General features: G+C 39.0%; 57 protein-coding genes and 2 tRNA genes (1 of these 59 cut by a window edge). 29 read left to right on the top strand and 30 right to left on the bottom strand.

All coding sequences use genetic code 11. The features are described 5' to 3' along the window. A protein-coding gene (locus GSQ74_RS19715; protein ID WP_158995921.1) for an exopolyphosphatase crosses the window boundary here: on the top strand, positions 1–920 show its 3' portion. Its footprint begins 43 nt before the window's first position; 920 of the gene's 963 nt are visible here — the last part of the coding sequence; its start codon lies beyond the left edge, outside the window; it ends in the stop codon at positions 918–920. Here the strand turns inward: GSQ74_RS19715 and GSQ74_RS19710 are convergent. Genes GSQ74_RS19710 through GSQ74_RS19700 form a run of 3 tightly spaced genes read right to left on the bottom strand, consistent with a single transcriptional unit; the run spans position 915 to position 3,263 of the window. Beyond that, positions 915–1,181, bottom strand: a complete 267-nt coding sequence (locus GSQ74_RS19710) for a hypothetical protein (RefSeq protein WP_158995920.1) — start codon at positions 1,179–1,181, stop codon at positions 915–917. The genes GSQ74_RS19715 and GSQ74_RS19710 overlap by 6 nt on opposite strands. Further along, a complete protein-coding gene (locus tag GSQ74_RS19705) occupies positions 1,178–2,575 on the bottom strand; it encodes a radical SAM protein (RefSeq protein ID WP_158995919.1) in 1,398 nt (465 codons plus the stop codon). The genes GSQ74_RS19710 and GSQ74_RS19705 overlap by 4 nt, the downstream gene beginning before the upstream one ends. After that, positions 2,568–3,263 carry a prolipoprotein diacylglyceryl transferase gene (locus GSQ74_RS19700; protein ID WP_216846788.1) on the bottom strand — a complete coding sequence of 232 codons (696 nt, stop codon included), beginning with the start codon at positions 3,261–3,263 and terminating at the stop codon, positions 2,568–2,570. The genes GSQ74_RS19705 and GSQ74_RS19700 overlap by 8 nt, the downstream gene beginning before the upstream one ends. Positions 3,264–3,434: 171 nt before the next feature. Here GSQ74_RS19700 and GSQ74_RS19695 point away from each other — a divergent pair, with 171 nt between their 5' ends. Then, positions 3,435–5,426, top strand: a complete 1,992-nt coding sequence (locus GSQ74_RS19695; RefSeq protein WP_158995918.1) for a M1 family metallopeptidase — start codon at positions 3,435–3,437, stop codon at positions 5,424–5,426. Between the two features lie 105 nt (positions 5,427–5,531). On the opposite strand, the gene GSQ74_RS19690 is transcribed toward GSQ74_RS19695, so the two are convergent. Continuing rightward, positions 5,532–6,251 carry an RluA family pseudouridine synthase gene (locus GSQ74_RS19690; protein ID WP_158995917.1) on the bottom strand — a complete coding sequence of 240 codons (720 nt, stop codon included), beginning with the start codon at positions 6,249–6,251 and terminating at the stop codon, positions 5,532–5,534. 140 nt (positions 6,252–6,391) lie between these two features. On the opposite strand from GSQ74_RS19690, the gene GSQ74_RS19685 reads away from it, so the two are divergent. The 3 genes from GSQ74_RS19685 to GSQ74_RS19675 all read left to right on the top strand — a co-directional run bounded on the left by GSQ74_RS19685 (position 6,392) and on the right by GSQ74_RS19675 (position 9,700). After that, positions 6,392–8,677, top strand: a complete 2,286-nt coding sequence (locus tag GSQ74_RS19685; protein WP_158995916.1) for an ATP-dependent helicase — start codon at positions 6,392–6,394, stop codon at positions 8,675–8,677. Positions 8,678–8,845: 168 nt separating this feature from the next. Then, positions 8,846–9,214 carry a helix-turn-helix domain-containing protein gene (locus GSQ74_RS19680; protein WP_158995915.1) on the top strand — a complete coding sequence of 123 codons (369 nt, stop codon included), beginning with the start codon at positions 8,846–8,848 and terminating at the stop codon, positions 9,212–9,214. Between the two features lie 192 nt (positions 9,215–9,406). Next, positions 9,407–9,700 carry a hypothetical protein gene (locus tag GSQ74_RS19675; protein WP_158995914.1) on the top strand — a complete coding sequence of 98 codons (294 nt, stop codon included), beginning with the start codon at positions 9,407–9,409 and terminating at the stop codon, positions 9,698–9,700. Between the two features lie 18 nt (positions 9,701–9,718). On the opposite strand, the gene GSQ74_RS19670 is transcribed toward GSQ74_RS19675, so the two are convergent. Then, entirely contained in the window at positions 9,719–10,993 is a 1,275-nt protein-coding gene (locus GSQ74_RS19670; protein WP_216846787.1) for a tetratricopeptide repeat protein, read from the bottom strand. Positions 10,994–11,775: 782 nt separating this feature from the next. On the opposite strand from GSQ74_RS19670, the gene GSQ74_RS19665 reads away from it, so the two are divergent. The 6 genes from GSQ74_RS19665 to GSQ74_RS19640 all read left to right on the top strand — a co-directional run bounded on the left by GSQ74_RS19665 (position 11,776) and on the right by GSQ74_RS19640 (position 14,791). Beyond that, positions 11,776–11,937 carry a hypothetical protein gene (locus tag GSQ74_RS19665; protein ID WP_158995912.1) on the top strand — a complete coding sequence of 54 codons (162 nt, stop codon included), beginning with the start codon at positions 11,776–11,778 and terminating at the stop codon, positions 11,935–11,937. Between the two features lie 40 nt (positions 11,938–11,977). Beyond that, positions 11,978–12,130 carry a hypothetical protein gene (locus GSQ74_RS19660; protein WP_158995911.1) on the top strand — a complete coding sequence of 51 codons (153 nt, stop codon included), beginning with the start codon at positions 11,978–11,980 and terminating at the stop codon, positions 12,128–12,130. 48 nt (positions 12,131–12,178) lie between these two features. Beyond that, positions 12,179–12,325 carry a hypothetical protein gene (locus tag GSQ74_RS19655; RefSeq protein WP_158995910.1) on the top strand — a complete coding sequence of 49 codons (147 nt, stop codon included), beginning with the start codon at positions 12,179–12,181 and terminating at the stop codon, positions 12,323–12,325. A 74-nt stretch (positions 12,326–12,399) separates the two neighbouring features. Continuing rightward, on the top strand, positions 12,400–13,050 hold the full coding sequence (locus GSQ74_RS19650) for a hypothetical protein (protein WP_158995909.1): 651 nt from the start codon (positions 12,400–12,402) through the stop codon (positions 13,048–13,050). A 40-nt stretch (positions 13,051–13,090) separates the two neighbouring features. Then, complete coding sequence (locus GSQ74_RS19645; protein WP_158995908.1) at positions 13,091–13,264, top strand: hypothetical protein; 174 nt, start codon at positions 13,091–13,093, stop codon at positions 13,262–13,264. Positions 13,265–13,414: 150 nt separating this feature from the next. After that, complete coding sequence (locus GSQ74_RS19640; protein ID WP_158995907.1) at positions 13,415–14,791, top strand: dipeptidase; 1,377 nt, start codon at positions 13,415–13,417, stop codon at positions 14,789–14,791. 55 nt (positions 14,792–14,846) lie between these two features. Here the strand turns inward: GSQ74_RS19640 and GSQ74_RS19635 are convergent, their stop codons facing one another. Then, complete coding sequence (locus GSQ74_RS19635; RefSeq protein WP_158995906.1) at positions 14,847–15,959, bottom strand: mandelate racemase/muconate lactonizing enzyme family protein; 1,113 nt, start codon at positions 15,957–15,959, stop codon at positions 14,847–14,849. A gap of 285 nt (positions 15,960–16,244) precedes the next feature. On the opposite strand from GSQ74_RS19635, the gene GSQ74_RS19630 reads away from it, so the two are divergent. The 3 genes from GSQ74_RS19630 (at position 16,245) to GSQ74_RS19620 (ending at position 20,127) form a co-directional block, all read left to right on the top strand. Then, the gene (locus GSQ74_RS19630; protein ID WP_158995905.1) at positions 16,245–16,994 is read left to right on the top strand and encodes a DUF4290 domain-containing protein; all 750 of its coding nucleotides are present in this window, start codon (positions 16,245–16,247) and stop codon (positions 16,992–16,994) included. A gap of 139 nt (positions 16,995–17,133) precedes the next feature. After that, positions 17,134–18,441 (top strand): UDP-N-acetylglucosamine 1-carboxyvinyltransferase, encoded by a 1,308-nt coding sequence (murA, locus tag GSQ74_RS19625; RefSeq protein ID WP_158995904.1) that lies wholly within the window; start codon positions 17,134–17,136, stop codon positions 18,439–18,441. Between the two features lie 132 nt (positions 18,442–18,573). Continuing rightward, positions 18,574–20,127, top strand: coding sequence for a glycosyltransferase family 39 protein (locus tag GSQ74_RS19620; protein ID WP_158995903.1), 1,554 nt, complete (start codon positions 18,574–18,576; stop codon positions 20,125–20,127). A 1-nt stretch (position 20,128) separates the two neighbouring features. On the opposite strand, the gene GSQ74_RS19615 is transcribed toward GSQ74_RS19620, so the two are convergent. The 6 genes from GSQ74_RS19615 to GSQ74_RS19590 all read right to left on the bottom strand — a co-directional run bounded on the left by GSQ74_RS19615 (position 20,129) and on the right by GSQ74_RS19590 (position 27,894). Beyond that, complete coding sequence (locus GSQ74_RS19615; protein WP_254060933.1) at positions 20,129–21,490, bottom strand: alpha-L-fucosidase; 1,362 nt, start codon at positions 21,488–21,490, stop codon at positions 20,129–20,131. 176 nt (positions 21,491–21,666) lie between these two features. Then, positions 21,667–23,025: a pyridoxal-phosphate dependent enzyme gene (locus tag GSQ74_RS19610; protein WP_158995902.1), complete on the bottom strand. Its 1,359-nt coding sequence runs from the start codon at positions 23,023–23,025 to the stop codon at positions 21,667–21,669. A 107-nt stretch (positions 23,026–23,132) separates the two neighbouring features. Then, the gene (locus tag GSQ74_RS19605; protein WP_158995901.1) at positions 23,133–23,996 is read right to left on the bottom strand and encodes an AMP nucleosidase; all 864 of its coding nucleotides are present in this window, start codon (positions 23,994–23,996) and stop codon (positions 23,133–23,135) included. Positions 23,997–24,044: 48 nt separating this feature from the next. Next, positions 24,045–25,145 carry an alpha/beta hydrolase gene (locus GSQ74_RS19600; RefSeq protein ID WP_158995900.1) on the bottom strand — a complete coding sequence of 367 codons (1,101 nt, stop codon included), beginning with the start codon at positions 25,143–25,145 and terminating at the stop codon, positions 24,045–24,047. A 91-nt stretch (positions 25,146–25,236) separates the two neighbouring features. Then, entirely contained in the window at positions 25,237–26,523 is a 1,287-nt protein-coding gene (locus GSQ74_RS19595) for a citrate synthase (RefSeq protein WP_158995899.1), read from the bottom strand. Between the two features lie 120 nt (positions 26,524–26,643). Further along, positions 26,644–27,894 (bottom strand): ABC transporter permease, encoded by a 1,251-nt coding sequence (locus GSQ74_RS19590; protein WP_158995898.1) that lies wholly within the window; start codon positions 27,892–27,894, stop codon positions 26,644–26,646. A 209-nt stretch (positions 27,895–28,103) separates the two neighbouring features. Here GSQ74_RS19590 and queA point away from each other — a divergent pair, with 209 nt between their 5' ends. Both queA and GSQ74_RS19580 read left to right on the top strand, forming a co-directional pair. Further along, positions 28,104–29,153: a tRNA preQ1(34) S-adenosylmethionine ribosyltransferase-isomerase QueA gene (queA, locus tag GSQ74_RS19585; protein ID WP_158995897.1), complete on the top strand. Its 1,050-nt coding sequence runs from the start codon at positions 28,104–28,106 to the stop codon at positions 29,151–29,153. A 73-nt stretch (positions 29,154–29,226) separates the two neighbouring features. After that, positions 29,227–29,946, top strand: a complete 720-nt coding sequence (locus GSQ74_RS19580) for a 2-C-methyl-D-erythritol 4-phosphate cytidylyltransferase (RefSeq protein WP_158995896.1) — start codon at positions 29,227–29,229, stop codon at positions 29,944–29,946. Between the two features lie 38 nt (positions 29,947–29,984). Here the strand turns inward: GSQ74_RS19580 and GSQ74_RS19575 are convergent, their stop codons facing one another. The 3 genes from GSQ74_RS19575 to GSQ74_RS19565 all read right to left on the bottom strand — a co-directional run bounded on the left by GSQ74_RS19575 (position 29,985) and on the right by GSQ74_RS19565 (position 31,106). Beyond that, the gene (locus tag GSQ74_RS19575; protein ID WP_158995895.1) at positions 29,985–30,131 is read right to left on the bottom strand and encodes a lmo0937 family membrane protein; all 147 of its coding nucleotides are present in this window, start codon (positions 30,129–30,131) and stop codon (positions 29,985–29,987) included. Positions 30,132–30,246: 115 nt separating this feature from the next. Continuing rightward, complete coding sequence (locus GSQ74_RS19570; RefSeq protein WP_002996718.1) at positions 30,247–30,468, bottom strand: DUF2795 domain-containing protein; 222 nt, start codon at positions 30,466–30,468, stop codon at positions 30,247–30,249. A gap of 89 nt (positions 30,469–30,557) precedes the next feature. Beyond that, the gene (locus GSQ74_RS19565; RefSeq protein ID WP_158995894.1) at positions 30,558–31,106 is read right to left on the bottom strand and encodes a cob(I)yrinic acid a,c-diamide adenosyltransferase; all 549 of its coding nucleotides are present in this window, start codon (positions 31,104–31,106) and stop codon (positions 30,558–30,560) included. A 108-nt stretch (positions 31,107–31,214) separates the two neighbouring features. Here GSQ74_RS19565 and GSQ74_RS19560 point away from each other — a divergent pair, with 108 nt between their 5' ends. Then, the gene (locus GSQ74_RS19560) at positions 31,215–32,219 is read left to right on the top strand and encodes a glycoside hydrolase family 19 protein (protein WP_158995893.1); all 1,005 of its coding nucleotides are present in this window, start codon (positions 31,215–31,217) and stop codon (positions 32,217–32,219) included. On the opposite strand, the gene gpmA is transcribed toward GSQ74_RS19560, so the two are convergent. Then, a complete protein-coding gene (gene gpmA, locus GSQ74_RS19555; RefSeq protein WP_158995892.1) occupies positions 32,216–32,908 on the bottom strand; it encodes a 2,3-diphosphoglycerate-dependent phosphoglycerate mutase in 693 nt (230 codons plus the stop codon). The two genes, GSQ74_RS19560 and gpmA, sit on opposite strands and share 4 nt — an antisense overlap. 98 nt (positions 32,909–33,006) lie before the next feature. Between gpmA and GSQ74_RS19550 the strand changes: the two genes are divergently transcribed. Further along, complete coding sequence (locus GSQ74_RS19550; protein WP_158995891.1) at positions 33,007–33,600, top strand: GPR1/FUN34/YaaH family transporter; 594 nt, start codon at positions 33,007–33,009, stop codon at positions 33,598–33,600. An 18-nt stretch (positions 33,601–33,618) separates the two neighbouring features. Then, positions 33,619–33,999, top strand: a complete 381-nt coding sequence (locus GSQ74_RS19545) for an SRPBCC domain-containing protein (RefSeq protein ID WP_158995890.1) — start codon at positions 33,619–33,621, stop codon at positions 33,997–33,999. Positions 34,000–34,006: 7 nt separating this feature from the next. On the opposite strand, the gene argS is transcribed toward GSQ74_RS19545, so the two are convergent. After that, positions 34,007–35,773 carry an arginine--tRNA ligase gene (gene argS, locus GSQ74_RS19540; protein WP_158995889.1) on the bottom strand — a complete coding sequence of 589 codons (1,767 nt, stop codon included), beginning with the start codon at positions 35,771–35,773 and terminating at the stop codon, positions 34,007–34,009. A 250-nt stretch (positions 35,774–36,023) separates the two neighbouring features. On the opposite strand from argS, the gene GSQ74_RS19535 reads away from it, so the two are divergent. The 3 genes from GSQ74_RS19535 to GSQ74_RS19525 all read left to right on the top strand — a co-directional run bounded on the left by GSQ74_RS19535 (position 36,024) and on the right by GSQ74_RS19525 (position 39,960). After that, positions 36,024–37,478 carry an arginine deiminase family protein gene (locus GSQ74_RS19535; RefSeq protein WP_158995888.1) on the top strand — a complete coding sequence of 485 codons (1,455 nt, stop codon included), beginning with the start codon at positions 36,024–36,026 and terminating at the stop codon, positions 37,476–37,478. 54 nt (positions 37,479–37,532) lie between these two features. Continuing rightward, positions 37,533–38,471: a citrulline utilization hydrolase CtlX gene (gene ctlX, locus GSQ74_RS19530; RefSeq protein ID WP_254060932.1), complete on the top strand. Its 939-nt coding sequence runs from the start codon at positions 37,533–37,535 to the stop codon at positions 38,469–38,471. Between the two features lie 94 nt (positions 38,472–38,565). Beyond that, positions 38,566–39,960: an arginine decarboxylase gene (locus GSQ74_RS19525; RefSeq protein ID WP_158995887.1), complete on the top strand. Its 1,395-nt coding sequence runs from the start codon at positions 38,566–38,568 to the stop codon at positions 39,958–39,960. 209 nt (positions 39,961–40,169) lie between these two features. Here the strand turns inward: GSQ74_RS19525 and GSQ74_RS19520 are convergent, their stop codons facing one another. The 6 genes from GSQ74_RS19520 to GSQ74_RS19495 are packed head-to-tail and all read right to left on the bottom strand — an operon-like array spanning position 40,170 to position 43,584. Further along, positions 40,170–40,736 carry a nucleoside triphosphate pyrophosphatase gene (locus GSQ74_RS19520; protein WP_158995886.1) on the bottom strand — a complete coding sequence of 189 codons (567 nt, stop codon included), beginning with the start codon at positions 40,734–40,736 and terminating at the stop codon, positions 40,170–40,172. 51 nt (positions 40,737–40,787) lie between these two features. Beyond that, positions 40,788–41,309 carry an HAD family hydrolase gene (locus tag GSQ74_RS19515; protein WP_158995885.1) on the bottom strand — a complete coding sequence of 174 codons (522 nt, stop codon included), beginning with the start codon at positions 41,307–41,309 and terminating at the stop codon, positions 40,788–40,790. Positions 41,310–41,314: 5 nt separating this feature from the next. Further along, the gene (gene iscX, locus GSQ74_RS19510) at positions 41,315–41,560 is read right to left on the bottom strand and encodes a Fe-S cluster assembly protein IscX (protein WP_158995884.1); all 246 of its coding nucleotides are present in this window, start codon (positions 41,558–41,560) and stop codon (positions 41,315–41,317) included. Between the two features lie 35 nt (positions 41,561–41,595). Next, on the bottom strand, positions 41,596–41,928 hold the full coding sequence (locus GSQ74_RS19505) for a 2Fe-2S iron-sulfur cluster-binding protein (RefSeq protein ID WP_158995883.1): 333 nt from the start codon (positions 41,926–41,928) through the stop codon (positions 41,596–41,598). Between the two features lie 40 nt (positions 41,929–41,968). After that, positions 41,969–42,730, bottom strand: a complete 762-nt coding sequence (locus tag GSQ74_RS19500; RefSeq protein WP_158995882.1) for a Rossmann-like and DUF2520 domain-containing protein — start codon at positions 42,728–42,730, stop codon at positions 41,969–41,971. Between the two features lie 5 nt (positions 42,731–42,735). Beyond that, positions 42,736–43,584: an SDR family oxidoreductase gene (locus tag GSQ74_RS19495; protein WP_158995881.1), complete on the bottom strand. Its 849-nt coding sequence runs from the start codon at positions 43,582–43,584 to the stop codon at positions 42,736–42,738. Positions 43,585–43,924: 340 nt separating this feature from the next. Here GSQ74_RS19495 and GSQ74_RS19490 point away from each other — a divergent pair, with 340 nt between their 5' ends. The 4 genes from GSQ74_RS19490 to GSQ74_RS19475 all read left to right on the top strand — a co-directional run bounded on the left by GSQ74_RS19490 (position 43,925) and on the right by GSQ74_RS19475 (position 48,459). Continuing rightward, the gene (locus GSQ74_RS19490) at positions 43,925–44,947 is read left to right on the top strand and encodes an aldo/keto reductase (RefSeq protein WP_158995880.1); all 1,023 of its coding nucleotides are present in this window, start codon (positions 43,925–43,927) and stop codon (positions 44,945–44,947) included. A 190-nt stretch (positions 44,948–45,137) separates the two neighbouring features. Then, the gene (locus GSQ74_RS19485) at positions 45,138–46,358 is read left to right on the top strand and encodes a TCR/Tet family MFS transporter (RefSeq protein ID WP_158995879.1); all 1,221 of its coding nucleotides are present in this window, start codon (positions 45,138–45,140) and stop codon (positions 46,356–46,358) included. Between the two features lie 45 nt (positions 46,359–46,403). After that, complete coding sequence (locus tag GSQ74_RS19480; RefSeq protein WP_158995878.1) at positions 46,404–47,630, top strand: TCR/Tet family MFS transporter; 1,227 nt, start codon at positions 46,404–46,406, stop codon at positions 47,628–47,630. A 7-nt stretch (positions 47,631–47,637) separates the two neighbouring features. Continuing rightward, complete coding sequence (locus tag GSQ74_RS19475) at positions 47,638–48,459, top strand: hypothetical protein (protein WP_158995877.1); 822 nt, start codon at positions 47,638–47,640, stop codon at positions 48,457–48,459. Here GSQ74_RS19475 and GSQ74_RS19470 read toward each other — a convergent pair. Next, positions 48,456–49,049: a DUF502 domain-containing protein gene (locus GSQ74_RS19470; RefSeq protein WP_158995876.1), complete on the bottom strand. Its 594-nt coding sequence runs from the start codon at positions 49,047–49,049 to the stop codon at positions 48,456–48,458. The two genes, GSQ74_RS19475 and GSQ74_RS19470, sit on opposite strands and share 4 nt — an antisense overlap. An 8-nt stretch (positions 49,050–49,057) precedes the next feature. Continuing rightward, on the bottom strand, positions 49,058–51,520 hold the full coding sequence (locus GSQ74_RS19465) for a bifunctional UDP-N-acetylmuramoyl-tripeptide:D-alanyl-D-alanine ligase/alanine racemase (protein WP_158995875.1): 2,463 nt from the start codon (positions 51,518–51,520) through the stop codon (positions 49,058–49,060). Positions 51,521–51,578: 58 nt separating this feature from the next. Here GSQ74_RS19465 and GSQ74_RS19460 point away from each other — a divergent pair, with 58 nt between their 5' ends. From GSQ74_RS19460 to GSQ74_RS19450, 3 genes are all read left to right on the top strand, one after another. Next, positions 51,579–52,061: a regulatory protein RecX gene (locus GSQ74_RS19460; RefSeq protein WP_158995874.1), complete on the top strand. Its 483-nt coding sequence runs from the start codon at positions 51,579–51,581 to the stop codon at positions 52,059–52,061. Positions 52,062–52,131: 70 nt separating this feature from the next. Beyond that, positions 52,132–52,204, top strand: a tRNA-Gly gene (locus GSQ74_RS19455). Between the two features lie 51 nt (positions 52,205–52,255). Then, positions 52,256–52,340 (top strand) — tRNA-Leu (locus GSQ74_RS19450). A 371-nt stretch (positions 52,341–52,711) separates the two neighbouring features. On the opposite strand, the gene GSQ74_RS19445 is transcribed toward GSQ74_RS19450, so the two are convergent. The 5 genes from GSQ74_RS19445 to GSQ74_RS19425 form a co-directional block, all read right to left on the bottom strand. Then, positions 52,712–54,451: a beta-galactosidase family protein gene (locus GSQ74_RS19445; RefSeq protein ID WP_254060931.1), complete on the bottom strand. Its 1,740-nt coding sequence runs from the start codon at positions 54,449–54,451 to the stop codon at positions 52,712–52,714. Between the two features lie 267 nt (positions 54,452–54,718). Continuing rightward, positions 54,719–56,014 (bottom strand): glycoside hydrolase family 27 protein, encoded by a 1,296-nt coding sequence (locus GSQ74_RS19440; protein WP_216846786.1) that lies wholly within the window; start codon positions 56,012–56,014, stop codon positions 54,719–54,721. Between the two features lie 432 nt (positions 56,015–56,446). Then, positions 56,447–56,824, bottom strand: a complete 378-nt coding sequence (locus tag GSQ74_RS19435; RefSeq protein ID WP_158995871.1) for a DoxX family protein — start codon at positions 56,822–56,824, stop codon at positions 56,447–56,449. A gap of 7 nt (positions 56,825–56,831) precedes the next feature. Then, complete coding sequence (locus GSQ74_RS19430) at positions 56,832–57,314, bottom strand: SRPBCC domain-containing protein (protein WP_158995870.1); 483 nt, start codon at positions 57,312–57,314, stop codon at positions 56,832–56,834. Positions 57,315–57,320: 6 nt separating this feature from the next. Next, positions 57,321–57,644, bottom strand: coding sequence for a helix-turn-helix transcriptional regulator (locus tag GSQ74_RS19425; RefSeq protein WP_158995869.1), 324 nt, complete (start codon positions 57,642–57,644; stop codon positions 57,321–57,323). Between the last annotated feature and the right edge of the window lie 27 nt (positions 57,645–57,671).

Genomic DNA, 57,671 nt, shown 5'->3' with positions numbered 1-57,671 from the left:
TTGCTGTAATGGACCTTGGCACAAATACTTTTCATTTGCTGATAGCCCGTGGGGATGCTGCCAACCCTGAAGAACTTTACCATACCACCGTACCTGTACGCTTGGGCGAAGGTGGTATAAACAATGGCATTATACAACCGGCTGCTTATAAGCGTGGTGTTGATACCATGGTTCAGTTTAACGAACGGATTGGGGAATTTAATGCTGAACACGTTAGCGCAATCGCTACCTCCGCCCTGCGCAGCGCGGCTAATGGTAAGGATTTTATAGACGAAGTAAAAGCAAAAACCGGCATCGAAATTGAAACCATTGACGGTGATCGCGAAGCAGAATATATTTATGAAGGTGTAAAAGCCGGAAATTGCCTATCCAAACAAAACTCCCTGATATTGGATATAGGCGGTGGTAGTGTTGAATTTATTTTGGGGAACGATGAACAGATCATCTGGAAGCAAAGTTTTGAAATAGGCGCTGCCCGCATGCTGGATAAGTTTCACAAAATCGATCCAATACCGGAAACATCAATACAGGAGATGAACAACTATTTGGAACAAACGCTTCCCTCCTTTTTTGATGGTATTAAAAACATTGAAATAGCGAACATTATAGGTTCATCCGGCGCATTTGAAACTTTTGCCGAGGTTATTGAGCTACAAAAAGGTAATGAGTTCGACCTGAAAAAGAACAGGAAATATAAATTTGCTCCGCAGGAATTTATCAATATCACCGATTGGCTCATCGCCTCATCTCATCAGGATCGCGAAAGCACTAAAGGAATTATTCCAATCCGGGTAGACATGATTGTTTCCGCATCACTGATCACCCGCTTTGTGATGAAAAAACTGAGAGTTTCAGAGATCTTAATGTCTACCTATTCATTAAAAGAGGGTGTTTTGGCAGAGGCTTTAAAATCATTATAGAGTATTTCCCATTAGTGAGACACAAGTTGAAAACCCAATAAGTAAAATTGCCAAAGCGGCTAATGCCCAAACCCATCTTTGTACAATTGCGGCGGCAAATAGGCATATTAAAAAATGAATGGCGATTAAAAGTGCATCAATAATTATTCCGCCTTCAATTACTTTTGAAATGACCGTATATATTGCAAGCAATCCAATATTTAAACCAATGATATAACCATTGCTAATTGGCTTTTCTTTGTTATTATTTTCTTCTGTCATACAACAATTTCATTTCTTAGTTGTTCAAGATATTCTCGTTTATCGTCTCGATAAAAAATATTCATAGTTTCAAAGGGAATAATCTGCATATCCTTATTTACAATATGCACACATGATTTTTTTATAGCGCGAACATCAAAGTTTTGCGCATCAATAAACTGCATAATAATAATTCTGAAAAGATTATCATATCCTAAGCCTGGTGCGTCAATCTCCGGCAGGCAGCACATTATTGATGCCAGATGTTCTTTTGCCTTATCAACAGAATTCCCGGTACTGAACATATTTAGCAGATGCATTTTCAATTGCTCATCCTGCTCATAAATAATGGTATTTTTCGAGTTATCCAACAAGTCATCAGGATTTATCATCCGTGTTAATGGGAATACCTGCCCACCTAATTTTAGTGCGTATCCCATTACCAGTGCATCTGGGTTACAAGGCACCGGTATCAGATCATTGGCATTAAAAATGTCGGTTTGCGCTAAAATTGCAGATCTAACTTCAGTTAAAGTATATCTGTCAGTTTCCGGGTTAAAATTATCTAACCGCCCTGCTTGTTGTGTTGGTTGAAATGTTACGCCGCGCACACAAGGCTGTTTTAATGCATACTCAATAATTGCACCTATTTCATCAGTATTCAGTCCCTTTTGTAGCGTTACGACAAGTGTTGTGGATAGATTGTATTTGTTAAGATTTTCGAGAGCCTTAATTCTTACCTCTCTTAAATCTTCACCCCTTAATAGCTCAAGTGCTTCTTTTTTAAATGAATCGAACTGTAGGTATATTTCAAAATCTGGGGCATAGGTGGCTAAACGTTTAACAAAAGCTTCATCTTTTGCTATTCTAACGCCGTTAGTATTAACCATTAAATGTTTAATGGGTTTAGTTTTGGCTATATCCAGTATTTCAAAAAACTGCGGATGCACAGTAGGCTCGCCGCCACTTATTTGTACCACATCGGGCTGGCCCTCGTTTTCAACAATTACATCAAGCATCTGTTCAATCTCGGCCAAAGTGCGGTGTCGACCATAGCTTGGTGATGACATAGCGTAACAAGTAGGGCAACTCAAATTACACCGATCCGTAACTTCGATAACAGTGAGGCATGAATGCTGTTCGTGATCTTGGCATAAACCACAATCGTATGGACACCCATAATGTGTTTTGGCGTTAAACTTTAATGGCATTTCGCTACGCTTGGCGTAGTTGCGACAATTTTTATAATATTCTATATCGGTTGCTATTAAAACTTTTTCAAAACCATGCTGCTTACAGTTTTTAAGCATATAAACATTCTCATTCTCAAAAACTATTTTCGCATCCACCCGGCGTAAACAGGTGGAACATATGCTTAAAGTAAAATCATAATAAATATACGGGCGTTCAGGCATCAGGTTTAATTAATTTGTAAGGCTGTAGAAAAACTTTATAATAATACAAAATCCCTCCCAAACAAACCAATTGTATTACAGATAAACCAAAGCTAAAAAAGTAGTCAGGCTTGATAAACTCATCCATAAAGCGAAACACCAGGTAGCTGGATAGAAATATTTTAAACTTGGCGCCATTTACCAAATGATGGTGCTTTTCAACAAATAAAAGTATCACCCACAATATACACCAAAATATAATCTCATATAAATTAGTTGGATGCCTGTGAATACCATCGCCAAAATTTATGGCCCATGGTAAATTAGATGGTTTGCCATAAGTACCGTCATCTAAACCAGCTAAAAAACAACCAACACGGCCAATTATCATCGCCAGTATTAACGGATAAACCATTAAATCTCCTGAAGATGTTGTTACCCCTATTTGCTTTTTTATCAGCTCAACAGCAATCAGACCGCCTATCATTCCTCCTACTATAGTTTTATTTCCTAAAAAATAAATGATTCCAAAATGGTTTAGCAAAGATGGGGTTTCCAATACGCCAACAATATGGGATCCTAAAAATGCACCCGCTGCTGCCGCAATAAAAATAATAAGGCGATTGTCATCACTAATATTATCCGTTTGCTTTTTGCGCAGATACATATAGTAGCGATAGCCTATAAAATAAGCTAAGGTTTCGCACACGAAGTGAACTGGAATGAAGGCTTTACCTACAGGAATATTTACTGGAAAGTGCAAATTGTTGTTTTTCTCGGAAAGATAACTCCCTTTTATAACATTGACAATAATCTATTATGCTTCTTTTTTAAATTTCACCTGTATCCTTTGTATATTGCTCCCCTATAACTGACTCTTATGAAACTGAAACTTATCGGCCTTGCGATGCTTGCTTTTTTAACCTTTTCAGCACAAGCGCAACGCCGGCACCGAATGGCAAATCAAACCGATACCATTTCCTCTAATTACGACCCATCGCTACTATTTACCCCGATGTTTTATACTGATAAGGGTAATGAATTCCATTCCGCTAATGGTGAACCAGGCCCTAAGTACTGGCAGAATAGAGTTGATTATCAATTAAAAGCTAATATTGATACCGTTACCAAGGTATTAAGCGATAACGAAGTTATCAGCTATACCAATAATAGTCCTGATGCGCTTCAGTATCTGTGGCTGCAATTAGATCAAAATACTTATAAAAAAGATGCCCGTTCAAACTATTATACCCCGTTTGCTCCAAAACCTGAGCAACATACCAATGGCGATGAGTTTGAATCGGTAGAAATTGTACAAAACGGCAAAACTTTAAAAGCGGATTATGTGGTTACTGATACCCGTATGCAGATCCGTTTGAAAGACGCGGTAATTCCCAATGGCGGGAAGATCAGCATCCTGATTAAATATCACTATACCATGCCTGCTGATTTTGGTGGTCGTAATGATTATTTTGACACCAAGAATGGCAAGATTTACGAAGTTGCCCAATGGTTTCCGCGCATGTGCGTATATGATGATTCGCATGGCTGGGATACCCTGCCTTTCTTGGGTAGTGGCGAGTTTTATTGCGAGTATGGAGACATCGATTATTCAGTAACGGCACCTGCTGACATGCTTGTGGCTGGAGCAGGCGAATTGGTAAACCCAACCGAGGTATTGACCATAAAAGAGATAAACAGGCTTGCACAAGCCCGCAATAGCGATAAAACGGTAATGATTCGCCCGTTGAGTGATGTTATAGCTCCATCAACACGCAAAGGAACGTTAACATGGCATTTTAAAATGTATAATACCCGCGATGTTGCATTTGGTGCATCCAAGGCTTACATATGGGATGCGGCAAGAATCAATCTCCCCGAAGGAAAAAAATCAATGGCGATGTCGGTTTATCCGGTGGAGAGTGTAGGTGATACTGCCTGGACTCGTGCAACAGAATTTTTGAAGGGTTCTATCGAATACTTCTCGGCAAAATGGTTTGTTTACCCTTATCCAAACGCGGTTAATGAAGCCGGAATTGCCGGAGGAATGGAATACCCCGGTATTACCTTTGATGATTACAGAGCAAGTGGTAAAGATTTGTTTGCGTTAATCGCACATGAAATCGGCCACAACTGGTTCCCGATGATTGTTGGGTCTGACGAGCGCCGTTATGGCTGGATGGATGAGGGCTTAAATACCTTTATCGACATCTATGCTTCTGACGAATTTAATAAAGGAGAATACGCGCCAAAGCGCGATGGTGAATATGCGCCTAAGGGCGGATATCCGGCCGATGAAATAGTACCAACTATTAGCGATCCTGATGCGATTACGATTATGACGCCTGCTGATGGCGTTGCTGAAAAATACCGTCACTCTATTACATATTTTAAAACTGCTTTTGGTTTGGAATTGTTGCGTGAGCAGATCATTGGCAAAGACAGATTTGATTATGCTTTCCGTAACTATATCCATAAATGGGCATACAAACATCCACAACCTGATGATTTTTTCAGATCGATGGATAACGGCGCAGGTGAGGATCTGTCATGGTTTTGGAAAGGTTGGTTCTATAATAATTATAAGTTAGACCTGGCTTTAATTGATGCCCGTTATGTAGACAAAGGCCCTAAGAACGGTATACAGGTAACCGTTGCTAACAAAGATGAAATGGCTATGCCTTTTACTATTGAGGTTAAACTAAAAGACGGTAGCAAATACCGTATGAAACTGCCGGTTGAGACCTGGCTACAGGATAAAGTGATCACTTTTACCATACCTACAACTTCTGAGGCAGAAAACGTAACCATCGACCCTGATCATGCTATACCTGATGATAACAGGGAGAATAATGCTTTAAAGGTTAAGTAAGTTATAAACTTACCTGATCCGGAGGCTTCAGTTATAAACTGAAGCCAGTAATATAAAACAAAAAAGGAAACGCTTATTGCGTTTCCTTTTTTGTTTTATATCTAGTTATGCATCAAACTTTTCCAATAGTTTAAGCAGTGTTTCAAAATCTTTCGGATATGGTGCGTGTATAGTTATCGGTGTACCATCAAGTAACTTAAAAGTAACCTCATAAGCGTGCAGGGCAAAACGTTTCATAATAGGTAATTCCTCCTGATCTTTACCTAAATGATATTTACGTTTGATAGACGATAGAAAAACCGGCTTACCTTTATACATCTCGTCTCCCGCTATTGATGCACGTTGAGTAGCCAAGTGGATACGGATCTGATGCATACGGCCCGTTACCGGGCGACACTCTACCAAAGTATAGTGTTTAAAATATTTTAATGACTGAAACCAGGTTTCAGCACGTTTACCTTCTTGTCTGCTTATGGTTACAGTTCCTTTACCAACGTTAAGTATAGGTAAATCAATAAATAGTTCTTCAAAAACGTGTGTACCTTCTATAACAGCATGATAAACCTTTTTAACCTGTCGTTTTTCAAACTGCATAGAGACATGGCGATAAGCCTCGGGATTTTTGGCGATAATTAAAGCGCCGGATGTTTCTTTATCTAAGCGATGGCAGATCTGTGCATCTTCTACATATTGCTTGGCTAAACGCAGCATATTGATGTCGCCACCCTCACGCTCATCCAGTGAGCTGATGAACGGCGGTTTATTCACCACAATTATATCATCGTTTTCAAATAAAATCAGGTCGACAAGTTTGGGCATCTTCATATTGCTGCAAAAATACGGTTAATTAACTAAATGGTAAACCCGCCTCCAAACATTAAAATCAATGACCACTAATCGCTAATCTTCCTTTCAGCTTTCAGGGCAAAACCTTAATTTCGCCATATAGAAAAGAGGAAAAAGATTTGGATTATTTAGAGGGATTAAACCCGGAACAACGCGGGGCAGTAGAGCAAATTAAGGGCCCGGTAATGATTATTGCAGGTGCCGGATCGGGTAAAACACGCGTTATTACTTATCGTGTGGCACACCTGATTCGTAATGGCGTTGACTCATTTAATATATTAGTATTAACGTTTACTAATAAAGCAGCCCGCGAAATGCGCGAGCGTATCATAAACCTGGTTGGGCCGGAAGCCAAAAACATTTGGATGGGTACCTTCCACTCTGTTTTTTCGAAGATACTACGTGTTGAGGCTGATAAACTTGGTTATCCTAACAACTTTACCATTTACGATACCGATGATAGCAAAAGCGTATTAAGGGCTATTTTAAAAGAAATGAACCTTGATGATAAACTTTACAGCGTAAACCTGGTGCTTAACCGTATATCGGCAGCAAAAAACAACCTCGTATCCTGGCAGGAATATCAAAAAAACGACCAGATACAAGCCGATGATTTTTCAAGTGGACGTGGTCAGTTAGGCAAAATTTACGAAACCTATGCAGGACGATGCTATCGCGCCGGAGCAATGGATTTTGACGATTTGCTTTATAAAACCAATGAGCTGCTCAAAAGATACCCTGAAGTACTAAATAAATATCAGCATAAGTTTAAATACCTGATGGTGGATGAGTATCAGGATACTAACTTTTCGCAATACCTGATCGTTAAAAAACTGGCGGCCGTTAATGAGAATATTTGTGTTGTGGGTGATGACGCGCAGAGTATCTATGCTTTCCGTGGTGCTAATATTCAGAACATATTAAACTTTGAGAAGGATTACCCTGATTTGAAAATATTCAAGCTGGAACAGAACTACCGTTCTACGCAAAATATTGTAAATGTTGCCAATAGCATCATCGCTAATAATAAAGAACAGCTTAAAAAGAATGTTTTTTCTGAGAAAGAAGCAGGTGATAAAATAAAGGTAATGCGCGCCTTCAGCGATAATGAGGAGGGCAAGCAAGTTGCTGAAGCTATTATGTTTCAGCGCACTACACACGGCTTGAAATGGCATGATTTTGCTATCCTGTACCGTACCAATGCACAATCGCGTTCAATGGAGGAGGCCCTACGTAAACTGGGCATACCTTACAAAATATATGGAGGCTTATCGTTCTATCAGCGTAAAGAGATCAAGGATTTGATCGCTTATTTCCGCCTTACTTTTAACGCGAATGATGAAGAAGCACTTAAGCGTGTTATAAATTACCCACGCCGCGGTATTGGAGACACTACTGTAGACCGTATTATAGTAAGCGCCGATCAGAATAACATTACACCATTTGAAGTGACCATCAACCCATCACAATATTTAGATAGGCGTACATCAGCAGCAGTTAGTGTTTTTGCTACAATGATCCAAAGCTTCCAGGTGATCGTTAAATCACTCTCGGCTTATGAGGCAGCATTGCATATTGCCCAGCATTCGGGCTTGTTAAAAGACTTGTACGCGGACAAATCTGTAGAAGGGCTTAACCGATACGAAAACATCCAGGAGTTGCTTAATGGTATAAAGGAATTTTCTGAACGAGAAGATATTGAGGAAAAAGGCCTTGACATTTTTATGCAGGATATTGCCTTGCTTACTAATGATGATAACGATAAAAACAAGGATGCAGATACTGTCTCTTTGATGACCATCCACTCATCCAAAGGGCTTGAATTTAAACAGGTGCATGTAGTTGGATTGGAAGAAAATCTATTCCCATCACAAATGGCGCTCAATTCGCGTACAGACCTGGAAGAAGAACGCCGCCTGTTTTATGTAGCGATAACACGTGCTGAAAATAGACTTACGCTTAGCTATGCCACTTCACGCTTTAAGTTCGGCACGCTGATTAATTGTGAACCTAGTCGCTTTTTGGATGAAGTTGATGCAAGATACCTTGAACTTGATTTTACCGCGAAACCAGAGAAAGCAAGCAGTTCGTTTTTTGATGATGAACGTGAAACCTGGAGCAGAAAAGGAGGTGATACATTCTCTAAGCCAAAAGCAGCAACAACTCCTCCGGTAAAAACCACATCTCTGCTGGCAAAGGCACATGTGCCATCCCCAGGATTTGCACCTTCAGATACTTCAAACCTACAGGTGGGAATGGAAGTTGAACACGAACGTTTCGGATTTGGAAAAGTCATTAGCTTAGAAGGAAAAAAACCTGACGTTAAAGCAACTATATTCTTTAAAGAAATTGGGCAGAAGCAATTATTGCTAAAATTCGCCAAATTATGCATAATTGGCAGCTAAGTCAACTTAACCGCCCGCCACACTAATTGGGGAAATAATTGCACATTATGTTAATTTTATTTCCCCAATTACGCTGTTTTCGTCTACCATCACATTAAATTAAACTTGGCATAACTTTAGTTAACCAATAGTAGCCCTTTTCACTAACTAATTTAATTGATAATTAAAATGAACGACAACGCAAAAAAGAAGACTAACAAATCTGTTGGCATGAACATCAGGACTCTTCGCCATCAACAAGGATGGAGCCAGGAAGATGTTGCAGATCGTTTGGGTATCTCAATTCCTGCTTTTTCAAAAATCGAAACCGGTGTTACTGATATTAATTTATCACGACTGGAGCAAATTGCCAATGTATTTGAAGTTAGCGTGGTTTATTTATTAGCCATGGATATCAAAGAAGCGGAGCACGAACCTTCTCATCTTAGCATTGCCCAAAAGAAACTACTAGATCGCGAAACTGAGATTGCCACTTTACAACGTAAAGTAATATTGCTTTATGAAGAGCTGAGAAATAAAACTGCAATAGCTGTGTAATTGCTAACTGTTTATAAAAAACGACACTTTTAGAATAAAATATAACAGTTTTTTCAATGAATGCATTAATCCTCATTTAAATTTTTTAAATGGGGGTTAATAATATAATATATTCGATAAACTTTCGCCTTAATTCACCCGTATAATGATTTTGGAGTAAGAATTGCAGCACCTGTTACAAAAACAAGTGTTATGGAAAATTACCTGTTATCAATTGCAAATAATGAAACACTTAAGGATAGTGTTATTCATGACCCAAATACAAAATTAAAAGTCACGGTTTATAATTCAATAAAATCTAAATTTAAACCCAGCAAAGGTGAGGTTAGATTTTTTGTTACCGCTGGTAAGAAAATTATCGCATTTGAAACAAAGGGCTACAAGAAACACGCAGAATTACTAATATTACATATGATATCCTGGTACTGTGTATATCTGGGTTTATTAGAGGCCCAAATACATGCAAACTGGCCGATGGTTTCTTAACAGATGAGCTTCTAAAATTTATAATATACTTTTAGAGTCGTGCATCATATCACTCATTTCAATTATCTTTTCGTCAATTTCTGACACGCACTTATCCATCATATTAATACACTCCTTTTTATCTACGAGGCCTTCTTTTTCAAGGTTCATTAATCCTTTTAACGTAGCTATCGGCCCCCTTATTTGATGCGATAGATATGAAGAATATTCTGAAAGTTTTTTATTCTTTATTTGCAGATCCTTGGTTCGCTCATCAATAATCTCTTCCAGGTGATGATTTACACGGTCAAGATTATCTTTTTGTCGCGACACCTCACTATTAAGTTGCGTAAGTTGGGCATTTGTATTGGATTTACGTTTCACGTTATTTACCAATAAAGCTATTACAACTAAAAATAAGCCAGCCGCTGTAGCTGCTCCCCAAAACCTCACGTTTTCGTATTGTATACGTTGTACATTAAGTTCGTTAATTCTCTGTTCTGCTTCTTGTTTGTTTTTTATTAAAAACAAGTTTAATTGTGATGTAAAGTTAGTTTTTCCATCTACACTATCTCTAAGATATACTTCTTTTAAATAGCCTAAAGATTTCAAGTAATTTTTACGCTTATATTCTAGTTCATAATCCGTATAAATAAAATCCCGAATTAATTTTTTATCCTTTATAATATTTGAATAAATTAATCCCTCTGCTACTGTATTCTCGGCTTTATCAAGCTGATTTGTTTTGATATAAAGCTCGGCCAGGGTAAGATCGATACTTGCAACAGATTCATTTAAATCTCTTTCCTTAGACCTTTTATTAGCATCAGTTAATAACTTTTCAGCTAAGTCTAATTGATTTAACTTAAAATACACTACACCGATATTTCGTGATGATTGAATAATATTTACCGAATCTTTTAAGTCACTAAATAGCGATTTACTATCATTGTAGTACTTTAATGCTTCATTAAAACCTTGTTTTTTTGAATAAAAATTACCTAAGTTAAGATAAGCTGAAGCTATAATTGACTTATCGGAAAGCCTATTTCCAATTGCTAAAGCCTTATTAAAATAATCTAACGACCTGTCATAATCGTCGTCTTTATATAAGTTACCAATGTTATTATCAACTCTTGCCTCGCCTCTCTCATCGCCTATTTTCAGGAAATAAGTTAGTGCGCTAAAATAACTATTGATAGATTCTTCGGACATATTTAAATAATATTGCCCTATACCAATTGTACGATAAGCCTCCGCAATCCCCTTATCATAATTTAATTTTATTGCCAGCGCCAAAGCTTTGTTAGCCATAATAACCGTTTGCTCAGGGTTGGTAAGCCTGGTATCATATGCCCCTTTATTCAAGCTATTTACATCGCTGGTATCTTGCGAAACGGTGATACTTGCCCCGTGTGCATAAAACACAGAAACGAATAATAATGTTAAGACTATCGTAAAAACTTTCTTCATTAAATACTTTCGTAAGAGTTAATTTCTACAAAAATTAGAAAACATACCAATATAGCATATATTTATATATAAATTGATAATATAACGATATTCATTTTTACAACAAAATGTTGTATCATATATTTATATTTGCTTTCACCAAGCGATTGATAATCAATTTTTTATCAATTGTTGATTTATTATATACATAGTTTAACCCAAGCTTATTACGAATGAATTAGAAAAAGGTTCATTTTTTTGTTTAAATAGAATGATATTAAATTACAACACATTGTTTTACTCTTAGTTATTGCTAGCTACAGTTTAATATTATGTTATAAAACCATATGCAAAATACTTATCACGAATACAATCAAATAAGCTTTTAAAGTGTTATAATTATTTGAAAATCAAAATATTACATACAAGTCACACTAACAATTAAAATCAAAATATTAAAAATGGAGTTATGAAAAAACATTATTTCAGTGTCAATAGCTTTAATTACAAACGCATTATCATCACAGGTTAACCTAAACGTCACCCCTATCATACAATATATTACGACAGATGATAGGAATCGGCGAGCGGGGGGACTCATTATAAATTGAATTAAGAAAATTAAAATATTAAAAAATAAAATCATGAAAAAGATCATTATCGCAGCAGCATTTGTTTTAATCACAGGTACGCTATCATCACAAGTTAAGTTGAACAGTACACCTAAAACAAACATTGAAACACAACACATTACAGAAACACAACATCTTGCAACAGACGGTAAAGAGTTAGCAAGCGGAGACTAATTATTAATTGAATCAAGAAATTAAAAAAAATAAAAAAATCATGAAAAAAATCATCATCGCAGCAGCATTAGTTTGCACAACAGGTGCATTAGCATCACGTGTTAAAATTAACAACACACCAAAAGTAGTTGTAAAAGCAGCTATACAAAATTCGTTTTCCGCTGATAGTAAAGAATTAGCAAGCGGAGACTAACTATTATTAATAAACATACAACCCTAATCATTCAATACAACTAAAAATATGAAAAAGATCATCATCGCAGCAGCAGTAATTTTCACAACAGGTGTGTTTTCTCTACATACAAAATATAATAGTGTGCATATCATTCACAGCACAATTAAGATGAGTGTATTTGGCAACGCAAAAGAACTGGGCAGCGCTGATTAATTCATATAAAATATACAATAACACTACAGTTAAATAACACATAAATAAGAATCAAAAAATTAAAAAATATAATCATGAAAAAAGTATTTATAGTATCAGCATTATTTTTAACAACAGGTTTAGTTTCATCTTTTACTACAGTTAGATATTCAGAAAAAAACAACACAGCTCAATTAATAAACTCTACCGATAAAAAAGATCAGGGTACTGCTGATGCAAGATTAGCTAATACCGATAAAAAAGATCAGGGTACTGCTGATGCAAGATTAGCTAATACTGATAAAAAAGACCAGGGTACTGCTGACGCAAGATTAGCTAATACTGATAAAAAAGATCAGGGTACTGCTGACGCAAGATTAGCTAATACTGATAAAAAAGACCAGGGTACTGCTGACGCAAGATTAGCTAATACTGATAAAAAAGACCAGGGTACTGCTGACGCAAGATTAGCTAATACTGATAAAAAAGATCAAGGTACTGCTGATGCAAGATTAGCTAATACTGATAAAAAAGATCAGGGTACTGCTGATGCAAGATTAGCTAATACTGATAAAAAAGACCAGGGGACTGCTGACGCAAGATTAGCTAATACCGATAAAAAAGATCAGGGTACTGCTGATGCAAGGTTAGCTAATACTGATAAAAAAGATCAGGGGACTGCTGATGCAAGGTTAGCTAATACTGATAAAAAAGATCAGGGGACTGCTGATGCAAGACTTTCTTAATGTCAGTTAATTTATTATCAAACCCAATCAATTCGAAAACATGAAAAAGACCATTATAGTAGCAGCATTAATAATATCATCAGGCTTAACAGCATATTGCTTAAGTGCAAAAGAAAATAAAACAACTACTGCAACAACTTTAAAAACTAACACTGCTGATTTTGCAGTAAAAACATTAAACGGTCCTAAATCAGATCTGGCAACAGCTGATTAATTATTGCCGAAAGATATAATTAACCTGTATGCGATAAGCATACAGGTTGCATTTTCGTTTTAAATACCCCCGTCTGCTATCGGATAATTAAATCCATCTCATCTTTACATGACAGCCGCAATAAAGTATATTTGCAGCAAATCAATATTTATGCAGACTATAAAACAGTATGTAGAAGCTAACAAACAGCGTTTGTTAGACGAACTATTTGCCTTATTGCGCTTCCCATCTGTAAGCGCTGATCCCAAATACAAACCCGAAGTTTTAAAAACAGCTGATTACGTTGCTCAAAAACTTGTAGACGCAGGCGCCGAAAAGGTTGAGGTTTGCCAAACAGCAGGATACCCTATTGTTTATGGCGAAAAGATAATAGACGCATCAAAACCTACGGTTTTAGTATATGGTCATTATGACGTACAACCGGCAGACCCATTAGAATTATGGAAAACCCCACCTTTTGAACCAACCGTACGCGATGGCAAAATATATGCACGTGGCGCTTGTGATGATAAAGGACAGTTTTATATGCATGTAAAAGCTTTTGAGCTAATGATGCAAACCAACACACTGCCTTGCAATATTAAATTTATGATTGAGGGTGAAGAGGAAGTTGGATCAAACAACCTGGGCATTTTTGTTAAAGAAAATAAGAACCGTTTAAAAGCTGATGTGGTACTGATATCCGATACATCTATGATCAGCATGGAGAACCCGTCGTTAGAAACCGGTTTGCGTGGGTTATCTTATTTAGAAGTTGAAGTTGTCGGCCCAAATCGTGATTTACACTCTGGTGTATATGGTGGCGCGGTTGCTAATCCGGCAACTATATTGGCTAAAATGATTGCTTCATTACATGATGAAGATAATCATGTTAACATCCCAGGCTTTTACGATAAAGTGATCAATCTTACTACTGAAGAACGTGCCGCGCTTAACGCTGCGCCTTATGATGAGGAAGAATATAAAAAAGACCTTGACATAGCCGAAGTTTGGGGCGAAAAAGGTTACAGCACATTAGAGCGTACCGGCACCCGCCCTACCCTTGAAGTAAACGGCATTTGGGGTGGTTACATTGGCGAAGGCGCGAAAACTGTATTGCCATCAAAAGCGAACGCGAAAATTTCGATGCGTTTGGTACCTAACCAAACTTCAGAAGAGATCACTAAATTATTCACTGAGCATTTTGAAAGCATTGCACCGGCATCTGTAAAAGTAACCGTAACTCCGCATCATGGCGGCGAACCGGTGGTTACCCCTACAGATAGCATTGCCTACAAAGCAGCGCAAAAAGCAATCGCGGAGTCATTCGGAAAAGAGCCTATCCCGACACGCGGCGGTGGCAGCATCCCAATTGTAGCTTTGTTTGAGGCGGAATTGGGCATCAAAACCGTATTAATGGGCTTTGGACTGGATAGCGATGCGTTGCACTCGCCAAATGAGAAATATGATATATACAATTATTATAAGGGGATAGAAACCATCCCATTATTTCATAAATACTTCGCTGAATTAAGCGAGAGTAAATAATAGAAAAAGGGCGTCTTAAAATGGCGCCCTTTCTTATTTCTGTAAGATAGAAATATTATTTAATCTCGATCTTCTCACATCCTTTCAAAAAGGCTTCATCCGCATCAGCTCCAATACCAACGGCATCATTAATACTTAATAAATAACCATCATAGGTTACTCCGCCTACACATGGATCAACCTTGTGACCGAGCATGCAGGTGTCCATATCGTAAAACTTAATGTTGGGACTGGCATATACAAAATGCAATTTAGCACTCAAAGCGATACGGCTCTCCAGCATACCACCCATCATACATGCAATACCCTTCTCAGCAGCTACATCATGAATTTTTATAGCTTCGAATATCCCGCCTGATTTTGCCAGCTTGATATTAATATAATCGCACGAGCGACTATTGATCTGCCTCCTGGCATCGTGGTGATTATAAACACTTTCATCAGCCATAATTTTAACCGGTGATAGGCGCATTAACTCGGGCAGGCGATCATCCTTCCACGAGCGCATAGGCTGTTCGCAAAATTCAATATCATAATCGCCCAAACTCTGCAAAGCAAAAACCGCTGCATCAAAACTCCAGCCCTGGTTAGCATCGATGCGAATCTTCATATCGTTACCCACAACTTTACGGATATGTTTTATCCGTTTAATATCCTCAACAGCTCCCTTACCTAGTTTTACTTTTAATATTTTAGCTCCTAAGCTTTTAAATTCTTTAGCCTTTTTGGCCATTTCTTCCGGGCTGGCAATACCTATGGTAATATCTGTTTCTACAATCCGCCTCAATCCATTCAGAAACTGATATAAGGGAACATTCGCATTTTTGGCGGCAATATCATAAAGCGCCATATCGAAAGCACTTTTTATAGTGGTGTTTCCAGCAGCAAAATCATCTAACTGTTTTAGTCGGCACTCAATATCCAAAGCCTCCATACCAATCCATAACTTAGCAAACTCTCGAGCCATTACTAAGCAGGTATCTTGTGTTTCGCCAACAATCATCGGAAAAGCCGAGCACTCCCCTACACCGTAAAATCCGGCATCGGTATGCACCCGTATAAACACATTCTGCGCATGATCCATTGTGCCCGTTGCAATGGTAAACGGCACCATCGGTATACTAAACCTGTAAATATCAATTTTGATGATCTTAACTTGCTCTGCCATTTATAGTATTTTTCTAACGCTAATTTACAATTTATACTTAACGCTAGTTTGTCATTTATATTAAGCGCTAATTAATTTCGCCCTACGCTCTGCCATATTTGCAATATTTAACTAATCTTTTATATCTAAACATAAATCCTTAATTATCAATTTTGTTGTTTGGATGCAATACATTACATTTGTGCTTCTTCGTTAAAATAATAATTCAATTTTTAGCCGTCTGTACCGTTCAATCCGGGAAAGATTCCTGGCTAAATTTAAAACTTTCATAAAACATAAAATTATATGGCTCAAGACAACACGCCTATATTTGATTATAATTCAACCAGGAATAAATTAATCCTGTCGGAGTATGGCCGTAACGTGCAAAATATGGTTAAGTATATTGTAGCGTTACCAACAAAAGAAGAACGCAACCGCTATGCACAGGTAGTTATTGACCTGATGGGCTTTTTAAACCCGCACCTGCGCGATGTTGCCGACTTTAAACATAAACTTTGGGATCACCTGCATATCATCTCTGATTACCAGATTGATGTTGATGCACCCTATCCAAAGCCAACACCTGAGGCTGTGCATATGAAACCAAAGCCTTTGCGTTACCCCCATCAGCGCATCAAATACAAGCACTATGGTAAAACCATTGAGCTGATGATTGAAAAGGCTAAGGCTATTGAAGAGCCTGAGCGTAAAAAATACATGATTCAATCCATAGCCAATTTTATGAAAATGGCTTATGTACAATGGAATAAAGATTCTGTTACTGACGAAAGTATATTGTCAGATCTGTATGCAATGTCGGGTGGTGAGTTAAAAGCTGAAGAAGGCATTAACCTAAACCGTGTAGAATATCGCCCTGCGCCTCAAAATAACACAAACAATAACAACAGGGGCCGAACCAACCAAAATAACCGTGGCGGTAGCAGCGGCGGCGGTGGACGCACAAATAATAACAATCCGCGCAACAACAACAATCAAAACAACCGTAACCGTAACAGCGGCGGTGGTGGCGGAGGCGGCACACGCAAATATTAATTGTATTTTTTGTTCATATTTCGTGGCTGATAGTTGATGGTTAGTCAAGGATTTATTTTAATCTTTGCAGCATAACAGGCCATTTATATTGCATTAATGGCCATGAATATTGAACCATTAACAACGAATCTCTACATATATGGATAACGCCTTTGAAATAATTGGTGGCAAGCGCTTAAAAGGCGAAATAACCCCGCAGGGTGCAAAAAACGAAGCTTTACAAATACTTTCGGCAGTTTTACTAACTGCCGAAAAAGTTACCGTCAGTAATATTCCTGATATTAAAGATGTAAACAAGTTGATTGAATTGCTTGGTGATATGGGTGTAACGGTTGAGCGTTTAGCGCCCGACACTTATAGCTTTGAAGCTAAAAATATCGATCAAGACTTTTTTGTATCGGAAGCATTTAAATCAAAAGGTGGTGGCCTTCGTGGCTCTATCATGATAGTCGGCCCGCTTTTGGCCCGCTTTGGTAAAGCATCAATTCCTAAACCAGGGGGCGATAAAATAGGTCGCCGTAGATTGGATACACACTTCCTTGGTTTTGAAAAACTTGGCGCACAATTTACTTACAATCCTGAAAACGGATTTTTTAATGTAGATGCCTCTAATTTAAAAGGCACTTATATGTTGCTGGACGAAGCATCAGTAACCGGTACTGCCAACATTGTAATGGCAGCAGTATTAGCCGAAGGCACAACAACTATATATAATGCCGCCTGCGAACCTTACTTGCAACAGCTTTGCAAAATGCTTAACCGTATGGGTGCAAAAATATCCGGCATTGGTTCAAACCTGCTGACTATTGAGGGTGTGAAATATTTAGGTGGAACAGAGCATAGAATGTTGCCGGATATGATTGAGATTGGCTCATTTATTGGTTTAGCAGCCATGACGGGTTCGGAGATCACTATTAAGGATGTTCACTACAAAGAGTTAGGGATGATTCCGGATGTATTTCGTCGCTTAGGTATTCAACTGGAACTCAGGGGCGATGATATTTACATTCCCGCACAGGAACATTACGAAATTGAAACATTCATTGATGGTTCTATCATGACTATTGCTGATTCACCATGGCCAGGCTTCACTCCTGACTTGCTAAGCATTGTACTGGTTGTAGCCATACAAGCTAAAGGATCAGTGCTGATCCATCAAAAAATGTTTGAGAGCCGTTTATTCTTTGTGGATAAATTATTGGATATGGGCGCCCAGATCATTCTTTGTGATCCGCATCGTGCAACAGTAATCGGTTTAGACCATCAGGTTAAGCTTCGTGGTATCTCGATGACATCGCCTGATATTCGTGCAGGTGTTTCTTTATTGATTGCTGCCTTATCGGCACAAGGGAAATCAACCATTTATAATATTGAGCAAATAGAACGTGGTTATCAGCATATCGACGAACGCTTAATAGCATTAGGCGCTGATATTAAACGAATTTAAGAGAAGGTAAAAATTAAAGGAGAAAGGCTAAAGGTTGTTATTCATATCTTTAGCCTTTTTACTTTAATCGTCATCCTTTAACCTTTCAGCTTCTCGACTTAAAAACATATCTTTAGTCACCTAAAAAAATTCATGTACCAAAATAGACGATCGACTTATGCTGGTTTTATACTCGTATTTGTTGCCATAAAAGTTGTATTAAACCTGTTCGCCATGCCACATTTTGGCTTTCAGCGCGATGAACTTTTACACCTGGCACTTGGCGATCATTTAGCATGGGGATACAAAGAAGTACCACCAGTTATAGCTGTAATTGCAAAAGTATCCTCCACTCTATTTGGTGATTCCATTTTTGCCACACGGGTATTTTGCACCGTATTTGCCGGGCTTATTGTTTGGTTCACGGGCCTAATAACCGTTGAATTAGGAGGGCGTAAATTTGCTATTGCATTAGCTTGTTTAGGAATCATACTCGCGCCTTCATTTGTTGCAAGCGAATATTTACTTCAACCTGTAATCTTCGATCAATTTTGGTGGGTCTTAACCGTTTACCTGATTGTAAAGTATATCAATTCGTCTTCGGTAAAATATCTTTACTTTATTGGCATTGCAATAGGCTTAGGGCTACTCACTAAATATACCATGGGCTTTTTTGCATTTGCCCTGGTTATTGGCTTATTATTTACCAAGCAACGCCGGTTACTATTTAACAAACATGTGTTAGGTGCGACATTTGTAGCAGTGATTTTATTTATCCCTAACGTAATTTGGCAATTCCAGCATCATTTACCGGTTATAACGCATATGAGTACGTTGCGTAAAACGCAGCTGGATTATATTAAGCCATCGGATTTTATAAGTCAGCAATTATTGGTAAATGGTAGTTTTATTATTTTATGGCTCACTGGTTTCTTTTTCCTGATATTTTCATTTAAGTTACGCAAATACCAATTTTTGGCGTTTGCTTACGTGGCAATTTTTCTTTTCTTGATGGAGATGAGCGGTAAGAACTATTACCTTTTTGGCGCCTACCCCATGCTGTTTGCCGCAGGTGGTTTTGGCATTGAGAGGTGGATTAAAAACAACAAATACCAGTTACGTACATTAACGTTTGTTGTTCTGATAATACCAAGCCTGCCAATTTTCCCGATGCTACTGCCTATATTACCATTAAACCAAACGCTATCATTTTTTGAGTTTAATAGAAAATATAATTCATTTTTAGATTTTGTAGTGATCTGGGAAGATCACCAAAAGCACCCCACAACACAGGATTATGGAGATATGTTCGGCTGGGATGAAATGAGTAAAAAGGTTGCAGATACCTACAACACACTTACTCCAGACCAACAAAAACGCACCATTATTTGGGCTGATAATTATGGCGAAGCGGGAGCAATACACCATTTTGGCAAACTTTATAATTTACCTGATGTGTACAGCCTCGATAGTAGCTTTACGCTATGGACACCTCCATCACTAAACCCCGATTACATCATTTATATTGATGACGATGATAATGTAACCAAAAGGCTTGCGCCATATGTACAGAGCTATAAAAAAATTGGCGAAGTTGATAACCCGCTTGCACGAGAAAAAGGAACAACTGTCTACCTCCTAACCAAACCAAGCAGGATGATCAACTATATTTACCAGCATGAAAGAGCTAAAAAATTGCTAGAATAAGTTATTGCAGCATCACTTCAATTACTGGGATCTCATAAGGCGGCTTTTTAACCGGTAATGTTAATACCAGATCATCGCTACCCGAATCTTTATATAAGATTTCCGAAGCATCATTCAGAAATTGCGCGTATTTAACTTTGCCCTTATATCCTGGTAATATTAATTTCCCTTTTGGATAATCGTACAGGTGAATATATAAACGTTTGGCTGCTTTATTATAAGTCAGTTTTGTTCCTTCGGGCACCTTAAAGCTGTCGGGAGCGAAAGTACAATTATATATAGCTCTGCTGTTTGCATGCATCCAGTAAGCCATACTATCAAGTGCATTTGTTGCCCTATAATCAAACTCACCGCGAGCAGTTGGCCCTACGTTAAGTATCAGGTTACCACCGTTACTTACTGATGTAATTAGCAGATCAAGTAACTTCCTATGTGTTTTCCAGGTATTCTCATCCCGATAATATCCCCACGAACCTGAAAATGTTTGGCAAGTTTCCCAAGTTCGGCCGCGATAAGGTAATAGTTCGGCGGAACTTACCTGTTCAGGTGTTTCAAAATCAGCACCGTCTTTATAATCGGCAAGATCAAGCCTATTATTAATTATGATGCCCGGCTGTAATTTTCTTATCAGTTTAACTAACTCTACCGATCCCCAATCGTTTGCACCTTTACCAACACCTCGTTTCTGGTCAGCCTTTGACCATGACCAATCCAGCCAGATTACATCTATTTTACCATAATTGGTTAATAACTCTGTTATTTGGTTACGCATATACTGGCGATATTTTGCCATATCACGACCTTTATTCAAACGTGCATAATTAGCTTTGGTGGTATCACTATGAACCAGAGGATGCACATTATCCATTGTATAATCCGGGTGGTGCCAATCCAATAGCGAATAATAAAATCCCACCTTTAATCCCTGAGCCCTGAAAGCATTAACATATTCCCTTACAAGGTCGCGTTTAGCGGGGGTATTAGTAGCCTTATAATCTGTGTATTTTGAATCAAATAAACAAAAGCCTTCATGATGCTTAGTGGTTAAAACAGCGTATTTCATTCCTGCTGCTTTAGCTTCCTTCGCCCATTTTACGGGATCGAACAGATCTGGATTAAATTGATCGAAATACTTTTGGTATTGCTCATTGGTCATACCTTCATTACTCTTTACCCATTCATGCCGTGCAGCTTCTGAATACAAACCAAAGTGAATAAACATTCCAAAACGTGCGTCCTTCCACCACTCCATGCGCTGCTCTTTTTGCGCATCAGTTTCGTTACCAATCATTTTAGTTTGCGCAAACAATGTTGGAGATGCTATGCAAATCAACAATAGCAATACAAGTAGTTTCTTCATCATAAAATAGGTTTGCCCAAACGTAATGAATAAATGTTTAATTTCTACTTTAGTTTAATTAAGCCTGATTAGCATTACATTATGCAAAATTGGTAAAATGATGTTATGAATATCCTTCAAATAAAAAAGGTGCAGAATTAATCTCCTGGCACCTTTTTTCAAAAAATAACATATTGCAATTATGCGGATATCGCGTTTATAATATCGTATTGGGTAATGATCTCAATATTGCCTTCAGATTCAACCAAAACGGCTATGTTATCTTTATTAATCATAGCTGAAATTCTGTCTATCGATGTATTCAAATCCACAAAAGGGAACGGACTAGTTGTAATATTTTTTATAGGTTGAGATTTCAATGATGGATTTTCCAGCAGGGCATCTAAAATATCACTTTCAGTAATTTTACCTATCACCATACCTTTTTGCGTAACAGGGATTTGTGAAATATTCAGTGATTTAATCGTATTAATTGCTTCCAACACTGATTTTTCGCAATCAATGGTAACGATTTCCTGGCTTTCTTTTTTGGAGATGATATCACGGGCTGTTAGTTTTCCGTCTTTCAAAAATCCGCGATCTCGCAACCAATCATCATTGTACATTTTACCTAAATAACGTGTACCATGGTCCGGGAAGATGATCACTACCACATCACCCTCTTTAAACATATCCTTCATCTGCAGCACACCTGCCACAGCTGATCCTGTTGAGTTACCTGCAAAAATACCTTCCTTGCGTGCTATCTCACGAGTCATTAATGCGGCATCCTTATCAGTTACTTTTTCAAAGTGATCAATCAGGCTAAAATCAACGTTGGCTGGTAAAAAATCTTCGCCTATGCCTTCGGTGATGTACGGGTATATCTCATTTTTATCAAAAATACCGGTCTCTTTATATTTTTTAAATACAGAGCCATAAGTATCAATACCCAACACTTTTATAGCGGGGTTTTTCTCTTTCAAATATCTGGCAATACCCGATAATGTTCCGCCGGTGCCAACACCCGCAACTACGTGTGTTACTTTACCGTCGGTCTGTTCCCATATTTCGGGGCCAGTAGATTCATAATGTGCCTGTGAATTTGAAAGGTTATCATATTGGTTAGGCTTCCATGAATTAGGCACCTCACGTTCTAAACGTGATGATACTGAATAATAAGATCGTGGATCTTCGGGTTCAACATTGGTAGGGCAAACAATAACCTCGGCACCAAAAGCACGTAAGGCATCAAATTTTTCTTTTGATTGCTTATCAGTACTTGTAAAAATACACTTATAGCCCTTTATTACAGCAGCAATGGCCAGGCCCATACCTGTGTTACCGGATGTACCTTCAATTATAGTTCCACCGGGTTTTAATTTACCACTCTTTTCGGCATCCTCAATCATCTTAAGAGCCATGCGGTCTTTTATGGAGTTACCGGGATTAGTAGTTTCAATTTTGGCTAAAATTGTCGCAGGTATATCTTTGGTAACCTTATTTAAGCGCACCAAGGGCGTGTGTCCAATAGTTTCGAGTATGTTATTATACCACATAGTATTTTTTGTATAGCTAACCTATAGGGTTATTAGTATTAAAGCAAAAATAGCTTTCTGAGTTCATATATCCACCCAAAAAGCTATTTATTAATGTAAATCACTCACTAAAACTTAAGATGCTTAACGGTCAAGCCGTTATTTATCAGTTGTTTTAAGGACTCGATACCGATATGCAAATGTGTTTCTACGTATTGCTCGGTAACTTTTGAATCACTCTCACTGGTTTTAACACCTTCAGGGATCATCGGTTGATCAGATACCAATAACAGTGCTCCTGTAGGTATTTTATTCGCGAAGCCCGTTACAAAAATAGTCGCGGTTTCCATATCTACCGCCATCGCTCTTAGTTCCTTCAAGTATTTTTTGAACTCTTTATCATGCTCCCAAACACGGCGGTTAGTAGTGTAGCAGGTACCTGTCCAATAATCGCGCGAATAATCACGAATTGTGGTTGATATCGCCTTCTGCATGGCGAATGCAGGCAACGCAGGTACAGCAGCAGGCATATAATCGTTTGAGGTACCTTCACCCCTTATCGCGGCAATTGGCAGAATCAGATCGCCAACATTTGCTCTCTTTTTCAAGCTGCCACATTTACCCAAAAATATAACTGCTTTAGGACTAATTGCTGTTAACAGATCCATCACCGTTGCCGCAACCGAGCTCCCCATACCAAAGTTGATAATGGTGATGCCATTAGCGGTTACGCTTTGCATGGGTTTATCCAACCCTAAAACCGGGGCATTATCATTCCATTGAGAAAACAACTGAATGTATTTAGAGAAGTTAGTTAATATAATGTATTTACCAAAATCTTCCAGCGGCCTGCCTGTGTAGCGGGGTAGCCAGTTAGCAACAATTTCTTCCTTGGTTTTTAGCCCTCCTTTTATCGGGCTTTGCACCTCTTTTTGCTTTTTTGATTGTTTAACTAGCTCTTCGTCTTTTTTAATGCTTATCTCTTCGTTCATGGCAATAATATTTAGTCTGCAATAAACAATATGTTTATTACCTTATTATTAATATCCTCTTATTAACCAGCTATAAAACGCCGGGAAGTCTTTATTCCATTGTTTTTCGTTATGCTTTTCTCCCTGCATAATAACAGTTGGTATATTGTTTTCGTCAATTCCTTTGGCTTGTATAATATCAGCCATTTTTTTCATATCAGCCACCATAGTTTTATCTTCAATATCGCCACATACAAAATAAATACGAGCATTAGCAGGCAAACTTTTCTGTTGTGCAAACTGGTAAATATCAGGCGCTATCCAAAACGCGGGGGAAAATACACCAGCGTTTCCAAATATGTTAGGGTATTTCAAAATAGCATACATCGATATCAATCCCCCCATCGAACTACCCGCTATGGTAGTATGTTTCACATCCTTTTTGGTACGATAGTTTTTATCAATATAAGGTTTTAAATTGTTAACTAAAAAATCAACATAATCATCACCCCTGCCTTTACCATATTTAGAATCATAAGGATCGTATTCCGTAATTCTGTATTCACCACCATGATCTATCCCTACAACAATGCTTTCTTCCTTTTCAGGCAGTTTATCCAGTATTTCGTCAATACCCCATTCACCATAACCCGAAGTATAATCATCGAACAGATTCTGCCCGTCGTGCATATATATTACCGGATACTTTTTATGTGATGTGGCATAATCAGAAGGTAGATATATCCATATCCTGCGTTGCCTGCCTAATTGTGGTATAGCAAACTTTTCACTAATGATATTTACATTGGGGCTTGCGGTATGCTTTTTATCTTGTGGTGGAAAATTATCCTTCCATCCTGCTATGCTCATTTCAACGGTTGTATCATGTACAATACTTATTTCCCTGTTTGGGATATCGTTGCCTGTAGTGCTGCATTCTACGGTTTCCCAACTGCCCCTTGTCACTTTAAAGGCGTATTTCCCGGGTGGCATATCTATAATTAATTGGCAAGCTATTCTGTTTTGACCCATTTGCCATTTGTAGCTGGCTGCATTCCAATTATTAAAGTCGCCGGCTAAATAGAGCGTTTTGGTAGCTGATTTAAAAGCAGGAACATTTTTAATTTCGAACGTAACTTTTACTTGTGCAAATAAGCATGTGCTGCACAAGATTGGAAAAAGCAATATGCACAATTTTTCAACCATTTTGCTAGTTACAAAAAAGGCCCCGATACCGGAGCCTTTTAATAAAGAGAATAGTTTATCTATTCTTTATATCAACATAATCCCGGTTCGTTGCACCAGTATAAATCTGTCGCGGACGGCCAATTGGCTCTTTATGTTCTTTCATTTCTTTCCATTGCGCAATCCATCCTGGCAAGCGGCCTAAAGCAAATAATACCGTAAACATATCAGTTGGGAAACCTAATGCACGGTAAATAATGCCTGAGTAGAAATCAACGTTAGGATATAATTTACGCTCAATAAAGTATGGATCTTTCAAAGCAACTTCTTCAAGCTTTTTCGCAATTTCCAACACCTCATCATCAATACCTAATTTTTCTAAAATATCATCACATGCTTTCTTGATGATCTTAGCACGAGGATCAAAGTTTTTATAAACGCGGTGTCCAAATCCCATTAAACGGAACGGATCGTTTTTATCTTTTGCTTTAGCTATCCATTTATCAGTATCACCGCCGTCTTCCTGTATTTTTTGCAGCATCTCGATAACTTCCTGGTTAGCGCCACCGTGAAGCGGGCCCCATAAAGCCGAAATACCGGCAGAAACCGAAGCATAAATATTTGATGCTGATGAACCTACAATACGTACAGTTGATGTAGAGCAGTTTTGCTCGTGATCAGCATGTAGTATTAATAAGGTATTCATCGCGCTAACAATAACCGGATCAATATCAACAACCTCTGTACGCTGACCGAAAGTCATGTTCAGGAAGTTAGTTACATAGTCATATTTATTTTGCGGATAGATATAAGGATGTCCTAATGATTTTTTGTAGATCCAAGAAACGATCGTAGGCATTTTAGCCAGCACCTTAATAATGCTCAAATTAAGCTCTTCAGGTGTTTGGTTTTGCTTTAATGATTCGGGGTAAAAAGCAGATAGTGAACAAACCAATGAGCTTAGCTGACCCATAGGATGCGATTTTGATGGGAAGCCATCAAAAAACTTCTTCATATCCTCGTGAACAAGGGTATGATGACTTAAATCAAAATTGAATGCCTTTAATTGCTCTTCAGTTGGTAATTCACCGTAGATAAGCAAGTAAGCAACCTCAATAAAGCTTGATTTTGCAGCTAATTGCTCGATAGGATAACCACGGTATTTTAATATACCCAGTTCGCCATCTAAAAAAGTAATAGCACTTTGTGTAGCGCCTGTGTTTTTATAACCAATATCAAGTGTTACGTAACCGGTTTGGTCTCTTAGTTTCGATATATCAATGGCTTTTTCACCTTCAGAACCTTCAATTACAGGTAGATCGTAAGTTTTATCGCCAATTTTCAGTTGAGCTGTTTCTGACATAGAAGTATTTGTATGACGCAAATGTAATAAAATATGGCTACAAACATCCCCGTTGCAACATACTTATTGTAAAATTTTAGCCACTTTTTCTTTGGAGGTATAAGATGCCTATTTAACCAATTAATTTGATCGGATAGCCTCAACAGGATTAAGCCTTGATGCCGAATAAGCGGGTATAATACCTGATATGATTCCAATACTTACCGACATGCCTACCCCCCATATTATATTGCTCATATCCAGCACTATTTTAACGTCTGCGGCAGCTTTTAAAGCCAGCGTACCCAGGAATACCACCCCCAATCCTATTAATCCTCCTATAAAACATAAAGTGATCGATTCGATCAGGAATTGTAATAAAATAAAATAGTTTTTAGCACCTAAGGATTTTTGTATACCAATAATATTGGTTCGTTCCTTAACCGAAACAAACATAATGTTAGCAATACCAAACCCGCCAACCAATATAGAAAATCCCCCGATAATTGCCCCTCCAATGTCCATCACGCCGAATAACTGATCTAAACCATTACTTAATATAGTGGTCTGGTTTAATGCGAAACTGTCGTCTTCGTTTGGATGCAATCTTCTGATCGAACGCATTAATTGATGAAGTTCACTCTCTAACTGTTCCGAACTGATACCTTTTTTGCCGCGCACTACAATTGTAGGCTGGTAATTATCACTTTGTACATCAATTACGTTTTTAGCGAAATTTATGGGTACCAATACGCTTTTGTCATCGCTGTTGCCAAGCATATCGTCTCCTTCTTTGGTAAATACACCAATAATAGTGATTTCCCGCCCCATCACTTTAATTTGCTTACCAGCAGCGGTACCGCCAGGAAAAAGGTCCTGTGCAATATCATATCCAATTACGGCAACCGGTGCACCAGTTCTTGATTCAATATCGGTAAAATATCTTCCTTCTTCCAAATCGAAATTCCAAACCTTATTATGATCCTGCGATACGGCATTTATTGTTGCGCCAGACACTGTATTACTTTTGTATTTTATAATACGGCTATCGATGTTGATCTCGTATGATATACCATCGGCGTCAGTCACACGTTTTTGTAGCTGATCAAATTCGCGCAGGCTGGGTTCCGGGCGCTGCATGTATTTCCACCATGGATAATCATTATTGCCTACTGCCCAAGGCCATTTACCTATGTAAATACTATTATTACCTAATTTGTTTACGCTTTCCTGCAAGTTGTTTCTTAAGGTATCAACGGCTGAAAACACTGCTATAATGGTAAAGATACCAATGGTAACTCCCAGTAATGACAGCATGGTACGTAGCTTATTTTGCCTTAATGCATCAAAAGCAAATAAGAAGCTTTCCCTGAAGAGTTTTAAAAATAGCATAGTGTTTGGGCTGGTTTAATTTTTAGACGCTGATAAGCCTGTTAAGTTACAGTATTTTTCATTTTCTGTTAATGAATAAAACAATTGGATTTGTCATTTGTCAATACCGTGCGATTACATAAGATAATCTATGAGACATCCAAAAATAATCGATTGAAAATCATAAAAAAATTTGTACATTTGCGCCCTGAAAATCCATATAGATAAGCATGAAATTATCTCAATTCAAATTCAATTTACCAGAATCATTAATTGCTAACAACCCTGCACAAACCCGTGATGAAGCCCGTTTAATGGTTTTACACAAGGATTCAGGAAAAATTGAGCATAAAATATTTAAAGACATACTGGATTATTACGATGACCAGGATGTAATGATACTTAACAACACCAAAGTATTCCCGGCCCGTATGTACGGTAATAAGGAAAAAACAGGTGCTACTATTGAAGTATTTTTATTGAGGGAACTGAATAAAGAACTTCGCCTTTGGGACGTATTGGTTGATCCTGCACGTAAAATACGTGTTGGTAACAAACTTTATTTTGGTGATGACGATTTGTTAATTGCCGAAGTTGTTGATAACACTACCTCACGTGGCCGTACAATAAGATTCTTATTTGATGGTACTGATGAAGAATTCCGCCGCAATGTGGAGATCCTGGGTGAAACACCGCTTCCAAAATACATTAAACGTAAAGCTACTGCTGAAGATAAAGAGCGTTACCAAACCATCTTCGCTAAGCACGAAGGTGCTGTTGCAGCTCCAACCGCAGGTTTGCATTTTAGCCGTGAATTGATGAAACGCCTTGAACTTAAAGGTGTTGATTTTGCTGAGGTTACTTTACACATTGGTTTAGGTACATTCCGCCCGGTTGAGGTTGAGGATTTAACCAAGCACAAAATGGATTCTGAGCAATTCATCATCGAGCAAAAACAGGCTGATATTGTTAATCGTGGTATCGAAAGAAAAAAACGTATTTGTGCTGTAGGTACTACCTCAATGCGTGCTATTGAATCAGCGGTATCTGCCAATAAAACTTTAAAAGCGGCTAACGACTGGACGAGTAAATTCATTTTCCCGCCATACGACTTTAGCATCGCTAATTCAATGATCACTAACTTTCACACTCCTGAGTCAACCTTATTGATGATGGTAAGTGCATTTGGTGGCTATGAACATGTAATGAATGCATACGAAGTTGCAGTGAAAGAAAAATACAATTTCTACAGCTATGGAGATGCCATGCTGATAATTTAATTAGATTTGAGATTATAGATATGAGATTTGAGACTAAACTCAAATCTCATATCTTTTTTAATCAAAGTAGAATATGAGCGCACCTGATCTCAAATCTCAAATCTCAAATCCCACATCTAATTTCGCGATAATTGTTGCCGGCGGTTCCGGTACACGTATGCAAGCGGCTCTACCCAAACAGTTTTTATTGCTGAATGGCTTGCCTATTTTAATGCATACGTTGCAGGCTTTTCATAATACCGTAGCTAAACCAGAGTTAATTTTGGCATTGCATGCTGATTATCATGAACTATGGTTGGATTTATGTGCAAAATATAATTTCACTTTACCTCATCAACTAATAAAAGGCGGTGAGACCCGCTTTCACTCTGTTAAATCAGGGTTGAATATCATTGAAGACACAAATGCGGTTATAGCCATTCACGATGCTGTACGGCCACTTACAGCGGCATCCCTTATAAACAACTCATTTACTTACGCTGCCGGGCATGGTAACGCTATTACGGCAGTTAAAAGCCGCGACTCGGTAAGACAAATGCAAGGTGATCATTCCGTTAGTTTATTACGTGATGATATTTATTTGGTGCAAACACCGCAGACGTTTAAATGGTCGGTACTGCAAAAAGCATATGACCAAGCTTACGATATAAAGTTTACTGATGATGCCAGCGTAGTTGAAAGTTCAGGCGTTAAAATAAACCTGATTGAAGGTAGTTACGAGAATATCAAGATCACATTTCCGGAGGATATTGCAATAGCCGAGGCTATATTAAACCAAAAGCCATCTGCCTAAGGCAAATGGCTTAATATTCTATTCTATTGAGTACCTGCTTAGGCCCTTCTGATCAAACCTAAAAGTAAGGCTATGATAGCGATTACTAATAATACGTGGATCAATCCGGTTGCCGAATAAAAGAATACTCCTAATGCCCACCCTATTATAAGGATAACAGCAATGATGTACAATAAACCTCTCATTTTGTTAAAGTTTTAGTTGATAAATATATTATCATCAATACCAAAACCGTTCCAAAATGCGCTCGAATAAAAAAACCCTGCGTTCGCAGGGTTCTTCTATCTAAAAAAATGTTGATTAATATTCGTCCTCGTTAAAAAAGAAGTCGTCTTTTGTCGGATAATCCGGCCAGATTTCTTCAATATTTTCATAAGGTTCGCCATCGTCTTCCAGTGCCTGTAGGTTTTCAATAACCTCTACAGGTGCGCCAGAGCGTATAGCATAGTCAATTAATTCGTCTTTTGTGGCAGGCCAGGGTGCGTCCTCAAGGTGAGATGCTAGTTCAAGTGTCCAGTACATATTTTATTTTTATAATAATTACACTAAATTACTTTTTCGCAAAAGTATAATATTTTTAAATTGATTATCAATATTTTTTTCTAACATTTTCAAATACGCGGTATCCATTTATTTTCGGGGATACATTGCTCATCCCCTATCTTACGCGCTAAAGTGAATAGGTAATCGCTCAACCTGTTCAGATAAATGTTCACTTTTACATCCACCGGGCTTTCTTCGGCCAAGTGAACGGTTATGCGTTCGGCCCTTCGGCAAACACACCTTGCAATATGGCAAAACGAAATGGCATTACTGCCACCCGGCAAAATAAAATGTTTTAATGCTGGCAATTGCTCATCAATTACATCCATTTCATGCTCCAGCAGTTCAATATCCTCATCATGCAGATCAGGTATCACCATTTTCGATTTCTCGGGATCAGCAGCTAATGAAGCCCCAATGGTGAATAACCTGTCCTGTATATGTTTTAATATATCCTTATCCTGTTCGCTAATATTCTGATCGCGGATCAACCCGATATATGAATTAAGCTCATCCACTGTACCATAACTCTCGATGCGCAGATGATGTTTAGGCACCCGCGTACCGCCTATTAATGATGTTAACCCTTTATCTCCGGTTTTAGTATATATTTTCATTTAAACTTATTAACCTTGTCGCTTAATACTTTTTAAAAATACATTAAAATATATTTAAATTAAACCTGTTTGGATATATGGTGTTATATATTTTCACTCACTACTATAATGAAATCGATCATATTATCTACCCGGCTGATACTTGTCTTACTTTCAGCAACATCGCTATTAAGCTTTAAGTGCCATTCCTCTCCATCGGGTACAACCAGCGCACCTGATGTAAGCAACAAAATACCGGTAAGCAGCTTTTTGAGCGAAAAAGACTTTAACACGCTTTTTCCGTTGCATGATAATTTTTACAGTTACGCGGCTTTTATAAAGGCTATAAATCAATTAGGTGCTATTAAAGTAAAGATAACACGCAGGTCGGCATCAGTATTCCAGATCATTCGTACGGATAAAACTACAGGTAAATCAACCATTGTGCGCCAGGATGCCGACTGGAACGAGAGCTGGGCCAAAGCAAAGCCCGACACATCCTATACTATTGATTACAGCGCATTTTGCAGCGCGGGTGATCTCCAAACAAATAAAAAGGAATTAGCCTCTTTTTTTGCGCAGATAGCACATGAAACCCGCCACGGTGAAAATGGTAAATATAATGACGGACTAATGCTGATGCATGAAGTAAATACCGCATTAACTTATGTAGCAGACAATGATGATTATCCTGCAGTTAAAGGCAAAAAATATTATGGCCGCGGCCCTATGCAAATAAGTTATAATGGCAATTATGGTTATGCATCAACCTGCATTTTTGGCGATAAGAATGTGTTGTTAAGTAATCCGGACCTGGTTCAAAATGATCCGGTAGTTGCCTTTAAAACCGCTATTTATTTTTGGATGACGCCACAATCACCAAAACCATCAGCACACGACGTAATGACCGGTAAATGGCAGCCCAGCGCTGCTGATAAAGCCGCAGGACGAACTCCAGGCTTTGGCATGACGATTAATATTGTAAACGGACAGATAGAATGCAACAAAGGCGATAACATGCCTAATATGAATGATCGTATAGGCTTTTACCAGCACTTTTTAAAGCTATTGGGTGTACGCGATCCTAACTGCGCTTGTAGTTGCGGAACGATGAAACCCTACGCCTATAACTAAGGCTCCAAATAATAATGTTTGATCCTGTTTAATCCTTCATCCAATTCATAAACTAATGGAACTCCTGTTGGTAGATCTAATTGGGTTACTTCGTCATCACTAAGGTTATCGATGTATTTAATCAATGCCCTTAGGCTGTTGCCGTGCGCGCAGATGATCACCTTTTGATTTTTGCGCATTTCAGGCACTATTACTTCGTTCCAATAAGGCAATACACGATCCATCGTTTCGCTTAGGTTTTCGGTGAGCGGTAATTCGCGCTCAGTGAGATCTTTGTAGCGAATATCTTTACCTGGGTAACGATCATCATCTTTGGTGATAGCAGGTGGTAAGGCATTTGGGGCACGCCGCCATTGATGTACCTGCTCTGCTCCATATTGCGCTATGGTTTCATCCTTATTTAAGCCTTGCAATGCTCCGTAGAAACGCTCGTTTAATCGCCATGATTTTTGTACCGGTATCCAAAGGTGATCTAACTCTTCCAAAACAAAATCTAAAGTTTTTATGGAACGCTTAAGTACCGAACAAAACCCGGCATCAAAATTATAACCGTATTTCTTCAACAATTGCCCTGCTTGTTTGGCTTGCTCAACGCCAGTTGGTGATAAGTCTACATCAGTCCACCCGGTAAAACGGTTTTCTAAATTCCAAACACTTTGGCCGTGGCGTATTAAAACAAGTTTCTGCATAGCTATTGATTAACGGTAAAGATACATTACGGTTTGTAACATATTGATTTAATAGAAATAAACACATAAATTGCCTGACCAATTAAAACCAAGAAACCATGATTCCAACTATTCCTACACCTGTAGCTGTAAAAGACGGTATTGCCAATCCTGCACCATTAGGGCTTTGCGCATTTGGCATGACTACTGTTTTGTTAAATTTTAAAAATGCAGGCTTTATTGAATTTAACTCCATGATATTAGCCATGGGTATTTTTTACGGCGGTTTGGCACAAGTTATTGCCGGAATAATAGAAGCCAAAAAGAATAATACTTTTGGTTTAACTGCATTTACATCTTATGGCTTCTTCTGGCTGTCATTAGTTGGATTAATAGTTATACCAGCGTTTGGATGGGCACCTAAACCATCAGAAGCAGGCATGAGCGCTTATTTAGGTATATGGGGATTGTTTACCTTCCTGATGTTTTTTGGGACACTTAAATTAAACAGGGCGCTACAATTTGTTTTTGGCTCATTAACAATATTGTTTGTGTTATTGGCAATAAGCGATGGCACAGGGAATAAAGGATTAGGCCAAATAGCAGGTTACGAAGGCATAATTTGCGGCTTATCAGCCATATATACAGGAATAGCCAACTTATTGAATGAAGTATACGGAAAAACTGTATTACCCATTGGGCAGGTATCGTAATTTGGTTAGATTTGCGTATTGAAAGATTTTAAAAAATACTACGTTCTTCCGGCCACGCCTGAGGAAATTTATACCGCGTTAACCAATCCATTAACTCTTGAGTTATGGACAGGTGAGCCTGCGGTTATGTCGACTGAGCCTGGCACAGAATTCTCTATGTGGGATGGCAGCATTGTTGGCAAGAACATTGAGTTTGAAGAAAACAAGAAGATTGTACAGCAATGGTATTTTGATGGACAAGAAGCTGAATCTATCGTTACCATTAAGCTTCACGCTGATAAAAACGGCACTTCGGCCGAATTAAGGCATACTAATATACCTGACAGCGATTATGAAGATATGACCGAAGGCTGGAACGATGCTTACTTTGGTTCGCTTTTCGAGTTTTTTAGCTTATAAAATAAAATTACATCCTTTCAGGAACTTCAATTCCCAATAAACCCATTCCCTTACTAATCACTTTTGCTGATGCTGATGAAAGCTGTAGCCTGAAAATCTTTAGCAAATCATCTTCAGCTTGAAGGATAGACTTTTCGTGATAAAATTTGTTGTACGTTTTAGCCAGCTCATAAATGTAATTGGCTATTAACGCAGGGTTGTGACTGCTTGCTGCTTCGCTTACTATCGCTGGGTATTGGGTCAATACTACAATAAGGTCACGCTCTACTGCATCTAATGATGTAATATCTATCTGATCAGCAAAATCAATTTCTGCCCTGCTTAGTACCGATTTGATACGGGCATGGGTGTATTGAATAAACGGACCAGTATGTCCCTGAAAATCTACTGATTCATTTGGATCAAATAATAAACGTTTTTTAGGATCAACTTTTAACAGGAAATATTTTAACGCGCCCATACCGATAGTGTGGTATAAATGCAGCTTTTCTTCTTCGGTAGAATCATTAACCTTACCTAAAGCTTCGGTTTGCTCTTTGGCTGTTTTCTCCATTTCGTCGATCAGGTCATCGGCATCAACAACGGTTCCTTCGCGAGATTTCATTTTACCAGATGGCAGATCGACCATGCCATAGGATAAATGATATAGACCCTTGGCCCAGCTTTTACCAAGTTTTTGCAAGATCAGGAACAGCACTTTGAAGTGATAATCCTGCTCGTTACCTACCACATAAATAGATTCATTCACATCGAAATCATCATATTTAAGCTGTGCGGTGCCTAAATCCTGAGTGATATAAACAGAGGTGCCATCAGAACGGCGAACGAGTTTTTCGTCCAATCCATCCGCAGTTAAATCAATCCAAACAGAACCATCCGGTTTTTCAAAGAATACGCCTTTTGTAAGGCCTTCTTCAACAATATCTTTACCTAATAAATAGGTATTGGATTCGTAGTAAAACTTATCAAATTCAACACCAAGCCTATTGTATGTTTTACCAAAACCATCATACACCCAGGTATTCATGGTTTTCCAAAGGTTGATCACTTCCTCATCTCCAGCTTCCCATTTTTGAAGCATTTCCTGCGCAGATTTGATGAGAGGCGCATTTTTTTTAGCCTCCTCTTCAGTTTGACCTTCTGATTTTAAGAATTCTATCTCCTTTTTGTACTCCTTATCGAAGATCACATAGTATTTGCCTACTAAGTGGTCGCCTTTTTCGCCTGTTGATATAGGAGTTTCCCCATTACCGTATAACTGCCAGGCCAGCATGGATTTACAGATATGAATACCCCTATCGTTCACCAAATTGGCTTTAATTACTTCATAACCAGCTGCACTTAATATCTGCGCCAATGAAAAACCTAACAGATTATTACGCACGTGGCCTAAGTGCAAAGGTTTGTTGGTATTAGGTGATGAATACTCCACCATCACTTTTTTACCGTTTGGTTTAAATACGGCAAAATCTTCGGGTAAAATTTCTTGATATAATTTATCTATCCAATAAGTATCAGTTAAGGATATATTTAAAAAGCCTTTTACGGTATTGAATGCTGCTATCTGCGGTAAAGATTCTTTCAGATATTCACCGATCTCTGCTCCTGTTTGCTCAGGCGATTTGCGTGAAAACTTGATAAACGGGAACGTAACAATAGTAACCTGCCCATCAAACTCCTTGCGTGTTTCCTGCAGGTTAACACTATCGGCAGTAATATCAGTTTGGTACAGGTGCTTAACAGCTTTAAGTACAGCTTCAATAATAAAATCCATCGCACAAAAATAACACGATTTATGACACGATTTAAGGATTTATAAGATTATAGTTATTGATGATGTGTGATAATGACTTTAATAACAATATTTCAAAGAACGGTAATTACACATTTTCGCAATGCGTTTGTAAATACTATCCGGTATATTTCAAATTTCGGGACTTTAATTTGAATAAGCGCTGACACTGTTTTGTCAGTAGGTAAGCGAATTAAATTTATATTAGCTTTGTGCAACTGGCCACCAATTTATGACACTAAAAAACAACGATTTTAAAATAGATGTAACTTCTGAAATAGGTACCCTGCGGGCATTGTTGATTCATAGCCCGGATAGCGGTTTGGGTAAAGTTGTGCCTTCTAAAGCACAGGATTGGCTTTTTGAGGATATTGTACACCTGGATACCGTACGCAAAAATGAGTATGATTACTATGTAAAGCTGCTTATGTATTTCCTTGATCCTGAAAAGATAAAGGGCAAGCTGAAGCAAATAGATTCAATTGAACATAAGCGCGCTTTTTTTAAGCCTGACAATAAGGATTTCCATGCATCGAGTAAAGTGGTAGAGATACAAACCCTGCTGGCTGATGTATTACAGGATACGGGCATCCGCACCAAGTTGGTGGCATCGGTTTGCGCTATTGAGAGCTGCAATTATCGACTACAAGAGCAATTGATAGATACTGACCCGATAGAGCTGGCCAAGATTTTAATCTCAGGATCATTAGCAAATGATGAGATGATATTTGCCCCTATCCCTAACCTGATTTTCTCTCGTGATATTGGCATCGCCATTAATAATTTCATGTTGCTTAACCGCCCTGCAAAAAAGGCCAGGGCGCGCGAAACACTGCTGTTAAGATATATATTCTTCAATCATCCGCTGTTTGCAGCTTATAAAAACAATGTGCTGGAAATACCCGAGAGCATGCAGCACTTTTTGCGCCCGGGTGAGGACAATACTGAGCGATCGACCCTAGAGGGTGGTGATGTGATGATGGTTAGTCCGCAGCATTTGATTATTGGATGCAGCGAGCGTACATCTCCAAACGGAGCCAACGAGGCTATCAAACTATTGTTTGAGCATAATGTGGTGGAGAAGGTTACCGTTGTAAAAATACCTCACAAACGTGATTATATGCACATTGACACCGTATTTACACAGGTAAAACGCAATGTATGGGTGCTATTAGGTTCGTTGGCTATGGGTGAAAGTCCGATTGATGAGAAAGAACCGATAGCCTGGTTCGCGGACAAAAAATCTAAAGAAAAAACCGAGATCGTCCAGTTTAGAAAAGGCAAAAAAACAAAGAAGTTTGAATGTATTGAGGATCTGCTGACCAACATCAGCGAAAAGGATCTGCAAAGCAAGGAACCGACCAAGTTCATTTACTCGGGCAATAATTCATTCCCTTACGATGCCCGCGAGCAATGGACAGACTCCTGCAACCTGTTGGCTGTAAAAGAAGGCGTTGTCGTTGGTTATGATCGAAACGATAAAACCGTTGAGGCATTTAAACAAAATGGATTTGAGGTGGTTAAAGTTAGCGAATTGCTCGAGCAATTTGAAAACGGTGACATCGACCCACAAAAAATGAAAGATACGCTGATATTAATGCCATCGGCAGAGCTATCGAGAGCTCGTGGTGGTTTTCATTGTATGAGCATGCCGATTTTGAGAGATCGTCTGAACCTTGATTTATAGGATTTATTGATTACCATGATATAATCTATCTGCAATTAATAAAGACAATGAACTATGAACCATAAACTAATGAACCAACAGTCAACATCGCACCTGTTAATGATAAGGCCGGTTAATTTCGGTTATAATGAGGAAACTGCTGAGAGTAATGCCTTTCAGCATAAAGATAAAAACCAGCAAGAGGTACAGCAAAAGGCTTTACACGAGTTTAACAACTTTGTGGATGTATTGCGGCATAATGGAGTTGATGTTACCGTTATTGATGATAACCCGCAACCTTATACACCTGATTCTATATTTCCCAATAACTGGGTGTCTTTTCATGCTGATGGCAATATATTCCTCTACCCTATGCAGGCTGAAAACCGGAGGCTGGAACGCAGGGAGGATATAATTTCCCGATTAGAAGATCATTTTAAAGTTCATCATATTGTTGACTTGAGCCGATACGAGGAAGAAAATAAGTTTTTGGAAGGAACGGGCAGCATGGTGTTAGATCGGGAGCGTAAAATAGCCTATGCCTGCTTATCGCCACGCACCGATAAAACAGTGCTAGATGTTTTTTGCGAGCAATCCGGTTATACTTCAGTTTGTTTTGATGCGGCAGATGAAGATGGCAAAGCGATCTACCATACCAACGTGTTGATGTGTGTGGGTAGCCAATTCTCTATTATTTGTTTGGATAGTATTCCTAACCCTTACGAGCGGGTTGTGGTTACGGAATCATTAAAATCAACCCAAAAAGAAATCATAGAAATTTCCTTTAAGCAGATGAACCAATTTGCAGGTAATATGCTGGAGGTAAAAAGCAAAAATGGGGATACGTTGATCGTGATGTCGGAAAGTGCTTTTAGAGCGCTTAATCTGGAACAAAAATTATCGCTTGAAAAATATGGCAAATTAGTTTCTGCCGATATACAAACCATTGAAAACAACGGTGGTGGCAGTGCGAGATGCATGATGGCGGAGGTTCATTTGCCGGTTGTAAATTGATCTAATTTGACATCTAAAAAATAATTACACTACTACTATAAAAATTACACAAAATTCCCATTTAAAAATTACATTTTTGCCAAAATTTTAATAGATGCAGAGTTACCAGGAATTTCTTGATTTAAGTGTAGGTTTTCCGCAGGATGGTTTTGAGATCATCGATGATGAACTATACTTTCATGATCTTAATTTAATGGAGATGATTGAAACGTACGGCACTCCCCTGCGCTTCACTTACATTCCTATTATTTCTAAGAAAATACAGCAGGCTAAGTTGTTATTTCAGCAGGCAATTATCAAAAATAATTACCGCGGGACTTACAAATACTGTTATTGCACCAAAAGCTCGCATTTTAAGCACGTAGTTGAAGAAGCGCTTAAAAACGAGATCCACCTGGAAACGTCTTCGGCTTTTGATATGCCGATGATTGATGCTTTGGAGAAAAAAGGATCGGTTACGAAAGACATTACCGTAATTTGTAATGGATTTAAAACGTTCCAGTATAAAACTTACATTATCGATATGCTGCATGATGGTTTTAAAAACATCATCCCTGTATTGGATAATAAGGAAGAGTTTAACCTGTACGACGACGAGATTGAACTTGATGAGCCTTGTAACCTGGGTATCCGTATAGCAGCAGAAGAGCAGCCGGATTCACAGTTTTACACCTCACGTTTAGGTATCAGGATGGAAGACATCATCGATTTTTATCATAATAAGATTGAGGATAACCCTAACTTCCAGGTTAAGCTGTTGCATTTCTTCATTAACTCTGGTATATCGGACACTCCGTATTACTGGAATGAGTTGGAGAAATATGTTACGCTTTACTGCAAATTCAAAAAGATCAATCCGCATTTGGATACTTTGGACATTGGTGGCGGTATGCCGTTTAAAGATTCATTAGTATTTGATTTTGATTACGAATACATGATCAATGAGATCGTGAGCCGTATCAAAGAAATCTGCGCCGAGAATGATACTGTTGAACCGGATATTATTACCGAATTTGGCAAATATACTGTTGCCGAGGCATCAGGCATTTTATACAAGGTTTTAGGCCGCAAGCAACAAAACGACCGTGAGAAATGGTTAATGCTGGATGGTTCATTCATTACTAACCTGCCTGACGTTTGGGCTTTGAATCAAAAATACATCCTGTTACCAGTTAATAACTGGGACAGTGAGTATGAGCGTGTAAATATGGGTGGTATAACCTGCGACGGTCAGGATTATTACAACCAGGAGGCGCACATGAATAGCGTGTTTATGCCTAAGACGCGCAAGGTGCAATATGTAGGCTTTTTCAATACAGGAGCTTACCAGGAAGTTTTAAGCGGTTACGGAGGCATACACCACTGTCTGCTGCCATCACCTAAACATGTTATCATCCGCAGAAACAGGGATGAGACATTTAACTTTGAGGTTTTCGGCGAGGAACAGAATAGTAAACAGGTATTGAAGATACTGGGTTATACGACCTAATCGAGTATATATATTAAGAGTCGCAATTTTATTGTGGCTCTTTTTGTTTCGGCGGATGTCATTTCGACAGGAGGGAGAAATCTCCTGCACTTGCATAGCGAACTACTTATTAGGCGAAGAAGATTTCTCCCTCCGGTCGAAATGACAAGTAGCAGAGAATGCATACAGATTCTTCGCTGCGCTCAGAATGACAAAGAAAGAAGGAAAACTTAAAGATTCTTTAATTGCTGGTACAGTTTTTCAGTAGGTAAACCAACCACGTTGGTGTAGGAGCCGTTGATTTTTTCGATACCGATCAAACCTATGCGTTCCTGTATGCCGTATGAGCCGGCTTTGTCAAGTGGCATGTATTCGTTTACGTAGCTGGTGATCTCATCATCACTAAGCTTGCGAAAGAACACCTCAGATACATCAAAAAATTTATTGTAATGGCGCTTATGCAGCAAACAAACGCCGGTAATAACTTTATGCACTTTGCCTGATAGCATTTTAAGCATCTCAATGGCGTGTTCGGCGGTTGATGGTTTGCCTAATATCAATCCATCAACACACACGATGGTATCGGCAGTTAGTACAACCTCATCCCCTATGCTTTCGTCGAATGCTTCGGCTTTTTTGGACGCGATATAAACCGCTACTTCTTCAGGTGATAAATCTTCGGGATACGATTCATCCACTTCCTTTAACACAACCCTAAAATCAACATCCATCAGCCTCAAGAGCTCCTGTCGGCGGGGTGATTTGGATGCAAGGATAATTTGAGGAATGTTACTCATCAGACAATAAAAACTTTTGACTTTTCACTTTAAACTTTTGACTTAAAAAACCTACCAGCTATAAGCCTGTTCGCTCATCCACTTACCTTGTACCTTAAGTACTTTTTCAATCACATCGCGGGCGCAGCCCTTACCACCGGAGTATGGCGATACATAATGGCTTACCGCTTTGATCTCTTCCACAGCATCGGCAGGACATACCGATAAACCAGCGAGTTTCATCGGTGCAAGATCAGGAATATCATCGCCCATATACAACACATTAGACGCATGGGTTATCTTTTCCTCCAAATAAATTTTAAATCGTTCTGCTTTGGTATGTGTACCCATGTAAACATCGGTGACACCAAGACTATTCAACCTGTATACTGCACCTTTAGATCGGCTACCGGATATTGCACAAACCTGGTAACCGCATTTTACGGCCAACTGTATGGCATAACCATCTTTAATGTTAAATGCGCGTGATTGTTCACCGCTCTCATTTACAAAAACAGAGCCATCGGTTAATACGCCATCTACATCAAAAATAAATGTAGTTATATCGTGAAGCTTGCTTAAAAAGGATTCCATTAGAATTATTGATTATCTCTCCATTCGTAAACCCAGGCAGATTGAATTTGCTCCAGGTGTCCTTCAGTTGATTGCTCACGTGTACCAGCAAAGTTAGGCAGCGTTAAGATCCACTCTAAAAGATCCGTAAAGCGGATGCGGTATATTTTTGATTCATCAAAATCATCGCCGAACTTTTCATAAAGTTCAATAGCAATATCTTCATGATCGGCCCAGTGTATGGGTAAAGCAAATTTTTTGTCGTGAGTCATTGTTATGTTGATGAGTAGAATCTAAAATTATGTTATTAGTGGCCCATGAAGTCGGACTGGTCGGGCAAAGTTACTTCAATATCGCCATCAATCACCACACATTGGCAACCTAAGCGTGAAGTAATACGTGGATTAACCGCTCTATCAATAAAGTCTTCTTCTTTATCTGAAATTTCCTGCAGACTATCCATGCCTTTATTTACATATACATGGCAGGTACTGCATCCGCAAACGCCACCGCAATTGTGCTGTAATTCAATGCCGTTTTCCAGGCAAACATCTAAAACAGACTCACCTTCGGCAATAGGGAATTCAACAGATTCGTGATCCTTTTCCTCAAAGTTTATCTTAAGCTTATAAATATTCATTTTGGCAAAAGTAATAAAATTACTTAGGTGGCGTATTGTATTAATCCTTTTTGATAATACCCTGACTTAACAACCTGTACAATTGCTCCCACTCGGGTTCGTATTTCAATAAAGCTAAATGCGCCTCCATAGTTTTTTGATCGTTACGGATAGCAGGGCCGGTTTGCACATTGGCAGGTAGGTTAGTTTGCACTTTCTCGGCAGTCTCTAAAATTAGCGGTCGTAGTAAATTAAAATCTATTCTTTGGTCTGCCAACAACTCCTGCGCTACCCGGTATAGGTAATTAGGGAAATTACAGGCAAATACTGCAGCCAAATGCAAGGTTTTACGTTGGTTTGAATCTATCTCATAAACATTATTGCTGATGCTTTGGGCAAGTTCTTTTAATGTTTTGGTGATAGATTCATTTGCACCCTCAATGCATAATGGCACGGTTAAAAAATCAACTTCCTTTGTTTTACTAAAGGTTTGCAAGGGATAAAACACGCCTGCGTTGTCAGTAAAGGCCAAAATATTGAAAAGGTCCGTCGCACCCGAAGTGTGGGCTATCAGTTTATTGTGTTTTGATAATTCCTGCGCGATGCCTGCAATGGCATCATCGCTTACAGAAATAATAAAAATATCAGTATTGGGGTCGATACTGTTCAGATCATCAATAGCCTCAGCGCCGATATGATAGGCCAGTAAGGCTGCGTTATGCGCATTGCGGCTATACACCTGCACAATACTATGCCCTGCATTTTTAAACGCCGCACCTAAATGGGTGGCTACATTGCCTGAACCGATGAGTGTTATATGCATAATGATTATGCTAAATATTTACTCACTAATTTTTTGCTGATATCCCAAAGCTTATTGCGGTTAGCTTCATTCCAGGAAAGTACAGTTGATTTTGCCATTTTCTTCTTAATGAAGTACTGACTGCTTTTGGCATCCATCCCCGGCTCGGTGGCCAAATAGATGGTGGTTTGTGCGCCTTCTTCAGCCGCAATCATAAACGGGCCGACTAACAAGCTCGTTAATTTACCTAAAAGCCCACTTACTCCACCCCAGAATTCAGTTTTCACAACACCTGGATGCAATGCGAATGAAGAAATCCCTTTGTCCGCATATTTTTCAGCCAAAGCTTTAGTTAAATAAAGGTTGAATAACTTTGCCATACCATAAGCCCTCCATGCAGAGTATTTCTTTTGTTGCCACGGCAGATCATCAAAATCAGCTTTACCCCTTCTGTGCGCTTCAGAACTTACATTAATCACCCTTGCCTGCCCTTTCTCTAACAGCGGCATAATCGCTATGGTTAACAGAAAATGCCCCAAATGATTTACCTGGAAAGTCATTTCAAAACCGTCCTTAGTCATTTGTTTTTCACCGAAGATACCGCCAGCATTGTTTATCAGCACGTTTACAGCAAACAGCTTAGCTTTAAGTTCATCAGCGGCTTCACGGACACTTTGTAGATCGGCCAGATCACACTTTACCACAAAAATGTTTTTATTGCCGGTTTGTGTTATGATCTCGTCTTTAAGGCGGTCGCCTTTTTGGGTATTTCTGACCAGCAAATAAATCGCGTGATCTTTTTTGGCAAGTGCCAAAGCGGTTTCTTTGCCTATGCCGGATGTCGCGCCGGTTATTACAGTAGTTCTTAAAGCCATAATGCTAATTGTGCCGTAAATATATGCACTAACTTGCCTCTGCCAATTTTTCGGGTGCTAAAAATTACAGTACAACACATTAGTTACTTTACGTGAACACTGTACCACGGTACAAATGAAACACATGGTACATTTGGTACACTTTTCACCCCAAAAACGCCCTAAAAAGCACTAAAAACAGGCTTTTTAAATCACTTTTCGACATCAAATCAGCCTAAAAAGCACCGATTTTGACTAAAAAACGGTTGAAATAAGACCATTTTTACGTAAAATTTCGATAGAAAGCACAAAAAACTACACCATTTTATGCATATTAGATTTAAATAAATCTCACCTACTTATGAAATACAACTTTTTAGGAAACACCGGTTTGCTGGTGTCGGAAATTTGCTTTGGCACCATGACTTTTGGTGGCAAAGGCTATTGGGAAAATATTGGAAAAGTACAACAGAAAGAAGTTAATGAACTGATGAAGGTTGTAGTTGACTCAGGCATTAATTTTATAGATACTGCCAATGTTTACTCCTTCGGAGAATCAGAAAAATTACTGGGACAATCTATTAAAGATCTCGGTTTTAACCGTAACGAATTGGTTATCGCAACTAAAGTCCGCGGACGTATGGGCGAAGGCAAGAATGCGGTTGGTTTGTCGCGTTACCATATTTTTTATTCGGTGGATGAAAGTTTGCAACGTTTACAGTTGGATCATATCGATGTTTTATACGTGCATGGCTTCGACCCTAAGACACCAATTGAAGAAACCATGCGTGCATTAAACGACATCGTTCTAACAGGAAAAGTACGCTATATAGCCATTTGCAATTGGCCTGCCTGGGTGGTTATGAAAGCGATAGGAATTTGCAAATTACATGGCTGGAATCAATTTGTAGGCATGCAATACTTCTACTCTTTAGCAGGGCGTGATATTGAGCGTGAAATTTTACCATTGGCAGCAGACCAAAATTTAGCGATGATGCCATGGAGCCCATTAGCCGGAGGTTTCCTGGGTGGTAAATATACCCGCGACAATGAAAAAGTGGAAGGTTCAAGGCGTACAACTTTTGATTTCCCTCCTATCAACAAAGACAAAACTTATGATATTATTGATGTAATAACAGAAGTTGGTAAACAGCACAACGTTTCGACAGCGGCCATTGCATTGGCATGGGTTAGGCAGCAACCGGGTATAACCAGTACTATCATCGGTGCAAAAACAGTCGAACAATTGAATGATAACATCAAATCTACAGAGATTACCTTGACTGAAGATGATCTTAAAAAAATCGACGAAGTAAGCGCTCTACCCAAAGAATACCCGGGCTGGATGCTTGAAAGACAATCCGCTGATAGGGAATTAAAATAGCTCCTTGTCATTTCGACCAGGGGGAGAAATCATCTAAAAGCAGTAAACAGACTTACGAAGTTTTAAAAACTAAGTCTTACAGTTATAAACTATGCCTATCGAAGAAGATTTCTCCCTCCGGTCGAAATGACATTTTAGATAAGGAAAAAACTTTAGCATCAATTTAAACCATATTTGTTTATTTTGCGGCATGGATAAACCTGTACCCAAAAAACGCCAGGCTGCTTTAGGATTTATTTTTGCTACGCTGCTTATAGACGTAATGGGGCTGGGTATTATCATACCCGTTATACCAAAACTAATTGAACATTTAATTCATGGTAATATTAGCGATGCTTCAGCTTATGCAGGTTGGCTTACCGCCGCTTATGCATCCATGCAATTCCTGTTCGCTCCTCTTATAGGTAATTTAAGCGATAAATTTGGCCGCAGGCCTGTATTACTATGCTCTTTATTAGGCTTTAGCGTCGATTATTTATTTTCGGCATTTGCCCCTACCATCGCCTGGTTATTTGTGGGTCGTATTGTTGCCGGAATAACAGGCGCCAGCTTCACAACAGGATCAGCTTATATCGCTGATATCAGCGAACCCGAAAAGCGCGCTGCAAATTTTGGTTTAATAGGTGTTGCTTTTGGTATTGGCTTTATTATAGGGCCGGTAATTGGTGGTATACTAGGCAAATATGATGTTCATTATCCGTTTATAGCAGCAGCGGTATTGGCGTTATTAAATGCCATTTACGGTTATTTTATTTTGCCTGAATCATTATCCAAAGACCATCGTAGGGACTTCGACATAAAAAGAGCTAATCCACTTGGGTCTGTATTGCAATTAAGCAAGTATAAGTCGGTAATAGGTTTGGCTGTTTCCCTGTTTCTGGTATATTTTGCAGCCCAGGCCGTACAAACTGTATGGACTTTTTATACGATGGACAAATTTCATTGGAACGAAGACTGGGTTGGTTATTCACTTGGCACTGTTGGCTTATTTGTAGCAATAGTACAAGGTGGTTTAATAAGAATAATTATGCCTAAGCTTGGCGAAAAGCGCAGCATCTGGATCGGCTTAAGTTTATATGCTGCCGGTTTATTGCTTTTTGCTTTTGCTTCTAAAGGTTGGATGATGTTTGTGTTCCTTGTGCCTTACTGCCTGGGCGGTATTGCCGGGCCAGCTTTGCAAGGCTATATGAGTAACAGCGTGCCTGCCAATGAGCAAGGAGAGTTACAAGGTGGGCTAACCAGTTTAATGAGTGTAAGCTCTATATTCGGGCCTTTGGTAATGGCTGAAGCTTTTTATTATTTCACAAAACCCAATCCATTTTTTCAATTTCCGGGGATGCCATTTATCATCGGATCAGCACTTATGCTACTAAGCGCATTGCTGGCGGTCAGGAGTTTTAAAAGAAATTAACACATCCATCTAAAACATTTAACATTATTTTACATTTTTACACGGATGGATCAACCCAAAATTAAAACCTCGGCCGCGCTCCGTTTTATTTTCGTAACCATTTTTATTGATGTGATGGGCTTGGCCATCATTATCCCTGTTATACCTAACCTGTTAAAGGAGTTGGGTAATGTGGATTACTCGGTAGCTTCTGAAATTAATGGCTGGTTAACCTTTACCTATGCCAGTATGCAGGTAATATTCTCGCCGGTTATGGGTAACCTCAGCGATCGTTTTGGCAGGCGGCCTATCCTATTGATCTCGTTAATTGGCTTTAGTATCGATTATATGTTTATGGCCTTCGCGCCAACTGTTTTCTGGTTATTTATAGGTCGGGCCATAGCGGGCATCACGGGTGCCACCATGGCTACTGCTACTGCTTATATAGCCGACATTAGTACCGGCGATAAACGGGCTGCTAACTTTGGTATCGTAGGCGCGGCATCTGGCCTGGGCTTTATTATCGGGGTTTCGGGAGGTGCTTTTTTGGGTGACATAAATATCAAGATCCCTTTTATGGTGGCCGCCGGGTCGGCTTTATTTAATGCTGCTTACGGTTACTTTGTTTTGCCGGAATCATTAGATAAAGAGCATCGCCGTAAATTTGACTGGAAGCGTGCAAACCCTATCGGATCATTTAAACAATTAGGTAAATATAAGGCACTTGCAGGCTTAGCCATTGCTTTTACTTTAGTATATATAGCACAAAAGGCGGTTGAATACCAGCTGCCTTTTTATGTTTATGAAAAGTTCCAATGGTCGATGCGCAGTGTTGGATTTTTAGGGCTTTTTATTGGCGTATTGCTGATAGGCATTCAAGGCGGCTTGATTCGCTACTTGATACCCAAATGGGGGTTGAAGAAGAACATCATTATCGGCTTAATATCGTACGGAGCAGGATTAACCCTGATAGCCTTCGCAGGGCAAGGGTGGCAAGTTTATCTGTTTATGATCCCTTATTGCTTCGGTGGAATATCCGGCCCGGCATTGCAAGGGTTTATTACCAGTAAATTCGCTGCGAATGAACAAGGTGAGTTACAGGGCGGCCTGACTTTATTATCCAGCTTAAGCTTAGTAATTGGCCCATTACTAATGGGTTATAGTTTTAAGTTTTTCACACATAAGGATTCATCCTTATACTTCCCCGGGGCACCTTATATACTTGGAGCTTTATTGGTATTGATAAGTGTGTTACTGGTGATTAGAAGTTTGAGGAAAGAAGTAACTATTTGATTTGATCATGAAAAGACTTTGGCTTTGCTTAGTGTTAGTTATGCTGATTTTTAGCTGCCAAAAACGTAAACCCATTAATACATCTTCCGTACATTCTATTCGAGATACATCGTTCGTCATTCATTCGTTGAGTGATGCTGATTCAATCCTTGATCTTTGTTTTTCACCATTAAGAATAGTAAAAAAGGTGGCCATATGGAAACCTACTTTAGATGATTTCTTCAATTTGCCAATTTCGGACGATAGTCTGGTGCATACTAAAATTGACACAATTATTAACCTTACGAAAGAAGCATACCTCATCATCTTTCGTACAGATGCTTATTATAAAAATGGAAAAATCATGGACTGCCACGTATGTTCACCCGTTTACAGCATCGCTTCAATTCAACAAGAAAATAACCACTATACCATCACCAACTTTAAAAAGGCCTTAATAGCAGCAGGTAGTTTTGGAAATGGTTATGATACTTTGGCAATTGAAAAATTTGGAAAGGATTATCAACTCCTTAAAATTTCTTCAGGTTATACAGGAACATCTACCAATACTATGACTAATACTTTTTTCGAATTAAATAATTACGCTCAAGTATTCCAATATAATAGCTACCGATCTGTCGGTGATAGTAGCGAATATGATCCTGAGTATCATGAAATAGAGTTAAATTTAACTCATATAGCTGGTAGAGATAATAAAGACAGAGATGATATAAAGTTAAGGGGCATTAAAACTTATTTTGATACTAAAAGCAAATCAATCAAGAAGCAAAAAGTAACGGAATACTATCAGTCGAATGATTTTGGAATTTACCAACGAACTGAGAACTAGTCTAAACCGCTAACCCCACCCGAGATCATAAATTTCATGGCATCAGCCGCGCTGACGTCTAACGGATGTACTTTATCGGCAGAGATAATAACTACCTGACCGGCAAAGGAGTAGGAATACGGAAAATACACTGCTACATCGCCTGGTAAACCAATCTTACTTAAATCTCTTTTCACCAGGAAGCCTATTTTTTTTAGGCCGAACTCATTCACATCAACTAAAACAGGTTCGTTAAACTTCTTCTCTTCCCCTACAAATGCTTCGGTAAGATCTTTTACTGATGAGTACAGGAATTTAAACAACGGTAACCGATCCAACCAGCGATTAAACCAAGCTTTAATGGGTTCCGTAATTACATTAGTTACCAAAACGCCCGCTATCAGGATGATTAGTACCACATTTACAATACCCAGGCCAGGTATATATATGGGCCTTCCTTTATTGTCAGTCCATAATGCGGTACTTAGGTTTAGCGCATTATCAATCCGGGATACTGCCCAGTAAATCAAAAAGATAGCTACACCCAGAGGTACTACAATCAATAGTCCTTTAACAAAGTAATTAAGTAAGGCTTTAGCAATTCTTTTCATATAAAAACTTACTCATAAAAGTACACTCTTTTTACCCTTTGCGAAATATTAGTTAGTATTTCATAAGGAATTGTACCAATCTCTGCTGCGAGATCCTGTATCTTCAACTCATTGTTGAATATGATCACCTCATCACCTTCATTAACATCAATACCGCTTACATCAATTACGCAGGTATCCATCGAAATATTTCCAACCGTAGGCGCCAGGATTCCTTTAACTAACAACTTTCCTACGCCATTACCAAAGGCACGTAAGTAGCCATCGGCATAACCAATTCTCACAGTAGCTATCTTACCATCCTTGGATAAGCTGCCATTACGCCCATAACCAACTGTCTCACCCGCGACTATCTTTTTAACCTGTGACACGCTTGTTTTTAAGCTGGCAATTGGCTGCAAACCACTCTCGTCTTCCGGTGTGGCTGAATCTACTCCATATAAACCAATACCTAACCTAACCATATTATATTGCGCATTGGGCCAACGGGTTATGCCTGCTGTATTACTTAAATGTTTAATTACTTTATAGCCCAAAGCTTCTTCGATCTGTTTATAAGCCTTCTCGAATTTTTGTATCTGAGTTAATGTAAAGCCATCATGCTGTGATGCTTCACTGGCTGCCAGGTGTGAAAATACCGAACATACCTTTACATAGTTATTGATCTCTAACAGATCACATAAAGTTTCCACCTCAAAATCTTCAAAACCAACACGATGCATACCTGTATCGATTTTTATGTGGATAGGGAATTTCGCCAGGCCAGCTGCCTGTAGGTATCTAATGAAGTCATCAAATAACCCAAAACTATAAATCACAGGCTCAAGCTTGTATTCTTCAAGTTTATCAAATGCTGATACTTCCGGGTTTAATATCATAATCGGCAAAGTGATCCCGCCTTGTCGCAGTGCTACTCCTTCATCAACATAAGCTACGGCCAGGTAATCTACCTTATTGTATTGCAGCATATTGGCTACTTCAAAAGTACCGCTGCCATAACTAAAAGCCTTAACCATTGCCATCAGCTTAACACCGGGCTTTAACTTAGATTTATAGAAGTTAAGGTTACTCAACAAGGTATTTAAGTTGATCTCCATTACCGTTTCATGCCCTTTTTGCACAAGGGCACGGCTCACACTTTCAAACTCAAAACTACGCGAGCCTTTGATCAGAATATCTTCATCCCTGAAATTCAGGGAAATCATATGTTTAAGTAAAGTTGCGGTATCAGCAAAAAAATGCTTTTCGGGCACATCAAAATACTGCTGGCGGTTAAACAAGGCCTCACCCACACCAATAAATTTATCAATCTTTTTCGCCTTGATCATATCGGCAACCTGATCGTACAGAATATCCTCTTCCAGTCCGGATTGAAATATATCAGATAAGATCAAAGTCTTTTTCTGATGCTGATTCTGCTGGCTCAGGAAGTTCAGCGCAATCTCCAGCGATTGTATATCCGAGTTGTATGAATCATCGATAATAGAACAATTGTTCACACCGGTCTTCAGCTCTAAACGCATACTTACCGGGGTTAAACGTTCAATGCGTTTGTCGGCTTCACTAGGTGTATAGCCCATGGCCAGCATGGTTGCCCAGCAGGTAATGGCATTTTCAAATGAGGCTTTATCTAAAAAGGGTATAAGACATTCTATTTCAGAGCCTTTATATCGGCCACGTAAATAGAAATTTTTAGAAATAATCGTCTCGCTAAATACGTATAGATCGGCTTCTTTAAAGTTCTGGCTCCAGGTAAAGCGTTCTTTAACCCGAATGCCTTTGGAATAATTAATCAGCTCATCGTAGTTGTGGATTAACAATTTACAGTGTTTAAACAAACCTAGTTTCTCCAGTACCTTTTGTTCGCGACTTTCAAAGCCTTCATCATGCGCGGAGCCAATATGTGTAAGAATCCCAATATCAGGCTTAATCATGGCCTCTAAACGCTCCATTTCCCCTGTGGTGGAAATCCCAGCCTCAAATATGCCAAGGTCGTTATTCTCGCTTATTTGCCACAAAGAAAGCGGCACTCCTATTTGCGAGTTATAACTTTTAGGGTTACGCACAATGTTATGGTCGGCAGCCATTAGCTGGTACAGCCACTCCTTCACTATGGTTTTGCCGTTGCTGCCCGTTATACCAATCACCTTTAGCTTAAAGCTATCGCGATGAAAAGCAGCCAGCTTTTGCAGGGCAAATAACACATCATCAACAATTAAAATATTAGCGCCGGGCATTTTAATCTCCGGACCATGATTAACTACAAAGTTGCGTACACCGACGGCATAAGCCTCGGCAATGAACTCGTGTCCATTACGGCGACCGCTCAGGGCGAAGAACAAGGCCTCTGTGGCACTGGTAATGCGGCGACTATCAGTAAGCAGCACACTTATGTTATTTTCACTTACAATAGCGCCTGTGGCGCTTATAATGTCTTTAATTTTTGATATGGGATACTGGCTGCTAAGCATGATGCTAATTTGATTATATTTCTACCAATAGAAGAATTTTTGTCGAATTTTGGTTTTAATGGATAGCCCTAAAAAGATTAAAATAACCGACGAGAAAGTTGCCCTGGCCAAAGCCGAACACTTTTGCGCTTACCAGGAACGCGCGCAACAGGAAGTTAGGGATAAACTATACGATTGGGGCCTATGGCCCGATGCTGTTGAGAATATCATAGTTCAACTAATAGGTGAAAACTTTTTAAATGAGGAGCGTTTTGCAAAGAGCTACGTACAGGGAAAGTTTAAACAAAAGGGTTGGGGGCGCATAAAAATCAAACAAGGCCTCAAAATCAAGAGGATACCTGATAATTTGCTAAAAAAAGCACTGCTAACCATCGACGGGGATGAATATTTTGAGATGCTCACGAAGATTTTAAGCAAAAAAGCGGCTTTGCTCACCGAAAAAGTGCCCTATAAACGCCGATATAAACTACAACAGTACGCTTTAAGCCGTGGTTTTGAAACTGATTTAATAATTGATGTTTTGAAAAACAGCGAGTTATAAAAAAATGTAAAAAAAATTAAATCAATCCCTTGCAAGGAAAACAATTCTGTCTATATTTGCACTCCCAACAGCGAAAGTAGCTCAGTTGGTAGAGCACGACCTTGCCAAGGTCGGGGTCGCGAGTTCGAATCTCGTCTTTCGCTCAATCCCTTCCGTCAAAAAGAAGGGATTTATTTTTAAAGGTTTAAACGCCTGCTCAGATGGTGGAACTGGTAGACACGCAGGACTTAAAATCCTGTTCCCGTAAACGGAGTGCGGGTTCGATTCCCGCTCTGAGTACTTAGAATCGGCACAAAGCCTGATATGAAAATATCAGGCTTTGTTGTTTTATATAGATTTGTACTATACCACAGGAACAGTTGACACAGTTGGTACAAAAAGCTATCAAAAAAGTACCGAAACAACCCCAAAAAGGTGGTTTTAAAATCTATTTCAACCCATTTCCAAGCATAAAAATGCCTATTTTAGTCATAAAATGGCCCTAAAAGCCCTTACTTTTTAGCCATTTTTGCATTTTTTTGACGTTAAAATTTTGATTTTTCACGCTTGCAATACCTTTCCCTAAAATAGGGAAAGGAGGAAGATAAGGTAAACCGTGCGATAAGCTTAAATGCGATTCCCCTTTTTATGCACTGCGCCTAAGTTGAGGTTTACTGCAATTCACTTAGTATAGCTGTTTTTCTACTGCTTAAGCTGTTCACCTGGCTTTTTAATAATTCAAATACAACAATATCATTATTGCCTTTTTTCAGCCATTCTGCAGGCATATAAAGGGTTTGTTGCGGGCCTACCGACCAATATCTCCCTAAATTGTGCCCGTTAACCCAAACCACGCCTTTACCCCACTTGCGCATATCCAGGTAGGTATCTGCCACTTTTGAAAGGCGGAATGTCCCTTTTCTCAAAACAGGTGTATTTCCTGATAGCTTGGCTTTATAAATTATCCCGCTGTTTACCTGGCTAAATGGGAAACCGTACATCTTCCAATTATAGATCTCTTTGCCGTCAAACTTTACATTTTCTGTTATCCCCTTTTTGTTTTTAAGCAGATACGGGCCGAAATTTATACGCCCCAGATTTTCAACCAAAATATCCAGCTTTACCTTGCCTGATGGTAATACCAATTCAATACTATCCTGATTGTGCCTGCGATCAAGCACCCCTGCTTCTTCCCCATTTATCATTATTACAGCATAATCCCTTAGTTCATTTAGTTTTAGGATGCCGGTTTTACCACCGGTTAAAACGGTATGATATAAAACAAATCCATAATTCTGGTTTAGATCTTCAAAAGTTAAAGGTGTTTTATTTAAAACAGGCTTCGGCAAAATATCCAATATTCCCGCTGATCTGTTTAGCTTAATATCATTTATGGCGATGGTTGGTTTGGCGGCAGGCACCGGCGGCAAGGTTTGTCCCGCAGGTAAATGCTTAGCGATCACCTGCCTGAACAGCATAAACTTATGTGTAGCGTTACCGGCTTCATCCAAAGGCGCATCATAATCATAACTACTAACCTGCGGCTCATAGGGGTGGTTATCATCATAATTAGCACCATTCATAAACCCTCTGGTAGTACCGCCATGAAACATGTACATATTGATAGATATACCTGCTGATAAAACATTATCCAATCTTACTGTATAGCTTTCGGCGGATACGGTATGGTGAGCAGTACCCCACCAGTCAAACCATGCCGGGTACCATTCTGCAATATAAAAGGGCCCTTTACCCCCATGGTTTTCACTAATCATTTTCTTCACCTTCGCCGGATCATCAGTACCATTTATAGCAGGTAATAGTCCAGGCAGATGCCCGTTTGCTATTGCAGACGCAGGGTCACAAGTATATAATAATCCATCAAAACCGGCTTCCTTAAACAAGCGTTGGTTAATGGCCAGATATTCTTTGTCGTTGCCATAAGAACCATATTCATTTTCAATTTGCACCATTAATATGTTACCACCATGATTTACCTGTAGCGGGGCCAGTTGCTTGCCAACTTCTTTAATATAGGTTTCATATTCTTTAAGATACTTCTCCTCCTTACTGCGCACCACCAATCCTTTTTCATTCTGCAGCCAGTACGGATAACCCCCAAATTCCCATTCGGCACATACATATGGGCTGGGTCTTAATATCACCCATAAACCTTCTTCTTTGGCTATTTTAACAAATTCTGCCACATCATTATTTCCGCTGAAATCAAACTTTCCTTTCTGGGGTTCGTGCAGATTCCAGAACACATAAGTGCCTATGGTGTTTAAGCCCATGGCTTTCGCCATTTTCATCCGCGCCCGCCAGGCCTCACGGGGTACGCGGGGATAATGCATCTCGCCGGATATCATCTGGAAGGGTTTTCCATCAAGTAAGAATACGGAATCACCCAAAGCAAATGTATGTGTTACTTTTTGAGCTTTGAGACTAAGATTTAAGAGGAGTATAAAAGATAAAATAAGTGATTTTCTAAAGATCATACGGAAGGGTACTATATATTAATAATTATTGCGCTTTGTATATTTTATTGAACGTAAGTGAAACAGTTACCGGTACTTTGCACATAAGCAAGTAAGCGATTTGGCAAAGCACCTCTTTTGTTGATTGATAGTCCTCGTGACTATTTAGATTACCGGTTTCCATCCCTATTAACCTTAAAACTAATTAAGAAGCGTTAATTTCAACAACGCAGCCCCATGCCTGTTAATCATTTTTTTATATCCCTTTTTAAACGTCCCAATATCTCTTTTGTCCCAAAGATCTCTGACAGCTATCTTTCCTTTCAGTCCAAGGGAAGCAAAATCAACACCCACGGCTTGTTGTTGTTCATTCAGGTTAAATAACGCTACGTAAATATCCTTGCTGTTAGGTACATGTGAATACCATACCATTGCGTCATTATTCTTATATAACTGACGGGGATCGGCTCCGTGTTGGTTTACAGCCAAAACTTCATCGTTTGTAAATAATTTCAATTCCTGCTCCCTGTTTTCAGGCAAGTTTCCACCTAAAATCAACGGCGAGCGAAATATTGTCCAGAATGTCATATGAGAATATTCTTCATCAAGGGTAAAACGGCTGTACCGCTCTTCGCCAACAGGCCCGCGTTTTGATAATTTCCCTATCTGGATCATATCGCAATCCGGCCAATGGCCCGGCCCGCCGATTCCTTCCCATTGTTTTCCGTAATTAAACATTTGCAAAACAGCTTTCCAATCGTCCCAAAAGTCATCTGCAATGCGCCACATATTGGCATTCTGTTTTACGTTATCTGCTTTATCAACGGGTGTTGCTCCCGGCGAAGTACTAAAAACTATTGCCCTGCCACATTGGTCTATCGCTTTACGGTAACCCTCCACTTCGGCAGTGCTGTAGGGCCTCGATAAATCGTCAACCTTAATAAAATCAACACCCCAACTCGCATATAAATCCAATATTGAATTCAAATATTCTTGTGCGCCCGGCTTGGTCATATCCAGCCCATACATATGATTCATCCAGGGGCATTTCGAATTAGTATCAGCCACCATATCAGCAGTAATGCCATTTGTTCCTTTAACGGGTGATTTGGCCCATACTGCTTGCCTTGGAATGCCGCGCATAACATGAATACCGAATTTTAAGCCTAATGAATGGACATAATCAGCCAAAGGCTTAAACCCGTTACCGCCAAACGCCGACGGAAACTTATTTACATTTGGTGTTAGCCTCCCAAACTTATCCATTGCCAGCCAGGGGATATATGAGCCATCTTCAAGCCTTTTTTGAAAAGGGTTCCCTATATTACTACCGGGCGGGTTCTCAAAGTCCCATAAAAAGTCAACTACAATGTATTGCCAGCCATGCTGCTTCAGATTTTGTGCAACATAGTCGGCATTTGCCTTCACCTCATCCTCGTGAACTGCCGAACCATAACAATTATAGCTATTCCAGCCCATCGGAGGTGTTAACGCCACCTTATTATCCTGTGCTTTAACACAAAAATTAACAGAGCAAACTAATAAAACAGTAAAAAATAATCTCGAATTGACCACCGGCATCTAATTTATGGTGTAAATAAAACAGTTATTAAGCCCACTAATGTTACTTTACTAGTAACATTTATTAAATTTTCAGTTAAACTTCATTTGTACAATTGGCTATACCTGTCAAATTAACACTAATAAATTCTAATTTAAAAGTGTTTTCATTTTTTTATTTTATCAGAGGATAATTGATTGTTCGAAGAAGTTGTCTAAAACCGATAACCGCCCACTATCGTTATAAAAGCTACCCTTTGTCATTCTGAGGAACGAAAAATCTGTAGGGTGGTTTATAATATACAGATTCTTCGTTCCTCAGAATGACAAAGCATTTTTAATTAATCCTACTAATGACAAGAGTTTTAATTAAAGTGCAATAATTTTTCTATCTAAAGGCCTCAAATACCACGATAACACCGTAAAAACGGCCAACAAAACCGGGGCAATTATTTGTACAGAAGCATCACCACTGGCAATATGCGAGATCACTGCGCCGCTCATGGTAAAAAACATACCCGCATACGCCCATTCCTTAAGCAATTTAAATTTCGGAACCAATATCGCGATCACACCCAACACCTTCCAAACGCCAATAAGCGAAATAAAGTAGGTTGGATACCCAAGAGGTTTAAAACCCTGCACCACCCCTTTTACCTGTATAGCTTGCGCCAATCCACCCGAAAAAATACAAAAAGATAATATTGCAGTAATTATCCAATACCAAATTAGTTTTCTCTTCTCCATTTTTGATTTACTTTAAAGTATTCAATATTTCTTGTATCCGGTTATGTGCCATGTTTATGCCTTGGGCGAAAGGTAAAGCCAGCACCTGGTCTCTTTTTGCACCCGATTCATATATCACGTGCATATTCAATTTGCTGGTTTGATCAGTTAATTGTTCAAATTCATAAACCTCAAGCTGTACGCCATAAGGCGCATTCTCCAGTTCAAATGTCCGTGTGATCTTTTGGTTTAGAATAAACTCGTGAATTACCCCATTTGAACGAAATACCACTTTTCCCTCGGCATCGGTTGATTCCAATTGATAACTGCCGTGCTTTTTTCCTTCAAATTTCAGCACTTTAGCTGTTGCATATGGGTTCGACATCCATTGCTCAATAATGTCCGGTTCAGCATGTGCCCTAAAAAGTAACTCTATCGGCAGATCAAATTCCCTTGTGATCACTAATTCCTGTTTGCCTTCTTCAGCATTAATTTTTGTTTTTTGTTCCATGGTATATTATTTTTTTGATTGATATCCCTTCATAATGGCTTCCAATTTATTAAACCTGTCGTCCCACATCTTCCGGAACGGTTCAATAAACGCGTCTACTTCTTTCATTTTCTGTGCATTAATGTGATAGTAAATTTCCCTGCCGTTTTGCTTTTGTTCAAGCAATTCACACTCGGTAAGTATTTGTAAGTGTTTTGAAACAGTGGGCCTTGCAGTGTCAAAATTTGCGGCTATTGCACCCGCCGTCATGGTATGCGAAGCAACCAACAGCAATATGGCCCTTCGCGTCGGGTCAGCTATGGCTTGAAATACATCTCGTCTTAAATTCATTATGTAGCTATTTGGCTACAAATATAA

This window comes from Mucilaginibacter sp. L196 (assembly GCF_009765905.1).
Classification (GTDB): domain Bacteria; phylum Bacteroidota; class Bacteroidia; order Sphingobacteriales; family Sphingobacteriaceae; genus Mucilaginibacter.
The sequence above is the reverse complement of the archived record's forward strand: the minus strand, read 5'-3'. Positions and strand labels throughout refer to the sequence as shown.

What these genes read in the sequence shown, in the direction of transcription:
- GSQ74_RS19710 (WP_158995920.1), bottom strand. Translation starts at nt 1,181, where the DNA reads ATGACAGAAGAAAATAATAACAAAGAAAAGCCAATTAGCAATGGTTAT.
- GSQ74_RS19705 (WP_158995919.1), bottom strand. Translation starts at nt 2,575, where the DNA reads ATGCCTGAACGCCCGTATATTTATTATGATTTTACTTTAAGCATATGT.
- GSQ74_RS19695 (WP_158995918.1), top strand. Translation starts at nt 3,435, where the DNA reads ATGAAACTGAAACTTATCGGCCTTGCGATGCTTGCTTTTTTAACCTTT.
- GSQ74_RS19690 (WP_158995917.1), bottom strand. Translation starts at nt 6,251, where the DNA reads ATGAAGATGCCCAAACTTGTCGACCTGATTTTATTTGAAAACGATGAT.
- GSQ74_RS19680 (WP_158995915.1), top strand. Translation starts at nt 8,846, where the DNA reads ATGAACGACAACGCAAAAAAGAAGACTAACAAATCTGTTGGCATGAAC.
- GSQ74_RS19675 (WP_158995914.1), top strand. Translation starts at nt 9,407, where the DNA reads ATGGAAAATTACCTGTTATCAATTGCAAATAATGAAACACTTAAGGAT.
- GSQ74_RS19670 (WP_216846787.1), bottom strand. Translation starts at nt 10,993, where the DNA reads ATGGCTAACAAAGCTTTGGCGCTGGCAATAAAATTAAATTATGATAAG.
- GSQ74_RS19665 (WP_158995912.1), top strand. Translation starts at nt 11,776, where the DNA reads ATGAAAAAGATCATTATCGCAGCAGCATTTGTTTTAATCACAGGTACG.
- GSQ74_RS19660 (WP_158995911.1), top strand. Translation starts at nt 11,978, where the DNA reads ATGAAAAAAATCATCATCGCAGCAGCATTAGTTTGCACAACAGGTGCA.
- GSQ74_RS19655 (WP_158995910.1), top strand. Translation starts at nt 12,179, where the DNA reads ATGAAAAAGATCATCATCGCAGCAGCAGTAATTTTCACAACAGGTGTG.
- GSQ74_RS19650 (WP_158995909.1), top strand. Translation starts at nt 12,400, where the DNA reads ATGAAAAAAGTATTTATAGTATCAGCATTATTTTTAACAACAGGTTTA.
- GSQ74_RS19645 (WP_158995908.1), top strand. Translation starts at nt 13,091, where the DNA reads ATGAAAAAGACCATTATAGTAGCAGCATTAATAATATCATCAGGCTTA.
- GSQ74_RS19640 (WP_158995907.1), top strand. Translation starts at nt 13,415, where the DNA reads ATGCAGACTATAAAACAGTATGTAGAAGCTAACAAACAGCGTTTGTTA.
- GSQ74_RS19635 (WP_158995906.1), bottom strand. Translation starts at nt 15,959, where the DNA reads ATGGCAGAGCAAGTTAAGATCATCAAAATTGATATTTACAGGTTTAGT.
- GSQ74_RS19630 (WP_158995905.1), top strand. Translation starts at nt 16,245, where the DNA reads ATGGCTCAAGACAACACGCCTATATTTGATTATAATTCAACCAGGAAT.
- murA (WP_158995904.1), top strand. Translation starts at nt 17,134, where the DNA reads ATGGATAACGCCTTTGAAATAATTGGTGGCAAGCGCTTAAAAGGCGAA.
- GSQ74_RS19620 (WP_158995903.1), top strand. Translation starts at nt 18,574, where the DNA reads ATGTACCAAAATAGACGATCGACTTATGCTGGTTTTATACTCGTATTT.
- GSQ74_RS19615 (WP_254060933.1), bottom strand. Translation starts at nt 21,490, where the DNA reads ATGATGAAGAAACTACTTGTATTGCTATTGTTGATTTGCATAGCATCT.
- GSQ74_RS19610 (WP_158995902.1), bottom strand. Translation starts at nt 23,025, where the DNA reads ATGTGGTATAATAACATACTCGAAACTATTGGACACACGCCCTTGGTG.
- GSQ74_RS19605 (WP_158995901.1), bottom strand. Translation starts at nt 23,996, where the DNA reads ATGAACGAAGAGATAAGCATTAAAAAAGACGAAGAGCTAGTTAAACAA.
- GSQ74_RS19595 (WP_158995899.1), bottom strand. Translation starts at nt 26,523, where the DNA reads ATGTCAGAAACAGCTCAACTGAAAATTGGCGATAAAACTTACGATCTA.
- GSQ74_RS19590 (WP_158995898.1), bottom strand. Translation starts at nt 27,894, where the DNA reads ATGCTATTTTTAAAACTCTTCAGGGAAAGCTTCTTATTTGCTTTTGAT.
- queA (WP_158995897.1), top strand. Translation starts at nt 28,104, where the DNA reads ATGAAATTATCTCAATTCAAATTCAATTTACCAGAATCATTAATTGCT.
- GSQ74_RS19580 (WP_158995896.1), top strand. Translation starts at nt 29,227, where the DNA reads ATGAGCGCACCTGATCTCAAATCTCAAATCTCAAATCCCACATCTAAT.
- GSQ74_RS19575 (WP_158995895.1), bottom strand. Translation starts at nt 30,131, where the DNA reads ATGAGAGGTTTATTGTACATCATTGCTGTTATCCTTATAATAGGGTGG.
- GSQ74_RS19570 (WP_002996718.1), bottom strand. Translation starts at nt 30,468, where the DNA reads ATGTACTGGACACTTGAACTAGCATCTCACCTTGAGGACGCACCCTGG.
- GSQ74_RS19565 (WP_158995894.1), bottom strand. Translation starts at nt 31,106, where the DNA reads ATGAAAATATATACTAAAACCGGAGATAAAGGGTTAACATCATTAATA.
- GSQ74_RS19560 (WP_158995893.1), top strand. Translation starts at nt 31,215, where the DNA reads ATGAAATCGATCATATTATCTACCCGGCTGATACTTGTCTTACTTTCA.
- gpmA (WP_158995892.1), bottom strand. Translation starts at nt 32,908, where the DNA reads ATGCAGAAACTTGTTTTAATACGCCACGGCCAAAGTGTTTGGAATTTA.
- GSQ74_RS19550 (WP_158995891.1), top strand. Translation starts at nt 33,007, where the DNA reads ATGATTCCAACTATTCCTACACCTGTAGCTGTAAAAGACGGTATTGCC.
- argS (WP_158995889.1), bottom strand. Translation starts at nt 35,773, where the DNA reads ATGGATTTTATTATTGAAGCTGTACTTAAAGCTGTTAAGCACCTGTAC.
- GSQ74_RS19535 (WP_158995888.1), top strand. Translation starts at nt 36,024, where the DNA reads ATGACACTAAAAAACAACGATTTTAAAATAGATGTAACTTCTGAAATA.
- ctlX (WP_254060932.1), top strand. Translation starts at nt 37,533, where the DNA reads ATGAACCATAAACTAATGAACCAACAGTCAACATCGCACCTGTTAATG.
- GSQ74_RS19525 (WP_158995887.1), top strand. Translation starts at nt 38,566, where the DNA reads ATGCAGAGTTACCAGGAATTTCTTGATTTAAGTGTAGGTTTTCCGCAG.
- GSQ74_RS19520 (WP_158995886.1), bottom strand. Translation starts at nt 40,736, where the DNA reads ATGAGTAACATTCCTCAAATTATCCTTGCATCCAAATCACCCCGCCGA.
- GSQ74_RS19515 (WP_158995885.1), bottom strand. Translation starts at nt 41,309, where the DNA reads ATGGAATCCTTTTTAAGCAAGCTTCACGATATAACTACATTTATTTTT.
- iscX (WP_158995884.1), bottom strand. Translation starts at nt 41,560, where the DNA reads ATGACTCACGACAAAAAATTTGCTTTACCCATACACTGGGCCGATCAT.
- GSQ74_RS19505 (WP_158995883.1), bottom strand. Translation starts at nt 41,928, where the DNA reads ATGAATATTTATAAGCTTAAGATAAACTTTGAGGAAAAGGATCACGAA.
- GSQ74_RS19500 (WP_158995882.1), bottom strand. Translation starts at nt 42,730, where the DNA reads ATGCATATAACACTCATCGGTTCAGGCAATGTAGCCACCCATTTAGGT.
- GSQ74_RS19495 (WP_158995881.1), bottom strand. Translation starts at nt 43,584, where the DNA reads ATGGCTTTAAGAACTACTGTAATAACCGGCGCGACATCCGGCATAGGC.
- GSQ74_RS19490 (WP_158995880.1), top strand. Translation starts at nt 43,925, where the DNA reads ATGAAATACAACTTTTTAGGAAACACCGGTTTGCTGGTGTCGGAAATT.
- GSQ74_RS19485 (WP_158995879.1), top strand. Translation starts at nt 45,138, where the DNA reads ATGGATAAACCTGTACCCAAAAAACGCCAGGCTGCTTTAGGATTTATT.
- GSQ74_RS19480 (WP_158995878.1), top strand. Translation starts at nt 46,404, where the DNA reads ATGGATCAACCCAAAATTAAAACCTCGGCCGCGCTCCGTTTTATTTTC.
- GSQ74_RS19475 (WP_158995877.1), top strand. Translation starts at nt 47,638, where the DNA reads ATGAAAAGACTTTGGCTTTGCTTAGTGTTAGTTATGCTGATTTTTAGC.
- GSQ74_RS19470 (WP_158995876.1), bottom strand. Translation starts at nt 49,049, where the DNA reads ATGAAAAGAATTGCTAAAGCCTTACTTAATTACTTTGTTAAAGGACTA.
- GSQ74_RS19465 (WP_158995875.1), bottom strand. Translation starts at nt 51,520, where the DNA reads ATGCTTAGCAGCCAGTATCCCATATCAAAAATTAAAGACATTATAAGC.
- GSQ74_RS19460 (WP_158995874.1), top strand. Translation starts at nt 51,579, where the DNA reads ATGGATAGCCCTAAAAAGATTAAAATAACCGACGAGAAAGTTGCCCTG.
- GSQ74_RS19435 (WP_158995871.1), bottom strand. Translation starts at nt 56,824, where the DNA reads ATGGAGAAGAGAAAACTAATTTGGTATTGGATAATTACTGCAATATTA.
- GSQ74_RS19430 (WP_158995870.1), bottom strand. Translation starts at nt 57,314, where the DNA reads ATGGAACAAAAAACAAAAATTAATGCTGAAGAAGGCAAACAGGAATTA.
- GSQ74_RS19425 (WP_158995869.1), bottom strand. Translation starts at nt 57,644, where the DNA reads ATGAATTTAAGACGAGATGTATTTCAAGCCATAGCTGACCCGACGCGA.